42 protein-coding genes (2 of these 42 cut by a window edge) are annotated in these 57,671 nt (G+C 56.0%); 10 read left to right on the forward strand and 32 right to left on the reverse strand.

Going from position 1 to position 57,671, the window contains the following annotated elements; translation table 11 throughout:
* The 4 genes from SH661x_RS13385 to SH661x_RS13400 form a co-directional block, all read left to right on the forward strand.
* On the forward strand, positions 1-159 hold the 3' end of the coding sequence (locus tag SH661x_RS13385) for an MFS transporter (RefSeq protein ID WP_437222212.1). The gene continues 1,122 nt to the left of window position 1, outside the view; only the last 159 of its 1,281 coding nucleotides appear in the window; its start codon lies beyond the left edge, outside the window; its stop codon occupies positions 157-159.
* Between the two features lie 127 nt (positions 160-286).
* Positions 287-976, forward strand: coding sequence for a ThuA domain-containing protein (locus tag SH661x_RS13390; protein ID WP_437222214.1), 690 nt, complete (start codon positions 287-289; stop codon positions 974-976).
* A 136-nt stretch (positions 977-1,112) separates the two neighbouring features.
* Positions 1,113-2,423 carry a Gfo/Idh/MocA family protein gene (locus SH661x_RS13395; RefSeq protein ID WP_437222217.1) on the forward strand — a complete coding sequence of 437 codons (1,311 nt, stop codon included), beginning with the start codon at positions 1,113-1,115 and terminating at the stop codon, positions 2,421-2,423.
* A gap of 502 nt (positions 2,424-2,925) precedes the next feature.
* Positions 2,926-3,441, forward strand: coding sequence for a sigma-70 family RNA polymerase sigma factor (locus SH661x_RS13400; RefSeq protein WP_437222219.1), 516 nt, complete (start codon positions 2,926-2,928; stop codon positions 3,439-3,441).
* A 6-nt stretch (positions 3,442-3,447) separates the two neighbouring features.
* Here SH661x_RS13400 and SH661x_RS13405 read toward each other — a convergent pair whose 3' ends face one another.
* The 13 genes from SH661x_RS13405 to SH661x_RS13465 all read right to left on the reverse strand — a co-directional run bounded on the left by SH661x_RS13405 (position 3,448) and on the right by SH661x_RS13465 (position 20,245).
* Positions 3,448-3,588: a hypothetical protein gene (locus SH661x_RS13405; protein WP_437222222.1), complete on the reverse strand. Its 141-nt coding sequence runs from the start codon at positions 3,586-3,588 to the stop codon at positions 3,448-3,450.
* 20 nt (positions 3,589-3,608) lie between these two features.
* On the reverse strand, positions 3,609-5,786 hold the full coding sequence (locus SH661x_RS13410) for a Tex family protein (RefSeq protein ID WP_437231200.1): 2,178 nt from the start codon (positions 5,784-5,786) through the stop codon (positions 3,609-3,611).
* 233 nt (positions 5,787-6,019) lie between these two features.
* Positions 6,020-7,441, reverse strand: coding sequence for a DUF1501 domain-containing protein (locus tag SH661x_RS13415; protein ID WP_437222224.1), 1,422 nt, complete (start codon positions 7,439-7,441; stop codon positions 6,020-6,022).
* A 41-nt stretch (positions 7,442-7,482) separates the two neighbouring features.
* On the reverse strand, positions 7,483-10,644 hold the full coding sequence (locus SH661x_RS13420; protein WP_437231201.1) for a DUF1553 domain-containing protein: 3,162 nt from the start codon (positions 10,642-10,644) through the stop codon (positions 7,483-7,485).
* A gap of 153 nt (positions 10,645-10,797) precedes the next feature.
* Positions 10,798-11,259: a carboxypeptidase regulatory-like domain-containing protein gene (locus tag SH661x_RS13425; protein ID WP_437222227.1), complete on the reverse strand. Its 462-nt coding sequence runs from the start codon at positions 11,257-11,259 to the stop codon at positions 10,798-10,800.
* 294 nt (positions 11,260-11,553) lie between these two features.
* Complete coding sequence (locus tag SH661x_RS13430; RefSeq protein WP_437222230.1) at positions 11,554-12,591, reverse strand: DUF1559 family PulG-like putative transporter; 1,038 nt, start codon at positions 12,589-12,591, stop codon at positions 11,554-11,556.
* Positions 12,592-12,625: 34 nt separating this feature from the next.
* Entirely contained in the window at positions 12,626-13,972 is a 1,347-nt protein-coding gene (locus tag SH661x_RS13435) for a FecR domain-containing protein (RefSeq protein ID WP_437222232.1), read from the reverse strand.
* Between the two features lie 302 nt (positions 13,973-14,274).
* A complete protein-coding gene (locus tag SH661x_RS13440; protein WP_437222234.1) occupies positions 14,275-14,763 on the reverse strand; it encodes a sigma-70 family RNA polymerase sigma factor in 489 nt (162 codons plus the stop codon).
* Positions 14,764-15,285: 522 nt separating this feature from the next.
* Entirely contained in the window at positions 15,286-16,731 is a 1,446-nt protein-coding gene (locus SH661x_RS13445; protein ID WP_437222237.1) for a bifunctional 2-methylcitrate dehydratase/aconitate hydratase, read from the reverse strand.
* 102 nt (positions 16,732-16,833) lie between these two features.
* The gene (gene prpC, locus SH661x_RS13450; protein WP_437222239.1) at positions 16,834-17,985 is read right to left on the reverse strand and encodes a bifunctional 2-methylcitrate synthase/citrate synthase; all 1,152 of its coding nucleotides are present in this window, start codon (positions 17,983-17,985) and stop codon (positions 16,834-16,836) included.
* Positions 17,982-18,896 (reverse strand): methylisocitrate lyase, encoded by a 915-nt coding sequence (prpB, locus tag SH661x_RS13455; protein WP_437222241.1) that lies wholly within the window; start codon positions 18,894-18,896, stop codon positions 17,982-17,984. Before prpB ends, prpC begins: the two co-directional genes overlap by 4 nt.
* Positions 18,897-18,973: 77 nt before the next feature.
* Positions 18,974-19,831 carry a YybH family protein gene (locus tag SH661x_RS13460; protein WP_437222244.1) on the reverse strand — a complete coding sequence of 286 codons (858 nt, stop codon included), beginning with the start codon at positions 19,829-19,831 and terminating at the stop codon, positions 18,974-18,976.
* Between the two features lie 15 nt (positions 19,832-19,846).
* Positions 19,847-20,245 (reverse strand): PAS domain-containing protein, encoded by a 399-nt coding sequence (locus tag SH661x_RS13465; protein WP_437222247.1) that lies wholly within the window; start codon positions 20,243-20,245, stop codon positions 19,847-19,849.
* 645 nt (positions 20,246-20,890) lie between these two features.
* Between SH661x_RS13465 and SH661x_RS13470 the strand changes: the two genes are divergently transcribed.
* On the forward strand, positions 20,891-23,383 hold the full coding sequence (locus tag SH661x_RS13470; RefSeq protein ID WP_437222249.1) for a patatin-like phospholipase family protein: 2,493 nt from the start codon (positions 20,891-20,893) through the stop codon (positions 23,381-23,383).
* Positions 23,384-23,678: 295 nt separating this feature from the next.
* On the opposite strand, the gene SH661x_RS13475 is transcribed toward SH661x_RS13470, so the two are convergent.
* From SH661x_RS13475 to SH661x_RS13485, 3 genes are all read right to left on the reverse strand, one after another.
* Positions 23,679-24,116 (reverse strand): hypothetical protein, encoded by a 438-nt coding sequence (locus tag SH661x_RS13475; protein WP_437222251.1) that lies wholly within the window; start codon positions 24,114-24,116, stop codon positions 23,679-23,681.
* A 69-nt stretch (positions 24,117-24,185) separates the two neighbouring features.
* Positions 24,186-25,154, reverse strand: coding sequence for a DUF1559 family PulG-like putative transporter (locus tag SH661x_RS13480; protein ID WP_437222253.1), 969 nt, complete (start codon positions 25,152-25,154; stop codon positions 24,186-24,188).
* 128 nt (positions 25,155-25,282) lie between these two features.
* A complete protein-coding gene (locus SH661x_RS13485; protein ID WP_437221969.1) occupies positions 25,283-25,969 on the reverse strand; it encodes a GntR family transcriptional regulator in 687 nt (228 codons plus the stop codon).
* Positions 25,970-26,069: 100 nt separating this feature from the next.
* Between SH661x_RS13485 and SH661x_RS13490 the strand changes: the two genes are divergently transcribed.
* Positions 26,070-26,869, forward strand: a protein-coding gene (locus SH661x_RS13490) for an IS5 family transposase (RefSeq protein ID WP_437221910.1) whose coding sequence is annotated in 2 segments (ribosomal slippage) — positions 26,070-26,409 and positions 26,409-26,869 — 801 coding nt in all. Because the reading frame shifts where the segments join, the coding sequence is not laid out codon by codon here.
* A 400-nt stretch (positions 26,870-27,269) separates the two neighbouring features.
* Here the strand turns inward: SH661x_RS13490 and SH661x_RS13495 are convergent.
* The 6 genes from SH661x_RS13495 to SH661x_RS13520 all read right to left on the reverse strand — a co-directional run bounded on the left by SH661x_RS13495 (position 27,270) and on the right by SH661x_RS13520 (position 36,005).
* Positions 27,270-28,742, reverse strand: a complete 1,473-nt coding sequence (locus SH661x_RS13495) for a DUF1501 domain-containing protein (protein ID WP_437222256.1) — start codon at positions 28,740-28,742, stop codon at positions 27,270-27,272.
* 107 nt (positions 28,743-28,849) lie between these two features.
* Complete coding sequence (locus tag SH661x_RS13500) at positions 28,850-31,873, reverse strand: PSD1 and planctomycete cytochrome C domain-containing protein (protein WP_437222257.1); 3,024 nt, start codon at positions 31,871-31,873, stop codon at positions 28,850-28,852.
* Between the two features lie 140 nt (positions 31,874-32,013).
* A complete protein-coding gene (locus SH661x_RS13505; RefSeq protein WP_437222260.1) occupies positions 32,014-32,466 on the reverse strand; it encodes a hypothetical protein in 453 nt (150 codons plus the stop codon).
* 185 nt (positions 32,467-32,651) lie between these two features.
* A complete protein-coding gene (locus SH661x_RS13510; RefSeq protein WP_437222262.1) occupies positions 32,652-33,581 on the reverse strand; it encodes a DUF1559 family PulG-like putative transporter in 930 nt (309 codons plus the stop codon).
* Entirely contained in the window at positions 33,538-35,412 is a 1,875-nt protein-coding gene (locus SH661x_RS13515; RefSeq protein WP_437222264.1) for a LamG-like jellyroll fold domain-containing protein, read from the reverse strand. The genes SH661x_RS13510 and SH661x_RS13515 overlap by 44 nt, the downstream gene beginning before the upstream one ends.
* Positions 35,412-36,005 carry a sigma-70 family RNA polymerase sigma factor gene (locus tag SH661x_RS13520; RefSeq protein WP_437222267.1) on the reverse strand — a complete coding sequence of 198 codons (594 nt, stop codon included), beginning with the start codon at positions 36,003-36,005 and terminating at the stop codon, positions 35,412-35,414. Before SH661x_RS13520 ends, SH661x_RS13515 begins: the two co-directional genes overlap by 1 nt.
* Before the next feature lie 859 nt (positions 36,006-36,864).
* Between SH661x_RS13520 and SH661x_RS13525 the strand changes: the two genes are divergently transcribed.
* A complete protein-coding gene (locus tag SH661x_RS13525) occupies positions 36,865-38,670 on the forward strand; it encodes a CocE/NonD family hydrolase (RefSeq protein WP_437222270.1) in 1,806 nt (601 codons plus the stop codon).
* Between the two features lie 257 nt (positions 38,671-38,927).
* Entirely contained in the window at positions 38,928-42,653 is a 3,726-nt protein-coding gene (locus SH661x_RS13530) for a PVC-type heme-binding CxxCH protein (RefSeq protein WP_437222272.1), read from the forward strand.
* Positions 42,654-42,763: 110 nt separating this feature from the next.
* Here SH661x_RS13530 and SH661x_RS13535 read toward each other — a convergent pair whose 3' ends face one another.
* The 4 genes from SH661x_RS13535 to SH661x_RS13550 form a co-directional block, all read right to left on the reverse strand.
* Complete coding sequence (locus SH661x_RS13535) at positions 42,764-43,627, reverse strand: M15 family metallopeptidase (RefSeq protein ID WP_437222274.1); 864 nt, start codon at positions 43,625-43,627, stop codon at positions 42,764-42,766.
* A gap of 165 nt (positions 43,628-43,792) precedes the next feature.
* Complete coding sequence (locus SH661x_RS13540; RefSeq protein WP_437222277.1) at positions 43,793-45,070, reverse strand: MFS transporter; 1,278 nt, start codon at positions 45,068-45,070, stop codon at positions 43,793-43,795.
* 218 nt (positions 45,071-45,288) lie between these two features.
* Positions 45,289-45,756 carry a hypothetical protein gene (locus SH661x_RS13545; protein ID WP_437222279.1) on the reverse strand — a complete coding sequence of 156 codons (468 nt, stop codon included), beginning with the start codon at positions 45,754-45,756 and terminating at the stop codon, positions 45,289-45,291.
* A gap of 2 nt (positions 45,757-45,758) precedes the next feature.
* Complete coding sequence (locus tag SH661x_RS13550; RefSeq protein WP_437222281.1) at positions 45,759-46,769, reverse strand: DUF1559 family PulG-like putative transporter; 1,011 nt, start codon at positions 46,767-46,769, stop codon at positions 45,759-45,761.
* A gap of 227 nt (positions 46,770-46,996) precedes the next feature.
* Here SH661x_RS13550 and SH661x_RS13555 point away from each other — a divergent pair, with 227 nt between their 5' ends.
* Positions 46,997-48,154: a XylR family transcriptional regulator gene (locus SH661x_RS13555; RefSeq protein WP_437222284.1), complete on the forward strand. Its 1,158-nt coding sequence runs from the start codon at positions 46,997-46,999 to the stop codon at positions 48,152-48,154.
* Positions 48,155-48,329: 175 nt separating this feature from the next.
* On the opposite strand, the gene SH661x_RS13560 is transcribed toward SH661x_RS13555, so the two are convergent.
* The 4 genes from SH661x_RS13560 to SH661x_RS13575 all read right to left on the reverse strand — a co-directional run bounded on the left by SH661x_RS13560 (position 48,330) and on the right by SH661x_RS13575 (position 51,833).
* Positions 48,330-49,286 (reverse strand): CsgG/HfaB family protein, encoded by a 957-nt coding sequence (locus SH661x_RS13560; protein ID WP_437222286.1) that lies wholly within the window; start codon positions 49,284-49,286, stop codon positions 48,330-48,332.
* Between the two features lie 43 nt (positions 49,287-49,329).
* Complete coding sequence (locus tag SH661x_RS13565; RefSeq protein ID WP_437222288.1) at positions 49,330-50,340, reverse strand: hypothetical protein; 1,011 nt, start codon at positions 50,338-50,340, stop codon at positions 49,330-49,332.
* Between the two features lie 5 nt (positions 50,341-50,345).
* On the reverse strand, positions 50,346-51,131 hold the full coding sequence (locus tag SH661x_RS13570; RefSeq protein ID WP_437222290.1) for a hypothetical protein: 786 nt from the start codon (positions 51,129-51,131) through the stop codon (positions 50,346-50,348).
* 99 nt (positions 51,132-51,230) lie between these two features.
* Complete coding sequence (locus tag SH661x_RS13575; protein ID WP_437222293.1) at positions 51,231-51,833, reverse strand: RNA polymerase sigma factor; 603 nt, start codon at positions 51,831-51,833, stop codon at positions 51,231-51,233.
* Between the two features lie 214 nt (positions 51,834-52,047).
* Between SH661x_RS13575 and SH661x_RS13580 the strand changes: the two genes are divergently transcribed.
* Positions 52,048-55,344, forward strand: coding sequence for a hypothetical protein (locus SH661x_RS13580; RefSeq protein WP_437222296.1), 3,297 nt, complete (start codon positions 52,048-52,050; stop codon positions 55,342-55,344).
* A gap of 601 nt (positions 55,345-55,945) precedes the next feature.
* Here SH661x_RS13580 and SH661x_RS13585 read toward each other — a convergent pair.
* Together SH661x_RS13585 and SH661x_RS13590 are read right to left on the reverse strand one after the other, a co-directional pair.
* Positions 55,946-56,356, reverse strand: a complete 411-nt coding sequence (locus SH661x_RS13585; protein WP_437222298.1) for a hypothetical protein — start codon at positions 56,354-56,356, stop codon at positions 55,946-55,948.
* Between the two features lie 647 nt (positions 56,357-57,003).
* Positions 57,004-57,671: the 3' portion of a DUF1559 family PulG-like putative transporter gene (locus tag SH661x_RS13590; RefSeq protein WP_437222301.1), read on the reverse strand. The gene runs 277 nt beyond the window's last position; 668 of the gene's 945 nt are visible here — the last part of the coding sequence; its start codon lies off the right edge, out of view; its stop codon occupies positions 57,004-57,006.

The following is a 57,671-nucleotide window of genomic DNA, read 5'->3' on the forward strand; positions in this document are numbered from 1 at the left end:
CTCGTGAGCGGTCAGCTGATGCTGGCATTTCACGGCAACTACGCCCGCGTAGGGCAGTGGACCTGTCTGGTTTATGTCTTGGGGATGCTGGTGATCTGCTTCGCCCCGGACACGACCAGCAAAGATTTTGTTGCGATTCGTGATCGCATTGAGAAGTGATCGCGCGACGAAAGAATGTGAGCCTGCCGACCGACTTTGCAGGGCCACATGACCAGCGAATTCGATAAGACTCTTTCCAGGAGAGAAACTCATGAGAATGATGGCTTGTGTGGCAATGGTTTTGACAATGTTGCTTTCCTCTGAGGGGGAAGCCACAGAGCCATTGCGAGTCTGCATTTTATCCGGTTGTCCCACTTATCATTCGGAGAAATCCCTTCCTGATTTTCAGAAGTATCTCGAAGAGAACTTCCATGTGAAATGCACGCGACTGGTGAGAAAAGATACTGATGATCTTCCCGGCCTCGAATCGCTCGAGAATTGCGATGTGTGCTTCGTGTTCATCAAACGCATGCAGCTGAAGGGCGACCAGCTGCGGAGATTTCAAGACTACATGACCAGCGGAAAGCCGATTGTTGCGGTCCGCACTGCCAGCCACGCGGTTCAAACATGGCTGGATTTTGATCGTGAAGTGCTCGGGGGCAACTATCAAGGCCATCACGCCGTCGGTCCGGAAGTGAAAGTCAGCGTCACTTCAGACGGCCAGGATCATCCAGTTCTTGCGGGGGTCGATCTGACGACGGTTCAAGACGCCTTGTATAAGAACAACGGTCATGCAGACGACATTCATGTTCTGCTGCGGGGTGAAATTGACGGTCAGCCTGTCGAACCGCTGGCCTGGACGCGGGACGTGAATGGTGGTCGCGTGTTTTATACCTCACTCGGAGCTGAAGAGACTTTTCAACGTCCTGAATTCCGGAAGATGCTGGCGAATGCACTTTTCTGGACAGCCGGGCGCCTGCCCGAATCGAAACAGTAGTACAGAGACGCGAGAAAGAGGCACAACGACAGCCGCCGTGTCATGACCGCGCGCTGAAGTCGCATGAAGCAGCAGGACAGTCCGGTTCGTTCATAGGCTTTTTCGGTAACCGTTTGATCAAGGGGAGTCGCCGAGTATGTTTACGTTCAGCAATCGTCGCGAATTCTTAAAGCAGACAACCGCACTTGCGGCAGCCGCCGCAGTGCCGGCTGCCACGGCACGGGCCCGTGGTGAAAATGACAATCTCAAGGTTGCCTTGATTGGCTGCGGTGGCCGGGGAATACATGATGCGAAACTCTTTAAGAATACTCCGAATGTCGAACTGGGGTACGTCTGCGATGTCGATGCACACCGGCTGCAGGAAGCCATCCGCGACCTGCAAATTGAGGAATCCCGCGCGGTTTCCGACATGCGGCGGATTCTCGATGATAAGTCAGTCGATGCCGTCATCATCGCGACGCCTGACCACTGGCATTCACCAGCAGCAATTCTGGCATGCGAAGCGGGCAAGAATGTTTACGTCGAAAAGCCTGTTTCGCACAATATCCGCGAAGGGCGACTGCTCATTGAAGCTGCCAGGAAGAACAACACTCTTGTGCAGCATGGCACTCAATGCCGCAGCACAAAGATGATGATTGATGCTGTGACGCTTTTACGGGAAGGGATCATTGGCACTGTCCTGGCCGCCAAGTGCTGGAATGTGCAGCGTCGAGGACAACTCCAACGCGGGGAATGTACGAACCCTCCCCAGGAGCTCGATTATGATTCGTGGGTAGGTCCCGCAACGATGATCCCTTATCGCACCAACCGGGTTCATAACCGCTGGACAATGTGGTATCACTTTGGTGCAGGCGACATGGGAAACGACGGCGTTCATGACCTGGATTACACCCGTTGGGGCTTAGGCGTGGAGACGCATCCGACGCGGATCAGCGCCTTGGGGGGCAAGTATCACGTCAATGACGAGACCGAGTTTCCTGACACGCAGCAAGTGACCTTTGAATATGTGACCGATGGAGATCCACAAAGCCGCCGCCTGCTGGTCTACGAGCAGCGGCTTTGGTCCAGCAACTATCCTCACAACTGCGACAGCGGCGCGGAGTTCTATGGCGACAAAGGACAAATGTTCCTGAGCCGTCGAGGCAAGTTGGAAGTACGAGGCGAGAAGAATTCTGTCGTCAAAATTGATGTACAGCCACAGTCACAAGATGATGCCGCCCATGTTTTGAACTTCTGCGACGCCATTCGTAACGGTACCCCGCTCAACGCAGACGCCTTGACCGGACACCTGTCTACGTCCTTGTGCCACCTGGGGAATATCGCTACGCGCCTGGGCCGCTCTCTGAATTTTAATCCGCAGACGGAACTGATCACTGGCGATGATGAGGCGAATGCCTTGGTCCGCAGAGAATATCGAGAGCACTGGGGCACTCCTCGTAACAGTTAATCGAGCTCCAGGTTGATGTTGTTGAACGGACCGCCCCCGGAACTGGACCGCATGCAGGCTGTACTGCGGTATGACGTTGTTCTACCTGTTCCGGGGGAAACGCAACATCGCAAAGATCAGCGATAATCAACCAGAGAGTGGTGCTGAATGATCGTCGAACAACTTTTTTCGGTTCATCGGGCGGATCGGGGGAAGTTGGACCTGCTGGTCTGACCATACATGAGCTGGTTTCACAACCGGAGGGCGAGGCTCCTGCCGAGCAAGTGACCAGCGATTCGATGCGTCTCGGTGTCCACAAGATGTACATTCAGTTTACACTTATGGCAAACTGAATCCGGGATTGATCAGATTCTTCACTACGGGTGCGATCCGTTAGAAATTCTTATCCGGCAATATTTTTCGGGAATGGTTTGATTCTTGAAAACTCTCTGCACCGTAAATCATTTCCTCAAGACATATCTGGTTCGGGCAAGCTGTGAAGCCAGGGAGATGAACAGAGGAAATGCTGAATCGGCTGGAACATAACGCCATGGATTCGCCTGAGACGGCGAATTCACGAGAGACGATTTTCTTACGTCAATTTGCAGCGACGCACGAGGAGATCTACGCGTCTGCTCTCTCCATCGTCGGGTGTCGGGCCGATGCGGTTGATGTCGTTCAGGAAGTCTGTGTCGTGCTCTGGACACAGTACGAGAAATTCGAACAGTCGACGAACTTCTCCCGCTGGGCCTGCACGGTTGCTTTTAACGTGGCGAAGAACTACGCCCGGAAGCAGCGTCGACGGCGGGGTTACGGTCTCAGTGACCAGATGCTTTCCAAGATGGCCCAGGTTCAGACTGGCAGCAGCGAACTGCTGGAACTTCAGAAAGAGATTCTGCTCGACTGCATGGACAAGCTGTCGGAGTCCGATCGGGACTTTTTCTTTGGGAGTGTTATTGCAGCACGACATCGCTGGTCACCTTTTCCCGCGGGAAGGGACTCTCGATCGAGACCGTCTACAGCAAGCTCAATCGGTTGAGGCGAGTCATCGTGTCCGCATCAGTTCGCAGAAAAATCGGACATACACAGCTGTCGGCGGGCTGGTGAAATCGTTCGAACGACGGGTGGCAAGATTGGCGTCGGTCGCGATGGCCCACCGTTGCACCGTGCGGGTACACTCAGCCATTCGACGCGAACCTCGAAGTCTTACATGGCCTCTTTGCGCGAGACCGCGATTCGTTTTCGATCGAGATCGACGTCGAGAACTTTCACGCGTACCACGTCGCCGACTGCCACGACTTCGCTGGGGTCGCGAATGAACGTATTGGCGAGCTGAGAGATGTGGATGAGCCCATCCTGGTGCACGCCAATATCGACGAACGCGCCAAACTTGGTGACGTTGGTGATCACGCCTTCCAGGATCATGCCGACCTGAAGGTCTTTCAGTTCGTTGATCCCTTCGGTGAACTGCGCCACTTTGAACTCGCTGCGTGGATCACGACCCGGCTTCACGAGTTCGACGAGAATATCCTGGACCGTCGGAAGACCGATCTTCTCGTCGACGAAGTCAGCCGCTTGCAGCCGGCTGGCGAGCGTTCCATTTCCCACTAAGTCCTTAGTGGATACGCCCAGTTTGGCCGCCATTCTGTGAACCACGTAATAGCTTTCTGGATGGACGGACGAATTGTCGAGGGGTTCCCGACCATCCCTGATCCGCAAAAAGCCAGCCGCCTGTTCGAAGGCTTTCCGACCAAGTTTGGGAACCTTGCAGAGTTCCTCGCGAGTTTGAAAACGGCCATTCGCATCACGGTACTCGACAATGTTCTCCGCGAGCTTCGGTCCGATCCCAGCGACATGTGCGAGGAGCGGCGCGCTGGCCAAATTGACGTCGACTCCCACGGCAGTGACGCACGATTCCACTTCGCGATCGAGACTTTTGCGCAGCAGTGGTTGGTTCACATCGTGCTGATACTGCCCGACGCCGATCGATTTCGGGTCAAGTTTGACCAGTTCCGCGAGCGGATCCTGCAAGCGATGGGCAATGCTGATCGCGCCGCGAACCGTGAGATCAAGATCGGGATACTCCCGTGCTGCGAGTTCGCTGGCGGAGTAAATCGATGCCCCCGATTCACTGATCGTGACCTGCGTAACCTGAAGTGACTGTTGCTGGATGACGTCCGAGATGAAGGCCGAAGTTTCGCGCGATGCGGTCCCATTGCCAATCGCAATCAACTTTACCTCGTAGCGGGTGATGAGATCGATCAGCGTCCTGGCGGCCCCTGCCACATCCGCCTTGGGGGGCGTCGGATAGATGGTGGTATGGGCGAGAAATTTGCCAGTCCCGTCGACGACCGCCAGTTTACAGCCCGTACGAAATCCGGGGTCAACACCGATCGTCATCTGGGGGCCCGCCGGTGGGGCCAGCAACATCGCTCGCAGGTTGCTGGCGAAAACTGCAATCGCTTCTTCGTCGGCGGCCCTCTTCAAATCCTCGAACACCACCGATTCGACAGCTGGCAGCAGCAGCCGGTGGTAACAATCCTCGACGGTTGTGAGGAGCTCGCGATAAAACTCAAACTGAGGATGATGCGCCAGTTCCCGCCTGATCTTCGCCAACACAAATTCGTCGTCCAGCTTCAGGCTGAGTTTGAGCAGACCTTCTGCCTCGCCGCGCTGCATGGCCAGCAGTCGGTGGGAAGGGATGCGTTTGACCAGCTCGCGGTGGTCGAAATAGGTCTCGAATTTGCTGGCTTCCGCCTGCTTGCCCCGCTTGACGGTTGAGACGATCAGGCCAGAATCCTTCGCGTGTTGGAGCAGCCATTGACGCAGCGGCGGATGCTGCGACCAGTGTTCAGCGAGGATGTCACAAGCCCCTTGCAAAGCAGCCGGTTCATCGGGCACGCCGTTCTCTGCGTTGACGAATGGCTTCAGTACCACGGTCCTGGGCCGATTCGACCGTTCCTGCCGGAGCAGCAAATCGGCCAGCGGTTGCAATCCACGTTCCCGTGCTGTGGCGGCCCGAGTTCGTCGTTCGGGCTTGAACGGAAGGTACAGCGTCTCCAGCATTTGCCGGTCGGTGCAGGATTGGATCCGCTGGTGCAGTTCCGGCGTAAGTTGTCCCTGCTGGTGAATCGATTTGAGAATCGTCGATTTTCGTTGGGCGAGTTCTCGGGACCTGGCGAGCAAGTCTTCGATTCCCCGCAACGCCACTTCGTCGAGTCCGCGAGTTGCTTCCTTGCGATAGCGGGCGATGAACGGAATCGTGTTGCCGTCGTCGAGCAATTCAATCGCCGCCCTGATTTGCGCCGGACTTCGCTGAAGTGCTGCAGCGATGCCGCTGATCGTCTGTTCCAAATCAAAGTCATCGAACGATTTGTCTTCCATCATACGCCGCAATTTTCCGCACTATCAGAACCGCACCTCGATCCGCTGACACTGTAGTGCAAGTGGGGCCAGGAGGCCATGTTGTCTCGTACCAGGAAATGCCGTCTCCGGGCCTCGTTTCCTGGCTCCAGTGCCTGCGGGAACTCTGTTCCAGGCGGAAGGAACCGTCTGGGACCTGAGTTCGCTCGCCTCACAAGGTCATCGGAAGGGGACATCTCCGATTTGCATTTGCATTACCCGGTCACGAGTCGGGATAGAAAACGTCCTTCGTTCACCGTCGGTCGTTCAGGCCTGCCTTTGAACTTATAGGTCAGTTCCATGTTCGACAGTCCCAGCAGATGCAGGATGGACGCGTGCAGGTCGTGTATGTGAACCCGGTCTTCGGTAGCACGCAGCCCGAGTTCATCAGTCGCGCCAATTGTCTGGCCACCACGAACTCCTCCTCCGGCCATCCACATCGTGAAGCCTGTGGGATTGTGATCGCGGCCGTTTCCCCGCTCCGACATCGGAGTTCTCCCAAACTCTCCTCCCCAGACGACGAGGGTTTCATCGAGCAGCCCTCGCTGTTTGAGGTCCTGCAGGAGCGCTGCGACGGGTAGATCCATCGCTCGGCAGAGACTGGAATGGTTGCCTTCAATGTCGGCATGCGCATCCCATTTGCTGCCGGCCCCATGATACAGCTGGATGAAGCGAACTCCTCGCTCGGCCAACCTTCTGGCCAGCAGGCAAAGCTTTCCGAACGATTCCGTTTCCTTATGGTGCAGCCCGTAGTTCTGTTGGGTCGCTGCAGTTTCCTGCGAAAGGTCGACTGCTTCCGGGGCATGGGCCTGCATTCGAAAGGCCAGCTCATAGCTTCGAAGACGCGCCTCCAGCTCGCTTTGCTCCGGATGCTGATCGGAGTATTGGTGATTCAGTCGATGGAGAAATGTCAGCTTGCGTTCTTGTTCAGCAGCCGAACTTCCTTCAGGGAAATTCAGGTTGGGAATCGGCTGGTTTCCTTCGGAAAGATGAATCCCTTGATAGGTGGCGGGCATGAAGCCCGCGCTCCAGTTTCGGGGGCCGTTGACCACGCTCGCCCGGTTGTCCTGCATGACGACGAACCCGGGCAGGTTCCGATTCTCGGTGCCCAGGCCATAGCTGACCCAGCTCCCCAGCGAGGGCCGCCCCCCCAGGATCGAACACGTATTCATCTGGCAGACCCCGGCGGAATGGTTGATCCCTTCTCCCCAGCAGGAACGGATCACTGCAATATCGTCGACACATTCGGCGGTATGGGGAAGCCAGTCAGAAACCCATGTGCCGCATTCCCCGTGTTGCTTCCAACTTCTTCGAGAGGCGAGCAGCGGAGCATGAAACTCTCCCATCGCAGTGACAATCACTCCGAAGCTTTTTGGCAACGGCTGGCCCGCGAGTTTATTCAGAAGAGGTTTCGGATCGAATGTGTCCAGATGGCTCGGGCCTCCTTCCATGAACAGGAAAATCACCCGCTTCGCTGTGGGGAGAAAATGCGAGGGAAACGCACTTTCGGCGATCGACGTTTCCCCACCCAACGCACGGTCCTGTGCCAGCAGTCCGGTCAGGGCAAGCGCGGCAAACCCGGAGCCGCTCTGTGTCAAGAATTGACGACGGGATGAGAAATGTAAAGAAGGATTCATCGCGAGTTCATTTCTGCTGGCCGGCGAAGGTATGAATCAGATCAATCGACATAGAGAAATTCATTGCAATTCAACAGCACATGGCAGAGGTTCACAAACGCGGCTGATGAAGCTCCTTCGGAGGGGCTTGAGTTGTGAGTCGGCGGATCGATGTTGAATCCGTTCTGAGATGAATCCTGCAGGATGCCCGGTACTGGTTCGAATCTCCAATACCCGATCGTCGTGGTCGTGGCGCGTTCTGCCGAATAGAGAAGCTGATTCTGGGCGAGGACTCCTTCCGAGAGCCGGACTTCATCAATCATCCCGTCGAAGTGATGTCTTGTCGGTTTCTGACACCCGATCATCAGCGGCTTTCCGTTCTCAATTCCTCCCACAATCCTGTGAGGGATTTCGGCGACGAGCAGCGGTTCATCATCATTCGAGAGGTCTTTCAGGTAAAAACGGGCGATGCCAGGATGGTTTTCTTTTGCCAGCTGCAGGCTGACGGCCGCGAAAAACGGTTTGTTGATGTCAACATGCTGGTCAGAGAACAATGCCGCCTCAACCAGTGAGCCGGTACTGCTTCGTCCGAAAAGTTGCAGGACAAGCGTCTGTGGCTTTCTTCGCGATCCTTTTCCGGTGACGCCGAAGATCCAGCCTGGCTCGGAATGATTGCCGTCTGATTTGGACACAATCGTGCGCAAGGCGGATGAATCGGCAATCGAATCAAGCTGAAAGAAGGCCTCGATCGTGAACTCTTCTGAAGTCATTTCCGGACGATGCGCGACCGCCAGCCAATCCGCTGCATGTTCCCCGTGGAAAACAACAGCTTGCCCGTCACGGTAGGGAAGTTTGCCAGTGGAGAGGCCGTTCACTGGAGGTGTGCTCTCTGATGAAGATTCCTGGGTGACGGGCGGCTCCAGAAAAGCCAATGCACACTCAAGCTCCTCCGGACCGGGAGAACGTCCGAGGGTCAGCTGCCAGAGTTGCCCGACCTGTTCCTGCAGCCCTGCCCCTTGAACCGTAGTTTCCCGGATCCGGTCCGCAAGAGCCCGCGCGTGTTGCTGCATCGTCTGGCTGTTCAAGAGCAGCAGCGACTGCACCGGAGAAGTGGTCGTGTCACGACTGGCCGTGCTGACAAAGAATTCCGGCAGATCGAAGGCGTCCAGCAACGGATCGCGGCTGTTTCGCATCACGCGTGTGTAAATCGACCGTCGATGCTGTTCGGGAGTGCTGCCGGGCCCTCCCTTTCGCGTGTCAAGTCGATGAGTCACGGACAGTATGGAATCGCGGATCTGCTCAGCATCCAGACGTCGGGCTCCAAATCGCCAGTAGTACTGATTCAATGGATCGCTCGAATTGTGATCATCAAAGAGAGGGTGCCTGGATGACTGGCGATAAGTCGCGGAGTTCAGAATCAGGCGATGGAGGCTCTTCATCCGCCATCCTTCATCAATCAATCGGGAGGCAAGCCAGTCGAGAAGTTCCGGATGGCTCGGGGGAACTCCCAGGCGGCCAAAATCGCTTGAGTTCTCTGCCAGTCCCTTGCCGAAATGATATTGCCAGATGCGATTGACGATGACGCGAGCTGTGAGCGGATTTTCCGGGCTTGTCAGCCACCGAGCCAGCGCAGCCCTGCGACCGGTGGAATTGGGGAGTCCAATGCCGCTGATCGTGGCCGGATCGGGATCGAGAATGGTCGGAAAGCCAGGTTCGACAGCGATTCCCTTTTTTGGAATCGTTGTGCCGGGAGCTGTGCAACCGACATCGGTGGTGACCATCGGAGTCGGAAGAGACTCCGGCGGACTGAATTTCGCCAACTCTCGTCGAAGTTCCAGGATCCGCTCCTTATCCTGGCCTCCCATCCGGCCGTCTATGCGTGCGTTCTCATAGACGACTTGTCGCCACGCCAAGGCGACAAGTTGCTGTTCTTCCGGCGTCTGTTCCGACTTGGGCTTTCGAATCAATTCCTGAATGTCGTCAGGGAACCGGCCGACTGCGAGATTCTCCCCCGCCTTCCGGTATTTTTCTTCCAGTCGATGGAGTTCTTCCTGAAGATCTTTCGTCCGGCTGGCATACTCACTCATTGCCTGCTGATGTCGATCCAACTCCTCGGGAGTGGCTGCAGGAAGGTCATCTCGCGGGAGTACGGATTCGAAAAACGCCCGCAGGCGGTAATAGTCCTGCTGGAGGAGGGGATCGAACTTATGATCATGGCACTTCGCACATTGCAGCCCCAGCCCGAGAAAGACGTCCGCAGTGACATCGGTGATCTCGTTCTGCATGAGATCCCACTGCGTCCGCACATCCCGGCTGTTGTATTCGTAGATACCATGCCGCAAAAATCCGGTGGCAATCAAGGCCTGCGGGTCCCCAGGGAACAGCTCGTCTCCTGCGATCTGCTCCTGCACAAAGCGATCGTACGGCTTATCAGCATTCAGGGACTCGATCACGTAATCTCGATAGCGCCATGCCTGCGGTCGATAGTGGTCCGCTTTATAGCCATCTCCGTCCGCGTAGCGGACCAGATCCAGCCAGTGCCTGCCCCAGCGCTCGGCGTATTCCGGACGATCCAGGAGTTGATTGACGAGATCTTCATATGCAGACGGGTTTTCATCCTGGACGAACTCACGAACCTCCTCCGGCGTCGGTGGCAGTCCGATGACATCGAAGTAGAGTCGACGAATCAAGGTGCCGCGGTCCGCCTGGGGGACGGGCGTCAGACCATGCTTCTGGCGTTCTTTGGCAATAAAAAAGTCAATCTCGGTCTTCGCCCAGTCTGCATCGTCAATGCGAGGAATACTCGGAGTGGAGATCGGTTGAAACGCCCACCAGCTGCGATCTTCATCAGTGAATTCATGCGACTGCCGCCGGGCAACTTTTCCATCATCGCCCGGCCAATAAGCTCCATTGAGAATCCATTCGCTGAGAATTATGACGTCCGCGTCGGACAATCGCCGTGACGGCGGCATCTCGTAGGATTCGTAGCGAACGGCGTGTATCAGCAGGCTGTCATCCGGTTTTCCGGGAACGACAGCAGGCCCAGAATCTCCCCCCAGCAGTATCGCCCCACGAGAATCCAATCTCAGGTTTCCCTTTTGTTTCTCTGCGGAATGGCAGCTGAAACAATTCTTCACCAGAAGCGGCCGGACTTGAGATTCAAAGAATTTTTCCTGCTTCGAATCCGCTGCTTCACTCTGAGACCATGGCTGGAAGAACAACATCGCCGTCAACAACAGCAACGTCCGAAATACCGAATGGCCGCGTCGCGGGATCAAGTTGAGCAAAAGTTGATTGAAAAGAATTGTCATTGAACCTGGATTGATCTGTTTCTGAAGAACCGGCTTTAAGCTGCGTTGATCATTCAGATGTCGCTCTCATCGGGCGGCAGATTTTGGCTTCTCCCCAGGGTCGGGTTCGGAATTCAGGTTGAAGTCATAAGTCTTCTGGCCAGCCTGGACGTCGACAACGAGTTCCGTGTTCTCCCGATAACGCTTCGGCAGGAGTTCCTGGCGTCCGGGAAGCGTTGGAGCATCCTTAGGCACGTCTTCCGACCGGAAGGCGACAACTTCCGAGGTGATCGTGACCAGATGCCGACCGGGCATGGCCCCCGCCCGATCGAAGCTGTACTGAAGTTCGTACTTTCCTTCATCGTCAGAAAATCCGACGGAAGGACGTCCTTGCTCAGGGTGAAACGTGATTGAAGCGCGATCGAGAGGCTTGCCGTCCAGCGTGATCATTCCACGGACCGGGACGAGCTTGGGGCCGTTTGAGCCACCACAACCAAGGCAAATCACCACGATTGCCGCGCAAATCTTCTGAATTGATGTCTGAATCATCCATCATTCCCAAGTCAAAAAGGCAATCAAGCAATGTCAAGTTCGTCGCCATGAACAGGCAGCCGGGGAACGACGGTCACCTCGTTCCCGGCACACTGATTGACAATGAGTGACTGCAGCCGCAGACAAATCGACTCTCCGGTGAGAGCTGATTTCGACTCGCCATACCTGTTTGCAGACGAGTCCGATGCGTTAGCCCCTGTCTCAGGGGAGTGTGGCGGCGATTCAGGGAGACTTGTCGTTCGAAAGCTGTGTTTATCGCCGCCGGAACGCCACGCTTTCGTGACATTCGCTCTAGAATTCACCGATGACGTAACCGTCGCTGATTCCAAGCAATGCTTCCAGAACGGAATCCGTGGCATCGGTGATGGTGTAGTTATGAATGTTGTCACTGAGAAAGCCGACATGGCCATCGGCGAAGACGAAGTGTGCACCGCCAACATGCTGGCTTCCGAAGGATGCATATTCAAAAGAGCCGGTATACGCTGCGCTGGTAATGGCGGGATTAATGGAATTGTAGATCGATCCCGCAATCGACATCAGTCCCTGTGAACCATCCGAGCCGCCCGTGGTATCGTGCGATGCGGGTCCGAGGCCGTCCCGGTCACGGGCAGCGGACATCAATCCGGCATTCACCTGCTTCTTCCCCGGAGGAGCAGGCCGGAAGGCCCGCTCGCCGATCATCAGCGTATTGCTGCTGCCATCGGTGATAGTGCGATGCTTACAGTTGCTGTCTCTCCAAAACATTCCGACCGCACCGGTATTTCCATTGTTGGACGTCGTTGCAGCCTGCTGTCGCACAGCCCGAGTGTTGTTGCAGACAACGTAGTTTGTCAGAGACAAACCGGTGTTCGTCCCTCCGCTTGTGACAATGGCAAACCCGGCTTCATCGCCGATACTCGGGGTGTATCGCTTAGGCCCCGTATCGGAAGGACAACGGAATGCTGGATAGCTCTGCTGCATGATCGCTGTATTGGCGGTCACGCTTTGCGTCGCTGTGCTGTTTCCCACATTGAGCGTGTTGAACACCTGAGACAACTCCATGTAAGGAAGGATGAATGCCGACCACGCCCAGTGCCCTTGGTTGTCGCTGACTCCCTGGGCTCCGCGGAGATCAACATAGCACGGAGGAAAGGACCCGTAGGTGTCCAGATAGTTGTGCATGGCCAGACCAAGCTGTTTCAGATTGTTTTTGCACTGGCTTCGGCGGGCAGCCTCTCGAGCCTGCTGGACCGCCGGGAGTAACAATGCGATCAGAACTGCGATAATCGCGATCACGACCAGCAGCTCAATGAGCGTGAATCCGCGGGGCGAATGCGAACGACTGTTCATAAGAACTCCGCTTCAGAGATGGAAACTGGAAACGTTAACGAACGACAGGAATGGGCTCAGGGGCCGGGTTGACGGGAAGAGGCCCTGTCTCGGGAAGCCCCGCAATGAAGACCGGATCGACGATGGATGTATCCATTCCATCGTCCTCAAAGAAGAGTCCTTCGGCGTACGCTCCCGGTTCGAATCCGAGATCGCTCAGGTCGATTCCAACTGCCAGTGCATAAAAGGAAAGTGTGACGTTGCCACCTCGCAGCGAGTGTCCACGAGCAAAATCACCGAGCGATTTCACAGCCGGCGTGACGACAGTGACCTGAAAAGGAGCCACTTCGCGCGCATCTGCCGAACTCATGTTCACGTCAAAACTTTTCACATAGTGTGAATGCAGTCCATCGCCGCTCTGGATCGGGCTGACATAGAAATGGTCACCCTCTGGAGGATAGACGACGGACTGAACTTCAAACAGCACGACATCAGGGCCGGGACCGTTCCGCACGGGAGTCCGGAACCGAATTGCCAGACCAGGTCGCGCGTGAAAATCTTCGTAGCGAAACGGGACGTTCGCAGGCAGATCAGGATCTCGATTGAAATTGAGGAGTCCGGTATTCAGTGCCGCATCTGCTTCCAGCAGATCGGCGACATTTTCCGGAATCGGCTGATCAGAAGCAGCACTGTTGCAATTGGAGTGGGATGCCATATGGACAACTTCGATCCCGATCAGTTCTTCGACGGCATAGGTCCGGGTTTGTCCTCCACGCTGTACGGTGACACTGGTCAAGTCACGCACGCCACGCCCGCGTGCATCAGGGCGGGCATCATAGGATACAACACGGTCCGGCAGCCGACGCTGGTATGAGTGGTCGCTGAACTCGATCGTCTGAATGGCATTGGATGCCAACGTGTCGCGAACCCCTTCTCCTTTCAGAAGCGTGGCCACAGCGTGCGGGCGACTTTGTGAATGGAGTTCAGCTGCTCCTTCAATCACTTGCAGCTCGGAGTTTCCCGAGTCATTGACAGACAACGAGAACCGGGTTCCCAGGTCCACGACCCGGCTGAGGGGCGTGATGATTTCAAAGCCCCGCGCGGATTCGGGTGCATAAACGGAACAGTTCCCGATTTTCAGTTCCATCCGTTCCGAGGAAGAGATGTGAAAGACTGCCGGAGCATTGAGAATCACCGTAGCCCCGTTGGCGAACGTCAACTCGATCATTCCTTTCAGCAGAGCGTACTCATGGTCGAGCTGGAAAGCTGATCCAAGTTCGGGAAGAAGCTCCCTGACAAGTTCGGCATTCGCGGACTGAGTGAGGCGGGCGGCAGCACGCTCTGTCGCCTGCTGTGAGCCTGCGATCGCCAGGAATTCAGGCTGTGGCTGGTTGAGAGGCACTGGTCGATTCCGGTGCCGGTACCCAGCCAGAAGGAGCAGACAGGCTGCAGACAGAGTAACCAGCGCATAAGCGAGAGTTCGTCCAGCGCGCCGAAAAGTTGAACTGGAGACAACTTGAGCACGTTTCTCGCGGGTCTGTCCCTGCGTGGTCAGAAACTCCCGGAGCAAAAAATGAAGCTGCGCATTTTCGGCGAACTCCTGTGCATCTTCATCGCTTGCCTTTAATCACTGATTCAAGTTGGCCATCGATTCCGCGGTGCTTGCGCCGTCGAGCCAGTCGTCGACTAATTTTTGAAAGTCACTCATGATAAACCCAGTTCACGATTCAATCGGCGCTCGATGCACCCCTTCAGCTGTTGACGAATTCGCCCTAACAAGATGCGGACAGATCCGCCTGTCGTCCCGACGAGCGGTGCGATGTCCTGAGGGAGCAGCCCCTCCTCGTACCGCATTTGACACAGACGCTTCGAGCGATCCGGAAGTTTGTCGTAGCAACTTCTCAATGCCTCTTGAATCGTTGCATCCCGTTCCGGCAGGTTACAGAACACCGCAGCGAGCCTGTCGATGGCCTCCTGGTCAAACACAACCAGGCTCCGCCCCATGCGCCGCTGGTGCTGCAGGACGACATTGCGAGCCACGCCGATCGCATACGGGAGAAAGACTTTCGAAGAATCAAACCGCTCGGGATGCTCAAACACCTGAACGGCTGTTTCCTGCAGACACTCTTCCGCTTCTGTAAAATTCTGGACAAGAGACCCGATGAATGCGCAAATATTCCGTTGAGATCGCATCCATTCCCGTGCAAGAACACCGGAAACCGCAGGGGCGGACTCGGAAGAAGGAATGGTCATCAGGAAAGCCGACCCAGGGAAAAGTCATCGGGGATTTAATCAGTCAAATTCCCCCATCAATGAATTCACACGTAACAACTGCTTGTTAACAACTTCTTGGAAAAAATTCTCTGGTCCTCACGGAATGAGGGCAAATTGGGAGAAGACAAAAGTCCAGAGCAAGAAACTCGGCAATTCTCTGGCTCTCGACTCTACGCTCTGGATTTTCTCCAACTTGAATCAGGCGAAAAACCAGTTGGGGATTCCCAACAGGAGAACCGCAAGCTCAGTACGCTGCGGAAGGAAGCCCGACAGGTGCAAACCCAGCTCGTCTGCAAGATCAAGTCCCGGTAGTACCAACAATTTCAGCCTTCAGAGCGTTCTGAAAACAGGGCTCCGGTGACCAATCACGACGGTCACTGGATTCGGCTTCAGTCGGATCTTGGGAGAACTCCGGAAACTGGGCATCACGAAGATCAGCCGTCACACAACGAACAGATCCTGGAATCTGTTGACCGGCGTCTGCTCGAGCGCTCTCCGATCGCGGCAGAGTTCGAGAATCCGCTGTGCGGGGCGTGCTGGAATTCTTCCGAGCAGGTTCTTCTCGAACTTCGCGATCAGTACGGGAATCCCTTCTTCCCGGCGGCGTCGGTGTCCGATGGGGTACTCGACACTTACTCGACCGGTCGCAGTTCCATCGCGGAAGAAGACCTGAACGGCATTCCCGATGGAACGTTTGGACGGGTCGAGATAGTCGCGAGTGAAGTGCGGGTTTTCCACCACTTCCATTTTCGCCCGCAGTGCATCGATCCGGGGATCGGCCGCGACGTGGTCTTCATAGTCTTCAGCAGTCAGAGCTCCCTTCAGCAGGGGCACGGCTGTCATGTATTGCAGGCAGTGGTCGCGGTCTGCCGGGTTCGCAAGCGGCCCCGTCTTGTCGATGATCCGTTTTCCGCTCTCCTGAGTCTCAATCACAATGCGTTCGATTTCATCGATGCGGGAAGCGACTTCCGAATGCAATGTGATCGCTGCTTCCACAGCGGTCTGAGCATGGAACTCGGCGGGGAACGAGATCTTGAACAGCACGTTCTCCATGACATACGTGCCGAATCCCTGTGCGGGAACCGACAGCGGTCGACCTTGAAACAGGACGTCCTGAAAGCCCCAGATCTTCGCGGTCAATGCGCTGGGGTATCCCATCTCTCCCTTGAGGGCGAACAAGGCATGACGCACCGCGCGGCTGGTAGCATCTCCGGCAGCCCAGCTTTTGCGAGAACCGGTGTTGGGCGCGTGTCGATACGTCCTCAGGGCACCGCCATCGATAAAGGCGTTCGACAATGCATTGATAATGTCGTCCCGACTCCCCCCCAGCAGGCGGGTCACCACAGCGGTCGAAGCGATGCGCACCAGCAGAACATGGTCCAGTCCAACGCGATTGAACCCGTTCTCCAGGGCCAGAACCCCTTGAATCTCGTGAGCCTGAATCATCGCGACCAGCACGTCATGCATCGTGAGCGGCTTCTCCCCATTGCGACTCAGATAGTCCGCGACAGCGAGAATGCCGCCGAGATTGTCGGAAGGATGTCCCCACTCGGCAGCCAGCCAGGTATCGTTGAAATCCAGCCAGCGGACCATCGCCCCGATATTGAACGCCGCCTGAACCGGCTCGAGTTCATATGAAGTCCCCGGGACCCGAGCCCCGTGACCCGGCATGGTCGCCCCCGGAACCACCGGCCCCAACAGTTTCACGCAGGCAGGATAGTTGAGCGCTAGAAGTCCGCAGCCCAGCGTGTCCATCAGGCACAGACGCGCGGTCTCCAAGGCTTCTTCACTGGTGATTGCATCGGTCGCCAGAACGTAGTCGGCGATCTGCTGCAGCAGGTCATCAGGCTGGGGACGGGACGCATCGGAAAGATCGTGGTGAGACATGAGCACAGACTTCGAGTTGAATGGATCGTTTTCGGCGGGGATCATAGAGACTGACAGATGCAAAAACACCTGCTGCGACGGCACAGGACCGCCCCGACTCGTTCAGCGATTTTCAATCGGGAGAAACGGGACGTTTTCCGGGCCGGTGTAATGGGCACTGGGACGGATAATCTTGTTGTCCTGTCGCTGTTCGATGACGTGTGCCCCCCAGCCACTTGTCCGGGCGATCACAAACAGGGGAGTGAACATCGACGTGGGAACCCCCAGAAGGTGATACGACACCGCACTGAACCAGTCGAGGTTGGCGAACATCTTCTTCTCGCCCAGCATGACCGTTTCAATGCGATCCGCAATGTCAAACATCGCCATGTCATTGGCTTCGAAGGAGAGTTGTCTGGCGACACTCTTGATGATGCCGTTGCGGGGATCGGAGATGGTATAGACGGGATGACCGAAGCCGATGATGACTTCTTTGGCTGCCAGTCTCTTGAGAATATCGGCCTCAGCATCATCGGGAGTGGCGTACCGTTTCTGCACTTCGAACGCGAATTCATTGGCGCCGCCATGCTTGGGACCTCGCAATGCACCGATTCCCCCCGTGATCGCGGAATACATATCGGAACCAGTCCCGGCGATGACCCGTGCTGCGAATGTGGACGCGTTGAACTCGTGTTCGGCATAGAGAATCAGCGAGACGTGCATCGCTTTGATCGCTGCCCGTTCCGGCGCCTTCCCGTGCAGAAGATGCAGGAAGTGACCGCCAATGGAATCATCGTCGGTTTCGACATCGATCCGGCGTCCGCTGTGGGAGTAATGATACCAGTAAAGCAGCATGGAACTCAGAGAGGCCAGCAGCCGATCGATCAGCTCGCGCGCTTCCGCAGCGTCGTGGCTTTCCCGTTCAGGAAGAACACACCCCAGAGTCGACACTCCGGTTCGCAGCACATCCATCGGATGCGCTGCGGTCGGAAGAGCTTCGAGTGCGGTCTTCACCGAAGCAGGAAGGCCGCGAAGCCGCTGCAGCTTCTGTTTGTACGCCGCCAGCTTCGTGGCGTTCGGCAACGCTCCATGCACCAGCAGATAGGCCACCTCTTCGAACTCGCAGTGCCGGGCAAGTTCAGTGATATCGTACCCGCGATAATGCAGGTCATTTCCGCTGCGGCCGACCGTGCAAAGAGCCGTATTTCCAGCAGGAACTCCGGAAAGTGTCACGGACTTTTTCGGCTTGGTTACGGGTGTCGGATCAGAACTCATGGTGTTTTCTTCTCGGCAAAGAGCGCGTCCAATTTGTTTTCGAAGCTGAAGTAATCGAGCACGTCATAGAGCTCGGCACGAGTCTGCATCAAGGGGACGACCGGCTGCTGCGTCCCGTTGGATCGAATGGCGGCATAAACCTGCTCGGCAGCACGGCTCATCGCGCGAAACGCACTGAGGGGATACAGAACCAGTCGCACGCCGACGCCGCGCAGCTGATCCACCGTGAACAACGGCGTCTTTCCAAATTCCGTGATGTTGGCGAGGACTGGGACCTCACCCAGTGCAGAGGTAAACGCCTGGTACTCTTCCAGCGTCGTCAGTGCCTCAGCGAAAATCATATCCGCCCCGGCAGCGACATAGGCGAGCGAGCGTTCAATGGCCGACGCGGCTCCTTCACCAGCATGAGCATCGGTGCGGGCCATCACGACAAACTGTGGATCGATGCGGGCATCCACTGCGGCCTTGATGCGGTCACACATTTCGGCAGCGCTGACAAGTTCCTTGCCCGGACGATGTCCACACCGCTTCGCCTGCACCTGATCTTCCAGATGGCATCCGGCAGCGCCGGCCCGGGTCAGATCACGAATCGTCCGGGCGATCTGAAACGCACCGCCCCAACCGGTGTCTGCATCCACCAGTAACGGCACGTCCGTCGTCTGGACGATCCGTCGCACATCTTCGCAGACGTCATTGAGACTGGTGATCCCCAGGTCCGGAAGACCGAACGACGCATTGGCGACCCCGGCTCCAGAGAGATAAATGGCCCGAAATCCGGCCCGTTCCGCCAGTCGTGCGGTAAACGCATTGATCGTTCCGGCGACCTGCAAAGGACGTTCGACTTCAAGGGCAGCCCGCAATCGCCCGCCAGCCGATGGATGTGCGGAGTGGGGAGTTGGAGATTCTGACATCGTCGAGGCGCTCGAAAGGAAAAAGGTGATCTGAAAACTGTACGCGAACTGCCATCCAATTTCGACATGAGCCAGTTTCACAACCTTTGAAATACTGGACAGGTTGAAAAAGGAATATGCCAATGAGTCAGGAAGCCTTCTCCCATGGCTTCCACAATCCAGTTGCCGTTCAGCGGGGTCCAGAAGGCCTCAGTGAAAGCACCGCTGTCATCAAAAGCCCAGGAGCGGATCGTATTTCGCAACAGATCCCAGGCAATCCGCTCGCTCCCATGCATCTGACCACCCCACCGCGATTTGACCGTGTAATGCTGTAACAGGTAGTTGCCGCCTTCCGACCATTCGCAGCGTGTCTCGACCCGGCCTTCCGGACTTTCATCAACCCATTGACCGACCAGCCAGCCCAAAGCTTTCAAAGCGTCATGGGCAGTCGTTGGCGTGTCCACCGCGGGAAAGTCCCGCACGCTGGCGATCTGCCATTTTCCGTCTCGCTTCAGGTGGACCACCGTGTACGGGCTACGGGCTCCCGGTTCATTGGGGACCAGAGTTGTTGTGCTATATCCATCTTCCAGTGCAACATCCGCTCCAATCTGCCGCAAGGACGTCAGTTCGACCTCAACTCGTGCCTGAGGGTAGTCTTGAAACAATTCTGCAAAGCGAGTTTGAATTGCATCTCGCCCTTTCAGAATACTTCCCTCTTCATCCACCGCCTCGGCATCTTCTGTGAACTGGATGGCAATGGCTTTCGCATCCCCGCGATTAAATGCCTCGGCAAACTCGATTGCGGATGCCTGTAATCGCTCGACTTCAGCTGGCTCCGGCGTTGTGCTGACTGATTTGGGGTCTTCAGACTGAACCTGGCCGGGAAGCAGGCAAAACGAGAGTCGCCAGCCAACGGCGAGCGCAGTCAGGGTCACTGCCACCATTCGAGCACGCATGTGGGTTTCTCCTCGTTAGGCACATTTCAAAACGGGTGACTCGTGTTTCGCAAGCAAGGAGTCTCTCTGCACCTTCTGTCGCATGGAGACTTCTGCAGTCTTCATCTGGAAAGACATTCGACACGGATGAGTCGCGTCTCGCTGTCGAATCTGTTCCTCCACGTGCTCCTGATCATCGGGATGAACGAACTGAAACGCGGGAGCCCCAATGATCGCTGCCAACGGGCGATTGAGGAGATCCGCCATTGCAGCACTGGCGTATTTCAGCAAAGCATTCTGGTAGACGTAAATTTCAGCCAGAGAACGATCGCAAAGGATGCGAAAATTACAGTCGAATTCAGGGCCGTTCCCGTCGGGGATGACCAGCGTTTCGGCGGGTGATTCATGGTCCAAGAGTATTTGTGAGCTGCTCATCAAACCTCCAGTCCTGCAAACGCCGCAATTCCTTCAGCTATGAACTTCTGTTGGCGAAACACTGCAACATCACCATCTCCGCGGCACCATCCCTGATTCGCAACTTTCCCCTTACTAAAGATTAGAATACCGATTTCTATTCACGACTTCACGTCAGTAACAGCGCAACGATTCATGAAGTGGATTCCTAACTGATCAGTCAATGACTTCGGGAGGGCGACGCTCCTGCGGCGCCGCATCATAGATCACGCGTGAAATCCATTGCGGTTCGGCAGGAACCTCGCCCTCCCGGTTGTGAACCGACCTCATCACCGAAATGAGGAACATCAGTGAGGCGAGTTCACCTTCCAGAGATCCCTCCCGAAGAGTCCAGCTCGCGCGGCACCGTGGATGTCGCTGCTAGATCAGGTTGCTCGAGCGTCTGCTGACGATTCATTCGCTTTTTCGCAAATTAGCATTGCGCAGCAGATCAGGCACGACATGGGAGCAGGGGGCGAATTCCATCAATTTTGTACGTGTGGACGCGATAAGCATCGTGGTACAGTGAATCTCTTCACTTCAGGACTCCCGTCCACCACAAGTTCCAATGCGGTTGCGATTGTCGAAGGAACAACGATCAGTGACCTGGCCGCAAGAGGAATGGACATGAACCGTATCGGGTTGGCCCTCTCCGGCGGTGGCTTTCGAGCCACTCTCTTTCACTTAGGCATGGTGCGTTACCTCCGGGACGCAAATATCCTTTCGAACGTGACGCACATCACGTCTGTGTCGGGAGGAAGCATCCTTGCGGCACACCTTGTCCTCAACTGGAAGCGCTATACGGGCACGCCTGAGGAATTCAATGAGGCTGCTCTTGAAGTGTTGCGGTTCGTCCAGCTGGACATTCGCAACCGTGTGATCCGCCGCTTTCCACTGTCATTGCCGGAACGAGTGCTCCGCAGCTTCGTACTTCGCCAGCCGAGTCGCCGGCTGAAACTGACCGGTCTCCTCGAGTCCCAATACGAAAAGCATTTGTTCGGCGACACTTGTCTGTACCAATTGCCAGAGCGACCGCGGCTGTACATGTTGGCGACGAACTTGAGCGAGGGCTGTCTATGTGCGTTCACTCGTGACGGTCTGCTGATGCAGCGGCGACGGCCGGGACAGCGTCTGAGCTTTGAACACATCCACGCCGGGCTGGCAACCGTTCCGATGGCTGTGACCGCGTCATCGGCATTTCCCGGTTTCTTTCCGCCCATCGAACTCAGGTCAGAGGACCTGGGGGCCAATCCCGGTCGATTCGGGCGGCTGGCATTCACCGATGGCGGGGTTTATGACAATTTAGGCGTGCGCATGTTTCGCTGTCTGGAGCAGTCATGGATGGACCGAGAAGGCCGGTTGGATCGTGACGACCTGTCGGATGCCGAGCATTTCGCACAAACGTTCACAATGATGGAGCAAGCTGCCGAAGACACGCCGTTGTCCCGACTCGCACAAATGGTCGCGCTCTCATCTCAGACGCATCTGCTCCGCGAGGGATCCTGCGAGGAGACGCTGAATCGATCGCTGGATGGCCTCTGGAATGTGATGAACCACGAGAATCTGGCCCGCGAACCCGCGTTTGCCCGCCTCGCCCACGTCGATGTCGACATTGAGAATCTGGCAAAGACTGCACAACGCGACGAAGGGGACATGGACCCCGGCGAACGATTGTGGCTCAATCGCCAGCTTGTGCAGATGGCATTTCAACAAGCCACCGGGAGACCTTGCTTTCGCTCAGCGAACGCCTGTTTTGACGCCGTGCTGGTGAGTGACGCTGGAAAAGAGTTCAAGATTGATGCCAACGCCCGTTCTAGCGGTCTGATTTCCACCTCAATCCGCGCGAGCGACATTCTGATGGACCGCGTCTGGCAACTGGAAATCGATACGTTTATGGGGACCCCGGGCTTTGTGTTCGCGCCGATTTCAAAGGTGATCGAGCCGGAAGAGGACCCCACCGCTGCACACCCGCAACTTCAGCGTCGAGCTGCGGAAATTCGAACTGATCTCGATCGATTCTCGCCTCTGGAAATCAGCGCGCTGATCCGACACGGCTACTGCGTCGGCCGCAGCGCTTGCCGGTCGCGTCCCGACCTGCTCGGCACGACCGTGCCATTAGAACCGCCCTGGGACCCAATGGCTGCGAAGATCGAAGAAGCCCGTCGGCCGATTCCCTCTGGCACCGACAACGTTCCCAAGATCGCGCCGGTCACGGAACAGTCGCGGAAGCTGCAGGTCTCATCTGTCCGGCGGATTTGGAGCACGCTGTTCGATTTTCGGGACTGGATCTCCTACATCTACGTTCCATTGATGATTCCGCTCCTCGTTGTGCTCCCTTATTACGGAGCCAAATGGTATCACCGCTCTCAAGTGGCCCAGCAGCTGACCGAATCTCTGGTCCAGAGCAACAGGGATTACACAGTGATGCGGAACCTGCTGCAGGACGGACCCGGTCCGAGCTTCCTGGGGATGCCGTTCGAAGAGGTGCGAGAGCTTTCGCCGCCTGATTACAGCGGATTCGAAGTCATTGCGGACATGCGAGTATTCGATCTTCGCCCTTGGAGGGCGGCGACCGGGACGCCGGTAGATGAACACTCGTGGGCCTACGGCTTTCGACGGATTCGCATTCAGAAACTGCAAGCGACCGCCAATCGGTTTACCGTTCTGCTCCGTACACATACAGCACGATGGAGCGTGCGATCTCAGAGCGAACAGTATCCGGCAGTACTGCTCTTACTGCATGACACCGCGACGAAGGACGACCGGGCGACGTATGTGTTTGAACTCACCTTCGATCTGTCAAAAGTGCCTGTCCACGAAGTGGTGGATCTGTCATTTGATATGTTGACTCGTGAGCCGAGGCGCGAGAACACGCGATCATTTAACCTCTATGTGGATGCTGAAACCGGATTGCTGACGTTCTGGATGCTGATGCCGGATGACAAGCGGTATCGCAACTTCAACCTGCTGCGCTATCCGGACGGGAAGGACAATCCGGCACCAGAAACCGTAGTACCGGCATATCAGCTCAATTCCGCGAATGGACAGATTCTGGCGTTTGCTTTGCTTAGCACGAAGCCCGGATTCACCTATGAATGCCAGTGGACATTTCCCCCATAAAGCAGCGGCCGACATCCATTGAGAGTGCGGGAAGATCCTGCTGGTGATCAGTCTGCGTAGACGATCCCCGACGCGAACATCATTCGGGGCGCACTCCTCGAGAATCCACTCGATCTCATCACGATCGGACAGGCGTATTCGAACGGTTTCGGGCAACGGCAGCCGATATCAGACTCCGATTCCTGCAACGTGAGCTCATTGATGTCACCACCGGATGGTCATCCCGCATTCTTTGAAGTAACAACTGCCGGTTGAGGTCGTTCAGGGACGATCGTAAAGAGAACTCGCGCCGTCATTACTTCTTGACGCCTGAATTCTTCCCCGTCAGTTCGAAATGCTGGTCATTCGCGTTCGAAGACTCCACGACGGCTTTCGATTCGGACTGGCGATTGAACTTCGGAGGAATAATGCTGTCATATTCGTCGACAATTTCCCCATGGGAATCTTTCGTTTTGCGGCCTGTCGGTCCCACGCTGTCGATTTCCACGCGATACTCTCCCGCGACCGGCCCCTGGGCACGTGGAATGTGGAAGGTCCCGTTCACAATTTCTGTCCCAACCACGGTCCCGGGCCCCGTGGGATAAAATGCGATGGTCCCCCTCTCCAGCATTTCGCCGTCGAGAGTGACCTTTCCGCGAACTTCGACTCTTTGAAGACCATCACCGGCTGAACACCCCGCAAGCAGCAACACCGCAAGCGACACCACCTCCACATGTACGAAGATCCAATTCATGGCACTGAACCTTACTGAAGCCAGATCATTTCACAGAGGAGAACGAAGTCAGCGGCCGCTGACAGCAAGCTACCACTCACCCAGTGTCTCTCCCTGATTCATGGAACTGAGTGCTCGCCAGGTTGGGAGATTAATGTTGTTTGAAACAAAGCGGACGGAGCCATCTGCCAGAACCACCTGGACTCCCCCCACATGCTTGCTGCGGGCAGCGAGTGTTGAGCTGCGCAAGTTCGCATCGGTGTTCCCGGCGTACGTGCAAGGCATGTTGCCATTCGCGTCGCTGACGCAGTAGCTGCTGCTGTCGGAAAGCACGTCGGACGCCGTCGTGTTGGGTGTCAACTTCGTTGAGATTGAGTAGGTGAACGGCTCGTCATTCCAGATCCAGCCCCGAAAATCCGTGGATGACGTTGTTCCTTTGAGAAGTTCCATCATCAGCAAAGTATTGCTCGTCCCGTCAGTCATGTCCGCGAATCGAGCTCCGAAGCAATTCCAGAATGGTGGACGATTCGTCCCGGATCCCAGGACATGACGCGCACTGTTGAGGTCATCGACTGTATCTCCGTCCAGATCTCCCCAGGTTCCCTGCCCCCAGTTCAGACCGTAATTTCCGCGGATGCTGTGGGGAGTTCCTGCCCATTGCATAATGGCCTCTTTGTCACTAGGGCACTGCCATGTCGGAATGGGAGTCAATCGCAGGGTTAAGTGTCCAGCATCGGTCCAGTTGAGATTGTGATTGTACTGGTTGTAGATCGCGGCCTGCTCGAGGAAAGGGAGCACAAACAGCATGAAGGGAGTCCGTTTTCCTTCTCCGCTGGCTGCCCCGACACGGTAAAGCATGCCTGGGGGCATGCGATTGTGGGTGTCGGAATAATTGTGAATCGCCAGCCCCAGCTGCTTCAGATTGTTTTTACATTGACTCCTGCGGGCTGCTTCCCGTGCCTGCTGAACCGCCGGAAGCAACAATGCAATCAAGACTGCAATAATCGCAATGACCACCAGCAACTCGATTAATGTAAATCCCCGGCGATTAGAAACCATCTCACGCTCCCGATGTTTAGAACAGCTTCCTCCGCCCTGGAAGAGTTCCCAGGCACGAGGATGTAAGACAGGAAAGACCAACAACGAAACAGATGATAAATCAAGAATCAGTATGTTTTGTGCAACGCTCAGACGCCTGCAAATAAGCCACTGACAGCTCTCTCACACGCAACACTCAAATGCCGGGCCATAGCCCGCCCGGCAGTCTCCGGATCTCGCTTCAGAATGGCCTGTAGAAACTGCTGGTGTTCCAGCAGAATCCCCTCGGGGGTCTCGGAGACATCCTTCACAAGGACTCGAACCACATGCATCATGCGGTCGTAGCGCGTCAGTTCCGCCTGCAGACGCAGAACACCGGCCGCCTTCGAAATGGCCTGATGGGCCGCTCTGTCATTTTTGACGCAGACATCGACCCATTCTTTCGTTCGCGGCGCCGAGATCAGGAAATCTGTCTCGTCAGCGACCCGCTGCAGCTCGTCCAGATTTTCGGCAACGCAGGCCCGCCGGACCGACTCCACCTCAAGAAGACTTCGGACCAGATAGATCTCACGAACCTCTGCGGCCCCGAACGGTGCCACCACCGCTCCCCGGTTCGGATACAGCTCGACGACTCCCAGCCCCGCCAGTTCGACAATCGCTTCCCGAACGGGCGTACAGCTGACCCCGAAGTGGGCAGCCAGATGCTGCACCTTCAATCGTGTCCCCGTCGGGAGGTCGCCCCGGAAGATCGAGAACAGAATCTGACTGAGGATGTCTGATTTCTTCAGTAATCCAATCTCGGAATCGCTGGATTGCGGGGCAAAGAGTGTCGCCATGTTGTCTGCCGATCACTAAGAGGTTCCGGACAAAACTAATGTTGGCATGGTTTGAAAATTTTGGGAAGGTCTGGTTTTTCCCGTTCACGGAGGAACTGATATGGCCACCCGATTGCTGAGTGATGACTTGTGGGACGAGATCGAGCCGTTCTTTCCGACTTACGAGTTCTCTGTCAAAGGCGGCCGACCGCCAGCGGAGAACAGGACCGTCTTCACCTGCATTCTGTTCGTGCTCAAGACCGGCATCGCCTGGGAGGACCTGCCCTTGGAACTGGGGTGTTCCTACAAGACCTGCTATCGACGTCTCAAGCTGTGGATCGACCTGGGAGTCTTTCAGGACATTCATCGCCACCTCCTCACCGTGCTGAACGCAGCCGGGCGTCTGGAACTGGCGGACGTGCTCGTCGATGCCGGATTGATCAAGGCCCCGTTGGGAGGACAAAAACCGGACCGAATCCGACGGATCGTGGTCGCTGCGGCAGCAAGTCTCACCTGATGACCACTCACAATGGGATTCCGCTGGCGAACATCCTGACGGCCGCCAATGTTCATGATCTGAAACAACTTCTGCCACTGGTGTTTCTGAGGTACCCGAAGATTGGTGGCAAGCGGGGACGCCCCCTGGATTGCCCACGGAGTGTGACCGCCGACAAAGGCTACGACTGCCAGGCAACTCGGGACCTGCTGGGACTGGCTGGCATTGAGACCTTCATTCCCAAACGAGGTCAGCGGCAGGACTCGTCTCTGGGTGCGACCCGCTGGCCGATTGAACGGACCATCAGCTGGCTCAAACAATTCCGCAGGTTGCGGATTCGCTGGGACAGGCTGGAGGAAGTGCACCAAGCGTTCCATGACATCGCCAACTCACTCATCACCTGGAGATATCTCATCGCTGAATAGGTTTTGTCCGGACGCCCTAAGTCCGAATGCCGCTTTCCAGAGATGGGGAAGCGTGGGCGATCCGCCAAATCCCAAGTAGAAGTCACCACGTTGTCGATTATCGATAATATACAAGAACAAGTCAACGATATTGGATCGGTTTTAACTGTATAGACAGATGCGAGTGGTAGAGTCGGTCTCTTTTCAGTGGCGACTGGCGACACAACAACAGACAAATAAAAGCTTTAACGACGTCGCGCAGGTTCCTGTTAATCGACTCCTTCCCGAACTGCGTTGTTCAGGAGGCGTCGAGGGTGTGGGCTGGCGGATCGACCAAGAGGGCAGTCGATTGAATGCCGAAAGAGTTTTGACCAGACATCGTTCTCACATCGAGCTGGACAACAGCTGACGTCAACCTCGGTCAAATCAATGGCTGGATGACGTGACCGTGTACATCCGTGAGACGTCGGTCGATCCCGTCTGAACGATACGTCAGCCGTTCATGGTCGATTCCCAGTTGATGCAGGATCGTCGCATGGATGTCGTACACTTCCGTTGGCTGACTCCGATCCAGCGGTTTATAGCCCCATTCGTCGCTCGGTCCGTAGCTTTGCCCTCCGCGAATCCCGCCGCCGCACAACCAGTTTGTGAACACATACGGGTTGTGATCGCGTCCTGTTCCCCCCTGAGATGAGGGCATCCGGCCGAACTCCGTTGTCCAGAGGATGATGGTGTCCTCCAGCAAGCCGCGCTGCTTCAGATCCTGAATCAGCGCAGCGGTGCCGGTCGCCATTCCCATCGCGAGAGGACCGTGATCACGCTGAAGATCTTCGTGACTGTCCCAGTTTCGCCGTGGAAAACCGTTGTCATTTCCCGACCAGATCTGGACGAAACGCACTCCGCGTTCAATGAGTCTTCTGGCGATCAGGCATTTTCGACCGAAATATTCAATCTCTTCCGGGGCATTGATTTCCTCCGGGTATGTGCTCACCGGACGATCGAGTCCGTACAACTTGAGGATATGCTCCGGTTCTCCGCTGATGTCCAGGGCCTCCGGCGCACTGAGCTGCATCTTCGCTGCCAGTTCATAAGAACGAATCCGGGCATCGAGACGGGAATCGCCGGGGTGAACTGATTCATGCTGACGATTGAGCTGCCTGAGCAGATCATAGGTGGCTCGATCGGTCCCGGCCGAGACAAAGTTCGCCTGCGGCATCAGGTCGTCGATCGGATTTTCTCGCTGGGGGAAGACAATTGTTCCTTGGGTGCTGGCGGGCAGAAATCCGGATCCCCAGTTTTTGGGGCCGTTGCTCGCGAATCCACGATGGTCGGGCAGGACCACGAACGTCGGCAGATTTTCGTTCAGACTCCCCAGTCCATAGGTGACCCAGGCCCCCATCCCCGGAAAGCCGGGGAGTTGAAATCCAGTTGCCTGCAGGTACGTGGCGGTGCTGTGAACGCCGGTCTTGCCGATCACGTTGTGAATGAACGCGATGTCGTCAGCACACGCCCCCAGCGGTGCCACGGCGTCACTCAACATCTTTCCGCATTCGCCATAGGGACGAAATTCAAACGGCGACTTCATCCACGGACCGAGCCCGTTTTGAAAGGCTTCCACCGGCTCGCCGAAATCCGAATCTTCGCCGTGGTGTTTTTCGAGAGCTGGTTTGTGGTCCCATAAGTCAATGTGACTGGCAGCTCCGGCCATGAACAGCTGAATCACTCGTTTGGCACGCGGAGGATGATGCAGCGCCTGCAGGACCCCGTTCGAGGTGGCCGTGGAGGCGGATGCATCACTATCGCCAGCGAGCATGGCGGCAAGGGCCAGTCCGCCAAAGCCGCAGCCGCTTTCGTAAAGAAATTTTCGCCGGGACAGGTTTTCGTGCAGAGACATATTTCATTCCTTCGATACCGCCCGTCGAAAATCAATACAACGGACAGTGAGAAGCCGTGTGGATCACATTGACCGACTTCGTGCTTCTTGAGCGGGCTTCTCTTTCATCAGTCGATGTAAACAAATTCATTCAGGTTGAACAGCAGCCTGCAGGTACTCTTGAGGCCATGTTCGCTGGCAAAACGATGCAGTTGATGTAACTCGTCCGGGGCAGGCGGGCGTCCTGTCACCAGCGAGAATCCGCTGCGAATCTGTTCCTCCGGATCGGAGCTGCCAGATTCCAGCCGTGCTGCCAGCCGCTCCGCCATCAACAGGTTGAAGCGATTGTTGAGGAGGGCCAGGGCCTGCAACGCGGTGACCGTTTCATTTCTCCGAGGCGTGCTCTGGGAACTGTCTGCGCAGTCAAGTGTGGTCATGAACGGATCAGGCTGAGAACGGACAATGAACCGGTAAATACTCCGGCGATGAGACGCGGGATCGGCTGGGTCGAAGCTCTGATATTCGTAATGGGGCGAATGGACTTCCTTTTCGAGGTTGAACAGAAAGAAGCCGGGGCCACCCATCTTCAGGTTCATACTTCCGCTGACGGACAGGATCGCGTCACGGATCTCCTCAGCCTCGAGGCGTCTGCGATTCATTCTCCAGAGAAACTGGTTGGAACCATCAATCGCGGAATTGGCAGGATGATCCGCAGAGGACTGACGGTAAACGGAGCTGTTGACAATCAAGCGATGCAACTGCTTGAGCGACTGGTCTCCATCACGAAACTCGACAGCGAGCCAGTCCAGCAGTTCGGGATGAGTCGGCTCCTTTCCCATCCGGCCGAAATCGTTCGGTGAGGCAGCAATCCCTTCGCCAAAGTGAAACTGCCAGACCCGATTGACAATCGAGCGCCACGTCAGGGGATGGTCTCGCCGAGTCACCCATTCCGCGAGAGCGGCCCGACGATCGCCCTCGGTGTGATCAGCAGGGAGCTCGAATTGAGCAGGGACGCCCGGGATGAAAGGAAGGGCGCCGGGAACGGCCAGCTCTTTCGGTTGCTGAACGTTCCCCCGGTGCAGAATCCGGACTTCGCGCGGACGACCGCGAGTCGGATTGAACGCTCCCTGAGGAGTGAAATCAGTGGCTGCAGCATACACCATCGGGCCAGCGGGCAAGCCTTTGAGGTCGTTGTCGATCTGCTCGATGGTGAGTTTACATTGCTCCCGTTCGTTTTGTCGTTCCGGGGTCTCGTACTTTTCGAGAATGGAACTCCGCTCCTTGAACGTCAACTCGTATTCAAGAGTGACATCGTCGTCCAGCAGTTGCGGCCAGAGATCGTCGGTCAGGTTCTCCAGCGACCAGCGGACAGGGAACTCCAGAGTATCCAGTGCGCTCACCTGTGACTGCGGTGCCAGGTTATGCTGCTTTTCATCGAAGATCTCCACTTCGGCGAGTGCGAAGATGTAATCGTTAGTTCGTTCGGCAAGCTGGGTGGCCGTGATGCGAACCCAGCGAATGCCGGTTGCTTCCACCACAAATTCGACCGGTTGAACTTCCGGATTGGTAAACGGAGCGCTGGTCTGATCAATGACGAGGGCCGCTTTGCCGTCCTTTTCTAATTGGCGTCGTTCAGTCGCCAATTCGATGCGAAATCGAACGGGAAATCCAAACCCGGCACCGATCCCGGCGAATTCGTCGTAACAAGGATGCAACACGATGCGACTGACGGCCACGGAATTTGGAAGTTCAAATTCGATCCATTTGGCGGCGTCCGGACGCGATTCGATGTGACTGTGGTATCCGTACTGTACGGGTCGCTGGGGGCGGCCGGAAATCGACTTCAGTCGAGCAAGATGCGCATCGAGTTCCGCCAGGTGTCGATCATCCCCACTCGCCTCCATTTCGTGTTTGATCTGTTCGTCAATCTGGTTCAGTCGCTGGAGTTGCTCCCGGCGCGAGGCTTCGAGGGCGAGTCGACGTTCTGCTGACTCCGGGGCATTTGCGTATTCGCGGTCGGCCCGGTCCACCGCAGCAAAGACCGCCTGCAACCCGTAGTAGTGCGCCTGCGTGATCGGATCAAACTTATGATTGTGACAACGGGCGCACTGCACTGTGGTGCTGCAGAATGCGTTCAATGCCCCAGTCACCATTTCATCGCGATCCAGATTCCGGGCGATCTGCCCGTCGATCTTCGACTCAGGAACTTCCGTGTGCCCGATATTGTCCCAGGGACCGGCTGCGATGAATCCCAGCCCGAGGATTCCATCTTGGGTTCCCGGAAACATCACGTCGCCCGCAATCTGCTCCTGGACGAACCGGTCATAACGCTTGTCTTCATTCAGGGAACGGATCACGTAGTCACGATAAGGCCATGCGTTCCGGCGAAGCTTGTCTTTGTCGTATCCACAGGTATCCGCATAACGTGCGACGTCCAGCCAGTGACGAGCCCAGCGTTCTCCGTAATGAGGCGAATCGAGCAGCTTGTCGACACGATTCTCATAAGCAAGGGGAGCTGGATCATGGATGAATTCTTCAATCTCTTCCGGGGTCGGAGGGAGACCGATCAGGTCGAAGTACAATCTGCGGATCAGAATCCGACGGTCCGCTTCCGGAGCGGGGACCAACCCATGACGCCGCCATTTTTCCTGAATGAATGCGTCAATGGGCGTCCGGATCCGGAACACATCGCCATTGGTTGCTACCATCGGAGCCGGAACGGGGACTTCGGGCTTCGCTAATGGCTGTAGCGACCACCAGACTTCCGGCTGCAGCTCTGTCTTTGATGGCCAGACGGCCCCTTGCTGGATCCATTCGCGGACGGCGGCGATTTCCTCGGAGGTCAGCGAAGGTGCCCCTTTGGGCATTTCGGATTTGCCATTGTGGGGCGTGATCAGTTCGACGAGGTAGCTGGAGTCTGGATGGCCGGCAGCGATGATCGGGCCGCTCTCTCCCCCCTTGCTCATCAACTCAGACGTTTCGAGTGAGAGGCCCCCTTTGTGATCGCTGGAGTTGTGGCAACTGAGACACTTCTTCTCGAGCAACGCGCGGATTGAACTGTTGAAGAGATCATCATCGGCGTTGCAGCATTGCGGCAATTGCATTCCCCAGAAGAGGAAGCCAATCAGAATGCGGTGGAAGGTCGACATCATAGAGATCTTTGTGAAGGCGGGAGCAATCGGACCATGACGGCGTGCCGGAGACTTGTGACATCGAGGCGAATGTCGACGAAAACGCAGTCCCGAATCGCAATTGCGTGACTCAGGGTGGGAGCCGGAGGGAACTGAAGGGGTTACCCCTTCTTGCCACTGAGTTCGAAATCGACGTGGGGATTGTTGGAATCGATGACTTTTCGCAGTTCCGAATTTTTGTTGTACGTTTCCGGAAGAGCCTCCTGCACAATCTCCCGGACAGGACTATCGGGAGTGTCGTACAGCTTGGTCTTGCCGACCACTTCCGGTGCGGAGATTTCCACTCTGAAATCCCCTTTGGTCATCTTGAGTGAGTAGGTGCCGTTCTTGATGACTGCTCCTGCAGTGGAGGTCTTGCCATCGACCGGGATGAACGTGATCGTTCCCATCGGCAGCGGAGTCCGGTCCAGCGTGACATTCCCTGCGACGGAAACGGAATTCGGTGTTCCTTGCCAGGATCCGCATCCCGCTGCCATCGACAGCAAGGCGACTGTTGCGACCACACGAGATCGGGAGATTCTCTTGTTGAACAGAGTTCTGGAAATCGATGTCATTCTCATTCCACGTTGAAGAGGAGTTGATGAACAGAGCTTCGGCGATCTTGCCGAGCTGCCAGTCTGAATTTCGAAGTGTCTTCACTCCGACGCTGATCCTGAAGGAATGCACAGGGCGCACCTTCCCTGTCATTGCGACCGGGAGTTGCAATTTCAGTGCTTGGGAAGAACGAACGACGTTCGGATTAGAACTCTCCGACGATTTCATTCCCCTGCATGGTCCCCAGCGCCTGCCAGGTCACCAGAGCGATATTGTTGCTGATGAAGCGGACAGCTCCATCTGCCAGCAGCGTGTGGACCCCTCCCACATGCATGCTCCGCGCGCTCATGTAATAGGGCGCGGTTGTGGTACAAGGAGCGTTCAGGATATTTCCGGAAGGAGAAGGACATGCGATGGTATGATCCGCTGCCGTTGAGTTCGGTGTCTGGCGTGTGGAATACCCGAAGGAAAAAAATGTAAGATCATCGTTCATGGCATCTCCGCGTCCATCATACTCGGCCGCGGATGCCGGAGTGATCACCTCAGACATCAGCATGGTATTGCTCGTGCCGTCTGTGAAATCCGAAAACCTGGCACAGTAAGGTTGTGCCGGTGTCGCATTATTGAATCCAAAGGGGGCTTTCGAATCGACCTGCAACGCAGAATCCGATGCGGCTGCAGCGAAGTTCAATGGATAGTTCATGCGGACACGGTAGTAGGCGTCGCCAGTCCAATGTCGAGCCCCCGGGTTGCTGGGGCAGTAATAGAGAGGCACGGCAGTCGCAATCGGGCTGTCGAGTGAATTCTGGACGCAGTTGGGCAGATCATGAAAGTTCACACTGAAGTTCCATTTGGAATACAGCGGGGACTGATCGATGTAGGGCCACATCCCAGGAATAAAAGTGCGGCGTTTTCCCCAGACCGCAGCAAAAGGAAGCGTGTTGGCTGTGTCGTGGTAATTGTGCATTGCCAGACCCCACTGCTTCAGATTGTTCTTGCATTGCGATCGCCGGGCGGCTTCCCGCGCCTGTTGCACCGCCGGCAGCAACAGGGCGATGAGAACAGCAATGATTGCAATAACCACCAGCAATTCAATCAATGTAAATGCTCGGCGGACCGAGGGAATCCGAATCATGTTCTGACACATTAGAAGAGTCCTTTGCTGAAAAGCGTCCGAAAGGAAAGGGACTGAAAAGAACGGTTGTTTCCGGCTGAAATGCAGTCGAGGGAATTGTGTTCAAATCCGTCAGAGGTGAATGGCCTGCCAGGCTGTATTCGGGAACGGTGATCTGCAAACCGAGACGGCAGTCGAATTGCGACCTCTGGCCTGTCAGCAGGCGGCCCACCAGATGCCAATGCGGCTTCTGCAGCTCGGATTCTGGCTCCGCAAAATAGCTCTCGCCTCGCTGAACGCGGGCATAATGCTCCTGGATTTCGGCTTCAGTCAGACCAAAGTCGTAGTACGCCAGCTCATCGATGATTCCATGGAACGGCTCGTGCGCAATTTGGTTTCCAATCCTCGCCTCGCCCGGGCCCCCGCAGCGGATGAGAGTCCCCTTGGGAAACTGATATTCCGCCAGCAGCCTTCCATCGACATAGAGCCCCTTCCGACCGGTAAAGCTGTCGAAGGTTGCGACAACGTGGTGAGGCTGCCCATTCGACAGATCCGCCAGCGCAGGACGCCCATCCTCGCCATCAAGAAGGACCTCCAGCTCTGTGTAACCATCTCCCTCCAGATAGAGTCCAAACGCCAGGCTTGGCCCCGGCGGGGACATCGGCTTCGAGTACCTCTCCTGCTGGTCGTCATTCTGGAAGCTCAGGATGACCCGGAAGTTTCCATCTTCTTTGCGGAAGATCTCGTCATAGTCCATTTTCTCTCCGTTCCAGTGGGAGATGAACATCGCTTCGATCGTGATTCCCTCAGCACACGCGAATCGCCCTTCGCCTGCCTGCTGACTTTTCCCTCCTTCGACGATCGCGTAGGACTCTTTGCTGTTGGCAAAGGACAGAGCGCCATTTCCGATGATCCCGGGGACGACTTTCGTGTCAGATCCCAGAATCAGGGTTCCCTGTGAGACGACGTCGGGCAGCCCCGGACTCTGATTCTCGAAGTTCCAGAAGTAGATGGGGCGGCGACGGCGGGCTTCCACTTCAATTTCACCGTTCAGCGCTTCGACATCGATTCGGCAATTCTCCAGAGCTGTGACCCGTGATTTCGAAGCCCGATCGACGATCCGCAGGTCGGAAGCCTGCACGGAATACGACGATCCGGAACTTGCGTTTTCTGTCTGAACCACCCCGCCGAAGAGAACTCCGCTCTGCGAGGAAACCACGCCATAGCGTGTCGGACCGAGCAGTTCGACTGCGGTGCCCGTCAGGGATTGAAAGTTGGCAGATCCCTCAGAAACGCTGATCGTCGTCGACGCCAGTAACTTCACTTCTTCGATCTCAGGAGATGTCGAAGACTTCTGGCTTGTTCCCACAACGGCGACCGGTGGTTCGAAGTCTGAATAATGTTGATTCTCCGCAGCGATCGCTTCCGGTCCATCAACCTGGGGCGCGACGACGGGCTGATCGACAACCTGCGAGTCTGGTCCGGAACGCATAGCCCAGCCCACCAGCACCATCACTGCCAGAACCGTCCCGACGACCGGCCACCAGGCTTCGCGTCTCTCAGGAGCAGTGCGTCTTTGAGAATCAACATTCGAGACCTGTTCGCGAGCTCGAGAGTGCTCTGCAACAGGAGCCGCGTCGGGAAGATCTCGAGATGGATACCGGGCCGTTTCCAGGAGATGCAGCTGTCCCTGCAGGATTCCGTACCGAAGATAAATCTCTCTGGCTGCTGCCGATTCCAGCAGCAGCTTTTCCAGTTGCTCCGATTCAGCCGGCGTAACAGTGCCGTCGAAGTATTTCTCCGCCAGTTCGCGGACTTGCTCATCAGACGGATGTAACGGAAGACCTGCCATCAGATTTCCTGCGCGAGCTTTTGCTCGACGCACTTGAAGAGCGATGCGCGGAGCACTTTTAAGGTCTTGTAAACAGCATGGACAGTACGGCCCCATTTGAGAGCGACATCCTGGGCGCACAGGCCCTCGCCGTAGAAGTCGTGAACGAGTTCACGTTGCCGGACAGGAAGCAGGTGCAGACAGTCGTTCAGAGCACTTTGGCGTCGATCCAGCTGTCCGACGAGATCCAGCCCCTCTTCGGTCAGCTGAACCAGCAATTCATCACTGAAGACATGACGGTCCCGACTCCGCGACCGCCAGTATCGCAGCACCTGATGTCGCGCGACCCCGAGACCCCAGTTCAGAAAGCTCTCTTCCGGACGGTAAGTGTGAAACTTCTTCCAGAGTGCCAAAGTCGTTTCCTGAAAGACATCCTGCGCAGAATTCTTGTCAGGAATCTGCGACCAGATATATCCCATGATCCGCAGCTGTTCTGCGGTAAAGGCTTTCAGGAAGTCTTCGTAGAGTTCAGGCCTGCTCTGTTCCCCATTGCCCCCCGGCAGCCCTTCCTCTTCAGTTTCCGAATTCCCGGTCATGAAAGATGCTCGAGTCATGTTCCCGTTCTTTCAGCCGTTACATCGGGCGAAATGCCTGAATGCTGAAGTCACATCAACGAGGAATCATGGATTCCCGATATCTAATCCGCCAGCGAGGCGTCGAATTGGTACCAGAATTTTTCGAAGAGATTTGAATTTTACTGAACCCCTTTCGCGACAAGGAGAAGTGATGGCACCCGGATTACATTGGGTCCCAGATTTCTCGTAGCGTTCCTTCAAATTGGGGGAGAGCTTGGAGAGCGTGAAGTGCTCTTCGGGTTTCATGTGTCCGCGAACCGGGCGCTTTCAGCCTTTCTGAGGGCATCCTCAATGAGGGAGAGTGCGTCGCACTGGAATAGCGACTTCACTCAGATGCCAAGTTTGGCTCCCGGTATGTTCAGGCGATGGAAGCCAGTGTGGAGCATTTCCCCCCCTCCCCTCTTTTCTCACAGGAGTACCACAGCATGTTTTTTCCTGGTATCGATCAACGTGCCCGTCAGCTGACAGTTTCATTGCGTGACCAGAGTGGCGAAGTGTGACTCGCCCGGCAGGCGCCGACGCAGCCCGAGAAGTTTCTGGAACTCATTCTTCCACGCGGGACACTCGATGGCGCGTTGTGCTCTGAGGACTCGCAAAAGACCCGGATGTCGTACGAAGAAGAGTCTCCTCGAACCGCATTCTTCACTCACGACAGGGACAAGGCCTGTCGGCGATTGAGTCAAATTTCAAGAAAATTTACCATAATTTCTAGAGACGAACGGTCGCTGATTTTGAATAAATATGTGACATTCGGTGGCGGGACGGGGAGCAGGATTCCTTGAAGTCGCACTCACTGCTTCTCCGTGACATTCCACCGCACATCAGCAGAAAGTCCGTCATGCAGCGAGTCCGATTTTGTGTGATCGCATCATTCCTGTTGTTCACCACAACCGGGTACGCACAGCCTGACGCCGGGGATTACTCTCCAGTTAAGCACGAGGTGATCGAGGAACTGGACGCCAGTGCCCCGATGCGGGATGGCATTTCGCTGAAGATCGACATCTTCCGTCCCCGGGACGAGGGGAAGTATCCTGCCATTCTTCTCACGACACCGTATGGAAAAGGAAGGTATGGCGAGCGAGCGAAGAACTTTGCCTCGCGGGGATATGTCGTCATCAATGCCGATGTACGCGGCCGCTTTGAATCAGGCGGGGAATGGGATCCCTTCACCCCGCTGCACAAACAGGACGGTTACGATCTCGTCGAGTGGATTGCCGCACAGCCGTGGTGCTCTGGCAAAGTCGGCATGTACGGATCTTCGTACATGGGGTGGACGCAGTGGTGGACCGCCACTCAGGCCCCTCCCTCGTTGAAGGCGATTGTTCCCGAAGTGGCTCCGCCAGATCATTTCCACAATTGCCCGTATCAGAACGGCATTCTCGTCTGCTGGATGGTGGACTATGGCGGCATGATGGGGGGACGGTACCCACAATCTCACCCGGAGGGCGATGGCCCGTACGGAGGCTGGGGTCGCCATCGTGAAGAAGAATACCGCATGGTTCCCTACATCGACTATGACAAAACCCGTCATTATCTCCCGACCACATGGTGGCGGAAATGGATGCTTCAGAACACAGCGTCCGGAGAGTACTGGAAACAAATCGCATATCAGACTCGGGAGGATTACTCGCGGATCACTGTCCCGTCACTCTCTGTCACAGGGTGGTTTGACGCGAATTTTCCTGGCGCCCCGATGAATTTCATGGCCATGAAGAAATATGGGGCCACGCCGGAAGCACGTCAGCCGCGGATGGTGGTCGGTCCCTGGGATCATGGAATCAACACGAACGTCGTCGGAATCGATTACGGTCCGCAGGCCATCATCGACTGGGACGGATACGTCTGCCGCTGGTTTGACCACCACTTGAAGGGGATTGACAACGGCGTGATGGAAGATCCTCCCGTGCAGCTGTTCGTGACCGGCCGCAATCAATGGCGAGCAGCGACAGACTGGCCCTTGCCCGAGACCGAGTTCACAAAGTTCTACCTGCATAGTGGAGGTCATGCGAATTCACTTCACGGAGACGGATCACTCAGCCGGGAAATTCCAGCTTCGGAAACCCCGGACCAGTACACCTATAACCCTGATGATCCCACTCCCTCTGCTCCTTCATTGAATGGCCATATCGACGGCCCGAGAGATATCAACGAATCCGCGAAACGGAATGATGTGCTGGTTTATACGACAGATCCCCTCACGGAAGATGTCGAACTGACAGGCCCCATCACTGCGAAACTTTTCGCCGCCACCAGTGCCCGTGATACGGACTGGATGGTCCGTCTCTGCGAAGTGTTCCCCGATGGCCGAACTCATTTCATCGGCGAAGGGGTGATGCGGGCGCGGCATCGTGATCCGCAGAAGAATGGAGCGTTCAACCCGGATAAACTCAGTGTCATCGAACCCGATCAGCCTTACGAATACACGATCGAATTCTGGAGACCCACCGCCAATCTGTTCGCTCGCGGGCAACGAATTCGCATTGAGATCTCAAGCAGCTATTACCCGTATTACTTGCGGAACTTGAACTCGGGTGAAGAGAACGCGAACCTGGCAACGACCCCTGTCATTGCCCGCCAGACGATTTATCACGACGCGGAACATCCCTCCCATGTGATCTTCCCGGTCATTCCTGCGGGCAAATAATTGCTGCGGGCAATCCCCGTTCTCTCTGTCGACCACGCCCAACTTCGAGTGCGGTTTCGCAAAAGTTCGCCCCCGTTCCACACCCGCTGACCGGCATTTCCTCACAGTGGAAATGCTGATCTGCCAGCGCATGAGAGATCAGACCGGTCTCGGGAACGGAGCGTCGCTGCGAATCGCACCGGGCGGGGTCGCGCAATTTCTGAACCGTTCACGGCTCGCTGAGAGTCCGTCCGCCATTGCTTTGAAGGAGGTCTGCTTTGAAACGTACTCGCTCCGCGCCTTACCAAGTGATGAGAATTGCCATCATCACGTTACTGCTGTCAGGCCTGGTGCCGGAAGCTCGGGACAACGGCTGCCTCGCAGACGAACCACGGATGTTTCCGACCAGCGAAGAATTCTATCTGGAAGCGGTGCGGGACTCTTCGGGTCGGGAGTGGCAACCACTGTTCAACGGACAGAACCTGGAAGGATGGAAGGTCGTTCTGCAATACGAGGTTCCCGAGCAGTGCTTTCAGGTGGTGGACGGGAACATCCACGTCTATCGCGACGCTCCTGCCGAAAAGGAAATGCCCTTCGGAGTGCTGATCTCTGATGGTTCCTACAGCCACTTCCGATTCCGTTTTGAGTATCGCTGGGGCGAAAAGAAATTCGCTCCACGTACGGAAGTCGTCCGGGATGCCGGCTTCCTTTTTCATGTGAATGGGGAAGAGAAAATCTGGCCCATGAGTGTCGAATGTCAGGTTCAGGAAGGGGACACGGGGGATAACTTTCTCGTCTCGACCAGCGGCGATGCCTTCACTCAGGGGGGGCAATTCCTCGAGGCCGCGAACGGGGGAGAATTGAGAAGCCACTACTCTCCCGACGGCGTGACACGAGTCGTAAAAAGCAGAACTCTCGAGAAAGAGGGATGGAATGTTGTTGAAGTCGTCGTTCGAGGCGATGCTGCGGTCTATCTTGTGAACGGGGAAATCAACAACTACGTCGTGAATCTCAAGGCCCCGATCGGACCCGATCAGGAGCTGGTCCCGCTGGAATCCGGGCGACTGGCGCTGCAGTGTGAGGGAGCCGAACTGTTCTATCGCAAGCTGGAGATCCTTCCGCTCACCCCGAAGTCAGCTGCATTCGTCCCGGCAGATGAATCGATCGCTCCTGAACCGGCACTCAGTCCGCAGGAGTCACTGGCTGCCTGGAAGGTGCGAGAGGGATTTCGAGTGGAGCTGGCAGCTGCCGAACCGCTCACCATGGACCCTGTGGCCATTGACTGGGGGATGGACGGGAAGATGTGGGTCGCGGAGATGGCCGATTACCCTGTGGGGATGGATGGAAACGGCGCTCCGGGGGGACGCATTCGGTTTCTCGAAGACACCGACGCTGATGGACAATATGACCGCTCGACGCTCTTTCTTGAAAAAGTGAGTTTCCCGACAGGTGTCGCAGCCTGGAAGCAAGGGGTGATCGTCACCGCAGCGCCAGAAATCTTCTACGCAGAAGATTCCAACGGCGACGGCATCTGTGATGTCAGGAAGGTCCTCTTCAGCGGCTTTCAGGAAGGGAATCAGCAGCTGCGAGTGAATGGGTTGCGGTGGGGGTTCGATGGGTGGCTGTATTGCGCCAGCGGCAGCCCGAGTTCGAGTTACGGCAATGACGTAAAGATTCGGTCGCATCTGACGGGAGAAGAAATCCTGCTGGGATGCAGGGACTTCCGGTTCGATCCTGCGACTGGAAGAATGGAACCGCTCTCCGGCCCTTCGCAGTTTGGTCGAAACAGGGATCAATGGGACAACTGGTTTGGAGTCCAGAACAGCTATCCCTTGTGGCATTATCTCTTCGACGAGAAGTATCTGAGTCGAAATCCGAACTGGGTGGCGCCGGATCCGAAACAGCTTCTGACCGAGGGGAATCCTCCCGTTTTCCCGGCCGCCGACGTGAAACCGCAGTTGAATCCGAATACTCGTGTCGGCCGTTTTACGTCCGCCTGCTCCGGGATGATCTACCTCGATTCACTCCTGAATCTGGGGGAAGATGCAGCACATGCGTTGACATGCGAGCCGGTCCACAATCTGGTTCAGCACAATCTCCTCAGACGATCGGGAGCGAGTTTCACTCTCGAGTGTGATGCGAATGACGAGCGGCACGACTTCCTGGCGTCGACGGACAGCTGGTCCCGACCGGTCATGATCAGAACCGGTCCCGACGGGGCACTCTGGGTCGTCGACATGTATCGCTACATCATCGAACACCCGCAGTTTGTCCCGCTGGCGGCTCAAAAAGAGATCGCACCGTTGCTGCGGTTGGGGGACGGACGAGGCCGCATCTACCGCGTCGTGCCTTCGCACGGTCGGGCGAGAGCCATTCCCGACCTGCTTCATGCCGAACCTGTTGAACTCGTCAAATTTCTCGAACATCCAAACGGCTGGGTACGCGAGAATGCACAGCGGCGACTCACGGAGATCAAAGTCGCCGCCACACTGCTGCCGCTCAGAGATCTGGTGAAGAATTCAGAGAATCGTGTTGGCCGACTGCACGCGATCAATACCTTGAAGAACCTGAACGACGCGAACGTTCCAAATGCATGGGACGATCTGCTGATCGGATTTCTGGATGACGAATCCCCGGAGATGAGGCGACACGGGGTGAGGCTCGCTGAAGAAGTCCCGCAACTTAACGAGGAATTGCGGACAGCCGTTTGCAAGCTGGCTGAAGACTCCAGCGAACTCGTTCGGCTTCAGGTCGCATTGACTCTGGGAGAGTGGGATCATCCCACGGCAGTCCAGGCGTTTGCACGAATGTGGGTTTCTCCGCTCCTCACTGAACACGTTCAAGCAGCGTTATTCAGCTCCCTTAATCAAGGCAACATTGCAGCTGCGGTCGATACCGTTTCAAACCAGGAGATCAGCAACGAAGCTGGCCGCACGAAGTACGATCTGCTGGTTCAACAGTCGGTCCTGTTCGGGCACCTTGCTCCGGTGGAGTTTGCATTACAGCAACGTCAGACCGATCTGGATCGTGCGTTGATGGGGATGCATGCGGTTTATCGCCATCCTCATCAAACAGAAGTACTGGCATCGCTGAAAGAAGAGGACATCGCAGACACTCATCGGAAGGCGAGACATCTGCTGAGTGATGATTACGCGGAAACCAGTGAGCGACTGCTGGCCGCGAGGTTACTGTTTCACAGACCTGAAGATCACAATGACGATCGTTGCGTGGTCCAGAGTCTGCTGTCACCAACGACCCTTTCGGAGCTGCAATCGGCAGTGATCGACCAGATTGGAGGGCAGCGGGATGTGGAGGCGGCAAAGCTTCTTCTGGACGCGTGGTCCGGATTTCTCCCGTCCACACGAAGCACGGTTCTGGAAGTTCTGGCTGGCCATCCGGAATGGTATCCGCTGCTCACAACCGCCCTCGATGAAGGGGTGATCCATTCCTATGAAATTCCGCTTGCTCTTCAGGATCGGTTGATCAATGACGGCCGCACACCCGCTGCGCTGGAGCTGAAGCAGCGTTTCCAGCCGCGATCACGGACGGATGGCGGTCCGCAACTCCAGATGGACGCCGTTCGCAATCTGACAGGGGAGGCGGGACGTGGGCGGCAGGTGTTTCAGAAACATTGCTCGGACTGCCATCAGTTTCGAGGGGAGGGGTTTTCTGTAGGCCCCAACCTGGCCTCCGTCACCGGGCGCAATTTTGAAAACCTGTTTGAATCGATCATCGATCCGAATCGGGCTGTCGAACCACGGTATTCCAACTACATGATCGAATCGGTCGATGGTCGGATCTTTTCCGGACTCATTGAAAACGCCACCGACCGAAGTCTGATCCTGCTGAAAGCCAAAGAAGAGCGGTCGTCACTGCTCCGCTCTGAAATCGAAAGTTTAAACGCCACCGGCAGGAGTCTGATGCCCGAAGGATTTGACCGGATCATTCCTCAGCAAGACCTGGCAGACCTGATCTCCTACCTTCAACAGCCTGGTGATCGTTGAAGATTGAGGGGACGGGTTACTTGAAAGGCCCTACCGCCCCGGGGGTGTCGCTCGAATGCGCCGCTCCCGGGATGTTCGTTCGATCCTCTTCAGCTCGCGTGCCGATGGCGTCAGCACCAGCTTGCAGAGCCGTTGCCGATTCGCTCAATGGCCTCGTTGATCTCTTTTTCGATGACCGGCAATGGATTGAGCGGAATCATCGGAGAGGCCACGGGCGTCACCTCATTGGTCTGAGGATTCCAGTTGACAGGCCCATAGCGTGCTGGATCCGGATTGCCGGAAAGGAGGTGCTCCATCGCATCCCCTTTGCTGTAATGCCAGAACTCGAACGGGTAATGATAGAACCCGTGCGATTCCATCAAGGCTGTGATTGCGATTCGATTCCGCAGGTCCGCTGCCCCGACAAACGGCGACGCCATGGGCGTTTGCTCACTCATTTCCAGATACGGATTGCCGCGCCAGACCTCGGTTCCATCATCCCGGTTGAAGACCGAGATATCGATGGCGGACCCTGACAGGTGCGTCCCGATCTTGGGGATGTTCGCCACAAGGACAATCGCCCTGCGAAAGACCTGTTCGACAGGCGGAACGACCCCCTCATTTTCCCAGATACACTGCTTGAGAATCATGTCGAAAACGGCCGGTTTGCGAACCAGCAGCTGCTGCATTTTCAGGGAGCGGAACGCATCTTCGATCTTCAGAATCCAGCCACGCTGGTTCATTTCTCGGCCAATGGTGATCACGTCTTCGACCAGCCGCTCCCGTAACCAGTGAACGCGTTCGAGGTCCCCGGCGATCTTTGTCGTTGAGAAGAGCATTTCCACGCTGGCGGCATCTGCAGCCGCTTCGATCGAAGCGAAGCGCTCTCCACATTCCACGACTTCAAACTGCAGCAGCTTCTCGACAAACTCGTATCCCAGCTGCATCTGTTCAGTCCAGTAGGCCCGTTCCTCCTCGCGATCTGTGCTGATCATGTCCATGAATCTTGTTTTCCTGAGGCAAGGTCTTTCAGTCGGAATTGGTTGTCGAACCGACATTCCGGTGTACGGTTCGTCCGCATCAACCGGCAGGAAGCACTGCCGGACAATCGTTGATTTCAGGTCGGTCAAGCTCAGAGATTCCCGAGGCAGCCCGGAGCGTTACGTCTCTTCGTTTGTCACGGGGCGGTCGGGATCGATCACCCACCATGCGAAAGCCGCAACGAGCGAGGAGATCGCATTGAGGCCCAGGGGAATTTCGTACGAGTGATAGTGATCCAGGCAGAGTCCAACGACAGTTGTGCTGATCGCTCCCCCGAGACAGCCGCAGGTGGTCATAATCCCACTCACGACGCCGGCATAGCGGCTGCCGATGTCCAGACAGACCGCCCAGGCCGGAGGAACGCCTAACGAAATCAATCCCGCCGCAGCAGCGAACAGGAGCGCCGAAGCAATTCCGTTCGTTGTGATCATGGCACATCCAACCGAGACCGCGGCCGTCGGCAGTCCAATCAGTCCCGGGAGCCTTCTCCCATATCGCCGACCGAACCAGCGCGAGGCGACATCGCTGAGCCATCCTCCGAGCACATTTCCAACAGCCATGCTGATCATGGCCAATGCGCTCCACCAGCCGGCAGCCCGCAATTCCATTCCTCGTGACGTCTGAAGGTATTCAGGAAGCCATGTGAGATAGAAGTAAGTCCCGTAGATCGTGCTGAAGTACATCAGGCAGATCATCCAGAGATTTCGACTGGCTTGAAATTGAGCCCACGGGATGGGTGGATGCGGCTCGGGAGGATTCGTGCCGATCAGTTCCAACTCCGCATCGTTGACCGCAGGATGATCATGCGGGTCGTTGCGGAACCAGAGATACCAGGCCACTGCCCAGAATACCCCGGCTGTTGCAAAGACCACGAACATCCAGCGCCAGGTGATCAACTCCTGCAGCCAGATTGATAATGGCTGAGCCGCTGCTCCTCCGAGCGTGGCTGTCATCAACATCAGGCCGAAGACCCGGCCATGCTGCGATTTCGGAAACCATCTCGTAATCACACGCGCGGAAGAAGGAAACATCCCCGCCTCGCCCACACCGAAGAGTGCACGGACGGTCAGCAGGGAGACGAAACCGATCGCTGCGCCGGTCAATGCGGTCATCAGTGACCAGGCGAAGACAATCCGGGCGAGGATGAGCCGCGGGCCGAACCGATCCGCGAGCCAGCCGCCAGGGACCTCAAACACCGCATAGCACAGAATGAACGCACTGAACACCGTTCCCATCTGCGTCTTCGTGATTCCCAGATCGCGTTGAATCGCAAGAGATGCAGTCGAAATACAGACGCGATCGAGATAGGCAATGGCGGCCAGGATCAGCAGGAAGACCAGTACCACATTCCGGGCTGCAGTCGGTGCCGTCGGCTGAATTCTCGTTTCGGGCTTCATTCTGGCCGGATCCCGTACAGACTCATTCCGCCCTGAAATTGTGGTCGTCGTAGTAGAGTCGAGCATGGACAACTTTCAGGACGGACTTCATCTGCGAAGGGCCAGCGGCAGGCACTTCGTTTCCTGGATCTTTTGAACGTCAGCGACTTCGAAGAAAGTTACTCAAGTCTCGGCTCGGGGCCGCTGACTGACTTCACCTCGCAGATCTCCAACGTCCATCAGCGTTTTAAAACAAGGTCGACGGTGTTTTCTCCCTCCAGGACTTGTGCCCTCAGGTTGGTCACTGCGGCGTCCTGGTAATGTTGGGGAACCTTCGTCGGAGCTGCAGAGGGGGCAGCGGCTCCGGGAGGGGGCCTCACAGGTTGCACGGTGACCACATAATCGCCAACGATCAGCGGGTTCCGAATCTGAAAGGTTCCGTCCTTCACTACCGCAGACCCACTTACCCCTTCCGTGGGGTTTTCGAAAATCACCGCAACGTTGTCCATCGGCTGATCGCCAAACCGAATGCTCCCGGAGACGGTCCCGGTCTTCTCGACCGGTGTGGACCGACCGCATCCCAAGACCAGTGTGACTGCGAACAGCGCGGTCACGAGGTTGAATTTTTGAACGTTCTTCATGTTGACCTGAATGCGTTGAGAGTGGTGGACGGGAATCTTGATCTCGTCAAACTGACGATGTGTCAACTTCAGAATTCCCCGAGTACCTCACCATCGTTCATGACGCAGACGCGGAGCAATGTGTCAAAATTCACGTTGTCTGAAAGAAATCTCACTGAACCGTCCCCCATCAGGCCATGGATTCCACCCGTATGAAAAGAATTCAGAACGGTGTTACCGTAGTAGGGATGGTCGTTGACATTCAACGTGCTGTTCCGGGTGTTTGGCCGATGGCGAACCGTTGTGATCCCGGTCATGAAATAGGTTCCCAGTTCGCCAGCGGAAGCCGCATTGATCGGGGCGCTTTGGCTGACCCCTCCCCAGCCGCCGCCGTAATTCGCACTAATGGCCCCTTCCGACCCCACGACTCCCGACTGCTCGGAGATGATCATCGTATTCGAGGCACCGTCCGACACATCACGCAAGCGTGCCATCCGATTGGGCCGCATCACTCCGTTGTTACAGATCACCCCATAGCTCGTGGCACATTCCTCCAGTCCCCAGGGGACGCCGGTGGTAAACGCCCCCGCGATTCCCACGTAATGCATGACCATCGTGCGACCGGGATTGTCGTATTGCGGAGAAGGAGCCGTGGTATTGATGAACGGATCGACCGGACTCGAGGGGCACAGATATCCCGGGATTTTCAACCCCACGAGGATTTCGTTTCCTCCATTCGCCGGCGCGGTCCCATATCCTGAAAACGATCCATCGGAAAAGTTCAACCGGCTGTACAGCGGGGCCTGGTCGATGAACGGCAGAATCGACGCCCGCCAGTTGACTCCGTAGGCCCACTTCAAAGTCGTCGACGCACCGGACCCTGCCCGAGCCCCCAGAGGAAAGCCGTTGTAGGTCTCATGGTAGTTGTGCAGGGCCAGGCCAATCTGCTTGAGATGATTCTTGCATTGTGAACGCCGGGCTGCCTCGCGGGCTTGCTGGACAGCGGGGAGAAGCAGAGCAATCAGCGTCGCGATGATGGCAATCACCACGAGAAGCTCGATCAGCGTAAAACCGCGAGAGCGGACAGAATGCAAACCCATTGGAAGTCCTCCGATTGTGAGAAGGAAACAAGGAAAGGCTCAATCAAAATTGTTGAGGCAGGCGATGTGAGATGCCTTGAATATGAAAGCCGAGCGACTGCTGTCAGCGAGTGACGGAGCACATTATTTGAATTCCGACAGTTGTTGTCTCTAGAAATAATCCTTAATTTTCTTGATTTTCTACTCACGCTGAATTGTTCAGTTTCTTGGCGGAGGTCGAGGGATCAATGCGAAAATACCGGAAAGTCGCACTGCTGGTGGATACCTCACGGGAAACAGGTCGGGGCATTCTCCGGGGAATCATTCGATACAATCAGGAGCACGGCCCCTGGTCCACCTACTTCCAGCCACAGGGGCTGGAGGACCCGCCTCCGAAATGGCTTCTCGGCTGGAAAGGCGACGGCATCATCGCCCGCATTAACAGCCAGCGAACGGCGCGCGTCCTCAGCAAGACAGGCTTGCCGGTGATCGATGTCCGCGCTGCCACCGTGATGCCCCAGTTTCCCCGTATCGAAGTCGACAATGAGATCATGGTCGATATGGTGGTGTCCTATCTCCTCGACCGGGGACTCCGTCAGTTCGGGTTTTGCGGATACCCGAAGGGATTGCATCGTCTCTATGACGAACGCTGCGACTCCTTCATTCGTCGGGTGGAGAAGACAGGGCTGCCGTGCGTGGTCTTCCGGCCTGAGTCCTCGACCGCGTCCACGTTGTCCTGGGACGCGGAACAGCGGCAGATCGAAAGGTGGGTGCGATCGCTGAAAGGCCAGATCGGGATCATGGCCTGCAATGATGACCTGGGCCGGATTCTCCTGGACGCCTGCCGTCGCGCGAATCGAAGCGTTCCGGATGAGATCGCGGTGATCGGTGTGGAAAACGATCCCTTTCTCTGCACCCTGTCACAGCCCCCGCTGACCAGCGTCGATGTCAATTCCGAACGGATGGGCTTCAACGCGTGTGTACTTCTTGAGAATCTCATGCAGGGAAAGACCGCCGCCCCATGCACCCGGCATCCTCCCCTGAGCATTGTTCATCGACAATCCACAGACATTCTGGCCATCGACGATCCAGACCTGGTGGCAGCCATCCGGCATATCCAGAGTCACGCCTGCATGGGCATGTCGGTCACCGACATCACCGATCGCATTCCCGTTTCACGCTCGACACTGAACCGCAAGTTTCAGGATGCCCTGGGCCGCAGCCCCAAAGATGAAATCACCCGCGTGCAGATGGAACGCGCCCGCGAACTCCTCGTGAACACAGACATGTCGATTCACAGCATCGCCTCTTCCTGCGGCTTCACCGATTCGAATTACTTTTCGAAATGGTTTCATGATCAGGAAGGAGCGTCACCCCGGCAATTTCGGTTGAATATCGGGAAGTAGACCGTTCCCCGGACATGGGAGCCGGTCGAAGAGAAGAAGCGGATGGGACACGCCCCGCTGGGCCAATCTCATCGAAGCTGATTCGGGGACTCGTCGTGTGACAGCAGGTTGGCGTCTGCGAGTTCCCAGCGATTTCAACCACTGCAATCTGGCACGCAAGACACCAGGAGCACAATCACTTCTGGTACTCCACGATCTTCGGCAGCACGCGCAGGGCCATTGCAGCAGCCCCTTGCTGCAAGCTCGTTTTGGCAGCAATCATCTCTGCCAGATCAATCGCAACCGTCGTTTCCTGATCGGCAGTGATGACTTCACCGGACTGCCGATCGACCGCTTTCAGCTCGATGCGAGATTTGACGACGACGAAATTTCCGTGTCGAGTGGCTGTCTGGCTGAATGCCTCCCCAGTCAGGAGGACATCTGCATTTTCTTTGCGGCCCTTTTCATGATCGATCACAACGAAGCCCAGCTCCGTGCAGAGACGAGTCAGTTCCGTCTCGACGGCGGGATCAACCGACGGCGCCCCGATGTGCCGCTCGGGAACTTCAATCCACACACTCGGAAGCTCCTCTGCCTTCAGTTGTTTCTTCAGCCTTGCCAGCACGTCGCTTTCCTGAGATGACTTGGGCATGAGCTTGTCGGCAGACTCGTGAAGTTTCTCGGCAATGTCCTTGGCGAGCTGTTCCACCAGTCCCTCCAGGTCGCCATCAGCATCCCCTTTTGCGGAGGCCCCGAGGACGCGGCTGGTTTCGGTGCCGATGATCTTGGCCACGAGATACAGGGTATCACCGACCTGAAAAACGGATCCGGAGAGCAAGATCCTGGCCCCGGTGAGCTGGCCGATCCGATTCGATGAAGCGGGATCAACGATGCCCGCTGTACTGAGTTCCTGTTCCTGCAGAATCTTCTGCAATTCATCCCGTTCGACGAGATAGATGTCCTCTCGAGTGATGAGTTTGGCAAAAAGCAGATCGCTCACCTTGCGCCCCTGACCTTCGACCTCATCCCCCCGTTCCGTGAAGGTGAAGAGTGCGACAGGATAAATCACGGGGGGGGCATCATCTGCTGCGAAGGCGTCAATCGAGTGAAGAAGACAGGCCGAACTCAGCAGGATCAGGAAGACATGTTTCATTGTTGAACTCCATGCGGGAGAGGTGTGTCTGAGAGTTGCAGGTTCAATCGACCGGCCGATCATGCTCCAGAGATTCAAGGATCCGGGCAAAGAGGTACCGGGAAGTTGGTCCATCATCCCACGTTGAAAACAAGGGATAGCTGCAGAGGATGAATCGACCACCGTTGTGAAAACGGGCCTCGACCCATTCCCAGCCTGACTTCTCCTGGCTGACGAACAGGGCGGGCAGGCCGTTACTTATACTGATATGCACTTGGTGCAGCTCGGAGTCCGCAGACGTCCACGTCCGAGCGTCGAGCCGTTTATCGAACCGGGTGATCACTTCCTCTTTGCAAAAAGTCAGGCTTTCCAGTTCCTCCATCTGACCGACCATCGCTCCGGGAATCGGAATGGAGCCACGTCGAGGGGAGATCAGCAGAACTTGAGTCCCGGACGCAGCAGCACGCAGGAGACGTTCTCCCTGTGTACGGTTCTTATCTAACAAAATGCCATCCGCAATCACGATCCTCAGTGGTTCAGATTTCACCAGGTCGGTGGACTTAATCGAATCGTACGGGACATGTGCCCGTTCCAATGTCTCGCGCGTGCTTTGGCCGGGGTCGAGAACTCTTAAATCCAGCTCTTTCAGCCACTCATGACGCTGAAAGAACGGGTCGTTGGCAAAGATCCAGACCGGCATTCGATCCTGAGCGAGGAGCTTCCCCTGCTGGCTCAGGGTGACCGTCAACATTGATTGGAAAGTGACTCCGTCCTTGACCGGTGGAGTGTGCAGCGAGATGCGTGCCCGAGATCCGGCATCGGTCATCTCAATTGGAACTTCGCCACGGGAAAGAATTCGATCATTCGCGGAGTATTCCCAGCTGAGGAGGGCATCGTCGGGCAGCGTGCCATCGAGACTGATCGTCCAGGCCTGCCCGACGTCGCCGAACACCGCCGCCTGCGAACTGGGAAATCTGAGTTTGAACGCCGGTTCGTCATCTGCAACGAGTGAGCCATACGACATCCCCCAGCCCGCAAGGGTTAAGACAATCCAGATGGTCCGAAGGCATGTCATTCGGTTCACCCTTCCAGCCATACAGCAGATTCCATCACTCGGTATTCCACTCCATCGCTGACAACTGAAAGCACTTCCCTCGCCTCCCCTTCAGGGAGCAGTTGCGACGCGGCCATCCGCGGCCCCATTCCATCCGTCAGGGGGAATTCACTTTCAACCAGGATCATGCCATCGGGAAGGCGAAATGCCCAGAGTCGAAGTTGACTTGGCCCCAGCGTCAACCGGCAGACCTGTTCTGGCTTCGATACGACATTGACATGGCTGACCGGCGTCCAGTCCCGCTCTCCGGGTACTCGACGCTGCAGGACGATGCGAATGGACAGCGGTCGCCAGCTCTCCGGGTCCGGAAGTTCGCCCTCTTCCACAAGCTCAAACGTCAACGTCTGGTCGGATTCAGCAACGCAGCGGATCCGCTGGTCGAAGAGTTGCTGCAGTTCCTGAAATAACGCTGCATGCTTCTTCAAACTTTCTGGGGATTGCCATGCAGATGCTTCTGCGATGGTCTCCGAACTTCTCATGGGGGTCGGCCTCAACTGAAACCGGAGCGTCAGTGCCACCAGCAACATCGCAGCAGCAGTGATGATCACCGCCCCATACCTGCCGCGTTTTGTCGAGAGAAGTTCATGAACAGACCTGTTGGCGGAGTCCGCGTCAGAGGATTCGGCATTTCTCTGCAAGGCATTGATGATCCGCTGTTGCAACGCCAGCAGATCCGGCTGCTGAGGTTCATGAGCTTCAGACCAATTCACGAGAATCTGTTCCAATGAATCTTTTTCAGCGTCGGAGTTCATGGCAGCACGTCTCCTAGACCAGTTTGGTCTATCATGTGCAGGCGATTCAGGATTTTCACCGCATGAAAGTCCATATGATCGCCTGCGGAACGTAATAGATTATTGGCGAAACCGCTCTAGCGAGTGTTTGAGTTGCTTGCGGGCCTCATGCACGCGGGAGTAGATCGTGGCGACCTGGCAGCCTTCAATTTCGGAGACCTGCTCTGCTGTCATCCCGTGCAGACAGGTCAGCACCAGGGCAGCTCGATGTTTGGGTGAAAGTTCATTCATGGCTGACTCAATCGCACGGATCGATTCCTGTTGAAGCAGATGATCGACCGGCTCATGGGAACGCCTCTGTTGCGACGACGCAGCATCCCTCGCTGCACGTCCATTCTTTAGGTTTGTCTTCAAATGTGTTGTCGCCACGTTCGAAGCGATTTGAAACAGCCAGGTCGAGAACTTCGCCCGTCCTGCGAACCCTTCCATTCCTCGCACCGCCCGTAAAAAGACTTCCTGAGTCAAATCATCCGCTGCGGCATCGTGCAGAACCATTTGAAACACAAATCTGCGGACCGGTTTGAGATACCGCTGAACGAGTGCCGCCACCGGCTCTTGTGCCCCGGACCTGCGCCATTCACTCAACAAGGCCTCATCCGATGCCTGGCCCACTGCTTCCTTCGGAGATAACAACGATCGTTTAGTGGAGACAGATTCAGTCATCAGCCGGTCATCAATTCTGAGGGCCCATGATTTTGGCTACGACGATCGTATTAGAGAGTGAGACGCGAGAGCGGTGAAAACCTGCGCTAAATTTCTTGAAAAATTTGCGTTTTCATTCGGAATTCGGAAATATCAATCTTTGGACCACGTCTTTAGATTAGCTTCGAGAAAATAGACAGGAACAGCGAACGGAACAACTCACCGGGAATATATCGTGGCCGATCGAATTCGCCTCTCGAATTTATTGCTCAGCTGCAGCCTGATCCTGATTGCCCGAGTCAGCTTTGCTCAGGAGGTCACAACAAGTCCTCCGGTAAAAGTGGCAATTGTCGAAGCAACAGTCGGGAAACCGCTTCCGGGATCAGTTCTGGATCTGCTGTTCCTCGAGCTTTCAAAGAATCCTGCCATTGAATTGCTGGAGCGCCAGGAGATCGCTCGCATCTTACGCGAGCAACGATTGTCGACGACATTTGAGTCGCCTGAAGAGTCACTGCAGACCGGGAAGCTGCTCGCAGCGGATGTGCTTCTCATCCTGCAAAGTGACCCGATTGCCGAATCATCAGCACAAAGCCCTTCCAAAGTCCGATCCGCCGTTCGTTTGAAAATCGTGGAGACCCGAGAAGGGATTCAGTTCTCAGACGCGGCATTTCCTCTTCTGGAGGAGGGATCGCAAGACTCGCTGTCGGTGATGACAAGTCACATCCACTCTCAGTTGCGACGAATCCGGGAATCGGTCGAGGGGCTGAAACTCGTCGCGGTCGGAGACTTCCGCAGCCGGGATATCTCCCGGCACGCCGATTGGCTGGGTCCGGTAATTACCAGCAACCTTGAAAACAGGCTGGCTGGGTCACCGGGCATCTTGCTGATGGAGCGTAAACAAGTACGGCCGCTGATTGAAGAACGCGCTCTCACCATCAATCAGCTGCCGGCTGCACTGCGCGGCGCCATGGTCCGCATTGAAGGGGAATTCTGGCTGGAGGCAAGTTCACCCGAAGTGTTGGCACATGTGCGGGTCAATCGCCGACTCCCTGGAAGCGAAGTGAAGTCGTTACAGGTGACCGCCCCTTTTTCACATCCCGAGTTGCTTTCTGAAAAAGTCTTGCTGGCTGCCAGGGAACTCCTCGGTGCCCAACTGGTCGAGGGAGAATTCAAAAATCAGGCTGAAGCAGCATTGCTCGCTGATGAAGCGGAACGACTGCTGGATCTCCAGGAACGCGAAGCAGCCACGCGGACCCTGCTCGCAGCTTACGCCCTGGATCCGGAATCGTTTCGAGTGCAGGTGCTGCTGTTGAATGCCGGTTGTCCGGAACTCGACTTTCGTGTCTGGGGACAGGAGCCGCTTCATGGAGACCGACTTCAACAGTTCAATGACGATGTGGTTCCCATGCTGTGGCTACTGACGACTCTTTCACACCAGATTCTTGATCACCCGGATTTCCCACAGAATCCGAAGGCAAATTGGCATCCAATTTTTCACTTAGAAACGATTCTCCGTCAGATCTCGCATTGCCTGCATCGTCTCCGCTACTTGACGATGTACCTCGATATGTCACGTCCGGAAAACCTGGAGAAATTTGAAGCCTTGCGAAGCGAGATGAGTCTGGTGGCGATCCGGCTTCGAGATCTCACGAAACCTTTGCGGAATCAGTTGCGATCGACCTACGCGAGCCTCCACATCGCGGCACGCAGCTATTGGTGGCAAAAAACGCCCGAAGAGGCCCTCATGGAAGATCGTCGTGTCCTGGAAGAGGCGATGACCGAACGCGAGTACTTTCTGTCCGAAGTCATGCGGGCCTCTTACTTCGAACTGCATTATATCCCTTCCTGGAAAAGCCGACCGGACCTGTATGAAGTGTATTTACGATCCCTTGATGACCTGGCCACCTCGGAGCACGCCAACCTCAGAGCCGAGAGTCTGCGACGTCGCGTGAATTTTTATCAACATCAGCTCAAAGACCCCGTCAAAGCCCGGCAGTATTACTTCAAGTACATTGATGCACTGATCAAGGATGTGATTCCGCAGCATCCCGAGTTGGACCAAGATCTCCAGACCTTGGTCACAAATCTCGGAGGGGTGAATGTTCTGGGACTTCCACCAGCAGATATTGCAGACAGTTATTCTCGAGTGATCCGTGCCGCGATTCCGCGAGCTTTGCGTCGAAATCCTCAGTTGTGGGAATATACTGTCAGTGAAGCGGCTTCTGCCTACGAACGAACCGGAGACGTGATCGCCGCGGAACAGTTGCTGTCGGACTTCATCGTCGCTGTCGATTTGATGGAGGAGAAGCACCATGACAAGGAGCTTGCCGCCGGCTTTCGAGGGAGTCGTGAGGCATTACGAGAACGTCATCCCGGTGTTCTGAATGCCACGCCCGAATTGATTTGGGAATCACCGACCACCACGGTGCTCTTTCGCCTCGAAGACCTTGCAGGCAAAATTCCCAAGCAGATCTACCCAAAGCAGATCGAATTGCAGCAAGTGGTGAAGACCGACCGCGGACTGGCTGTCGTGGCGGCGACCTGGACGGACTATCGAGTTGGCGTGATCCGATTGACGCCGGACAGGAAATCCGTCGCTGATGTGACGTTCTCAGAAAAAATGCCTGCGAAGGGATCCTGTACCGTCACGGCGATTGGTGATGATGTCTTCGTGGGACATTCGCAAGCGGGAGTCCTGCACTTTGCTCCTGGAGGGACAACCATCCATTACTCCAGAAGGTACAACAGTGAGCAAAGTCCCACGCAACGGCCATTTCCCGCGGACGAGATTACGCAAATCGTGGCGACCAATGGAAAAGTGTACTGTATGCTCGATCCATCGCAGGGAGAGTATGGTCTGATCGAACTCGATCCAGGAACTGGAACATCAAACGTGCTGTTTTCTCGGCGTGGAGGGCCTGTGGACCACCCTTTCAACGGCCTGAGGGGAAAAAGTAATACAAACGGACTCAACGGTCCCAGACTCAAAGCGATTGCTGCAGCGGACGATGGAACGCTGTTCGCTGCCATCGCTGGTGGAGCGTATGGAGACCTGCGAGGACTCTTTCGGATCTGGCCCGGGACTCAGAAGTACGAACTGGTCGAAGACTATCCACGAGAGTGGTATCAGATGTCCGGCGGCAGAATCCTGGTGCAAAGCGATCAGAGTGCGTATCAACTTGACCCCGAGACGGGAAAATTCGAGTTGCTTATGGAATCGGGAAGATCGAGCGGAAAGCTGGGACCTCCATGGAAGTATTTGTTTTCCCCGGGAAGATTTGAAACCAGAAACGACCACTTGGTCTGCTTCGGCGTCCGGCCCGGACGTCGGGAGTTGGATCTGTTTCACTTTCATCCCCAGCAAGAGAATCCGACACTCCTGAAAATTGCAGGCGCGAACAATCAAGCAAAGTCCTTGCCACCCTCCTTCGCCCGTACAGATCAACTTCTCTGGCCCGCGGACTCTGGCCTATTGCTGCTGACTCGCGAGGCCCTGATTGAGATTGAACTGCCATCGCGGCCTGGTCAATAAACCCTCCATGGCTTCAATACAAAATCCTAGCAGCGAATCTCACGACAGTGTGGCGTTCCGGCGGCGATCAACACAGCTTTCCAACGACAAATCTCCCCGGATCGCCGCCACACTCCCACGAGCCAAGGGCTAGGTAGTACAGACATTCAAAAAGAGGTGGTGATGAAGGCTGCGAACCAGATGAAATCTGCAAAGTCGCAGGTTTTTTCTGGTAACGTGTGGCCACTCTCCGGCATCGCTTGATCCGGCAGAAGATTCGAACCAGCCGCACCGCCGTTCGCAAAGCGTATCGCCAGAACTGGCAGAAACTCCTCAATTAACAGGAAGCGGAGCGGCGGGAATTTGCGAAGAACGAACGGAACCTGAAAGGTTCGTTGAGCAATGCCATGAGGCGGTTTCATCACTGGGAGGGCGAGGCTCCTGCCGAGCCTCAAACCAGTGAACGTGTGGTCTTTTATGCGGCTCAGCAGAAGCTTCGCTCTCCCGAATCGCGCTCACAAAGGGTTATGAAACCAGCTCATGAGACTCCCGTATTCCGCGACTCAAGTTAGAGCCACCCCGCCTGATCCATCATTACACTAAGTCGGCTTTAAAACACGCCCTAATCTTTGAGATCATACGTCAGGCGTTCCATCCCCTTGACAACTTCCACCTCTAACTGCGATGTGTCAACCCGAGTAAATCTCTCTGGAATCAAGCTTTTCAGTGGCTTGAACGGGACGATCTTGATCTCTTTCACCTTCTCAGGATCGACAGGCTGCGGCGGGTAGTGCAGTTCTGTACAAACAATCGCCACCTTGTACTTTCCAATCTGCACGCCTGGTGACGAAGCGGTGGTCGCCATCGTAAACTTGCCGTCCACAATATCTCCCGTGGCGGAATTTCCGTTGACGATATCTTCTGGCGTAAACATGACGGTCCCGTGGTCCAGCGGCTTTCCGTTGTACGTCACAGTTCCGCTGACTGGGACAATATTCGGCAGTGAGTCGGCCCTATAGCCAAAGCATCCCATGAAACTACTGCAAGAAAGGAATATCAGGCAAACTGTTGACATTCTAAATAGGTCCACAACAGAACCGGAGTGAAATTCGCATGTACACTGAACCGCCGCCAGCACGTCCTTGTGGCCTGATTTTCAGGTTCAGGCCACGAAATCGGCTGTTTTCCAGGGAATAATGGTCACTCCGGTTCTGTGGAGGTTCTATTTAGGCATGGCACGCATTCCTTCTTAAAGCAGGCATGAAGCAGAATCCGGTATAACGACAACTACCCATAACTTCGACGCGACAAGCACACAGGCCTGATAGACACGCGAGCCCCGGATTGAACTGCAGTGCAGCTTGATTCACGAGGCTGCCACAAGGCGACTGAACGTAAAACAATCTCTCCGATTTTTGCGACGAACACTTTTCTTTGAAGTGACATCAGACCAAGTGGCAACATTTGGGACACCCTTATCCCGGACGCAGAGTCAACGCCCCACTTTAGACTGACATCGACTCCATTCACAAGAAGGACAACCTGAAGCTACCCACACAGAACGACGGACCAAAGGTGTCCAAATAAGATCTGCGCAGCGGAAAGGCAGCCTTGACTCACTCACCTTCGGGCGAGGATCGCTTTGAGTTCGTGAGTCAGGGCTGCAAATATGAAGACGAATTAGAACTCGCCGAGCACCTGACCGTCCTCTTTGTTGCCCAGGTAGTTAAAAGTAACGAAACTCATGTTCTGGCTGAGGAACCGAACGCTTCCATCAGCAATGACCACATGAGCGCCACCGACGTGTTGGCTTGACATTCCCTGATCTTTTGTCAACGACCCTAAAACCACTGACGGGGTGATGGCGGAGACCGTGCTCATGCTGGGGCTGTTGATTTTCATTCTCGTTGTGAACGCATTAGCAATGTACCCCCAAACGCCAAAGTACCCATTAAACTGCGGGCGAACCTCCCCGTAAGCCATGGTGTTGCTCGCTCCGTCGGTCACGTCACGCAACCTTGCCGAATAGCCCCACTTATTGAGACCATTCGCGAAGATTCCCAGAGCAGCATCCCTCCAATTGGTGTCTGGGCAAAATGTAGCAAGCCCCCCTGCAGCTGCACAATCAGATGATGCATTGGGATAGCCACCTGCGCTCGTTGGTCCACCGCAAGGGACATAGCTTGCACCGTGTGACAGAAAAGAGTCGTTCTGCCAGTTGTCCGAGCGTCTTGCTCCTTCGGGATTGCTAGGGCAGATCTGGAAGCTGATGGTGCGGTTTCCAAAGTTCGTATAGTTCGGATTGTAGCTCATCGGAACATTGTAATCACCACCGTTGTAGAGTGCCG

The organism is Planctomicrobium stercoris (assembly GCF_051465655.1).
Lineage (GTDB): Bacteria > Planctomycetota > Planctomycetia > Planctomycetales > Planctomycetaceae > Planctomicrobium.

Bases quoted from the DNA above. Each gene is read 5' to 3' on its own strand.
- SH661x_RS13390 (WP_437222214.1), top strand. From the start codon at position 287: ATGTTGCTTTCCTCTGAGGGGGAAGCCACAGAGCCATTGCGAGTCTGC.
- SH661x_RS13395 (WP_437222217.1), top strand. From the start codon at position 1,113: ATGTTTACGTTCAGCAATCGTCGCGAATTCTTAAAGCAGACAACCGCA.
- SH661x_RS13400 (WP_437222219.1), top strand. From the start codon at position 2,926: ATGCTGAATCGGCTGGAACATAACGCCATGGATTCGCCTGAGACGGCG.
- SH661x_RS13405 (WP_437222222.1), bottom strand. From the start codon at position 3,588: ATGGCTGAGTGTACCCGCACGGTGCAACGGTGGGCCATCGCGACCGAC.
- SH661x_RS13410 (WP_437231200.1), bottom strand. From the start codon at position 5,786: ATGGAAGACAAATCGTTCGATGACTTTGATTTGGAACAGACGATCAGC.
- SH661x_RS13415 (WP_437222224.1), bottom strand. From the start codon at position 7,441: ATGAATCCTTCTTTACATTTCTCATCCCGTCGTCAATTCTTGACACAG.
- SH661x_RS13420 (WP_437231201.1), bottom strand. From the start codon at position 10,644: ATGTTGTTCTTCCAGCCATGGTCTCAGAGTGAAGCAGCGGATTCGAAG.
- SH661x_RS13425 (WP_437222227.1), bottom strand. From the start codon at position 11,259: ATGATTCAGACATCAATTCAGAAGATTTGCGCGGCAATCGTGGTGATT.
- SH661x_RS13430 (WP_437222230.1), bottom strand. From the start codon at position 12,591: ATGAACAGTCGTTCGCATTCGCCCCGCGGATTCACGCTCATTGAGCTG.
- SH661x_RS13440 (WP_437222234.1), bottom strand. From the start codon at position 14,763: ATGCGATCTCAACGGAATATTTGCGCATTCATCGGGTCTCTTGTCCAG.
- SH661x_RS13445 (WP_437222237.1), bottom strand. From the start codon at position 16,731: ATGTCTCACCACGATCTTTCCGATGCGTCCCGTCCCCAGCCTGATGAC.
- prpC (WP_437222239.1), bottom strand. From the start codon at position 17,985: ATGAGTTCTGATCCGACACCCGTAACCAAGCCGAAAAAGTCCGTGACA.
- prpB (WP_437222241.1), bottom strand. From the start codon at position 18,896: ATGTCAGAATCTCCAACTCCCCACTCCGCACATCCATCGGCTGGCGGG.
- SH661x_RS13460 (WP_437222244.1), bottom strand. From the start codon at position 19,831: ATGCGTGCTCGAATGGTGGCAGTGACCCTGACTGCGCTCGCCGTTGGC.
- SH661x_RS13465 (WP_437222247.1), bottom strand. From the start codon at position 20,245: ATGAGCAGCTCACAAATACTCTTGGACCATGAATCACCCGCCGAAACG.
- SH661x_RS13470 (WP_437222249.1), top strand. From the start codon at position 20,891: ATGAACCGTATCGGGTTGGCCCTCTCCGGCGGTGGCTTTCGAGCCACT.
- SH661x_RS13475 (WP_437222251.1), bottom strand. From the start codon at position 24,116: ATGAATTGGATCTTCGTACATGTGGAGGTGGTGTCGCTTGCGGTGTTG.
- SH661x_RS13480 (WP_437222253.1), bottom strand. From the start codon at position 25,154: ATGGTTTCTAATCGCCGGGGATTTACATTAATCGAGTTGCTGGTGGTC.
- SH661x_RS13485 (WP_437221969.1), bottom strand. From the start codon at position 25,969: ATGGCGACACTCTTTGCCCCGCAATCCAGCGATTCCGAGATTGGATTA.
- SH661x_RS13495 (WP_437222256.1), bottom strand. From the start codon at position 28,742: ATGTCTCTGCACGAAAACCTGTCCCGGCGAAAATTTCTTTACGAAAGC.
- SH661x_RS13500 (WP_437222257.1), bottom strand. From the start codon at position 31,873: ATGATGTCGACCTTCCACCGCATTCTGATTGGCTTCCTCTTCTGGGGA.
- SH661x_RS13505 (WP_437222260.1), bottom strand. From the start codon at position 32,466: ATGACATCGATTTCCAGAACTCTGTTCAACAAGAGAATCTCCCGATCT.
- SH661x_RS13510 (WP_437222262.1), bottom strand. From the start codon at position 33,581: ATGATTCGGATTCCCTCGGTCCGCCGAGCATTTACATTGATTGAATTG.
- SH661x_RS13515 (WP_437222264.1), bottom strand. From the start codon at position 35,412: ATGGCAGGTCTTCCGTTACATCCGTCTGATGAGCAAGTCCGCGAACTG.
- SH661x_RS13520 (WP_437222267.1), bottom strand. From the start codon at position 36,005: ATGACTCGAGCATCTTTCATGACCGGGAATTCGGAAACTGAAGAGGAA.
- SH661x_RS13525 (WP_437222270.1), top strand. From the start codon at position 36,865: ATGCAGCGAGTCCGATTTTGTGTGATCGCATCATTCCTGTTGTTCACC.
- SH661x_RS13535 (WP_437222274.1), bottom strand. From the start codon at position 43,627: ATGATCAGCACAGATCGCGAGGAGGAACGGGCCTACTGGACTGAACAG.
- SH661x_RS13540 (WP_437222277.1), bottom strand. From the start codon at position 45,070: ATGAAGCCCGAAACGAGAATTCAGCCGACGGCACCGACTGCAGCCCGG.
- SH661x_RS13550 (WP_437222281.1), bottom strand. From the start codon at position 46,769: ATGGGTTTGCATTCTGTCCGCTCTCGCGGTTTTACGCTGATCGAGCTT.
- SH661x_RS13555 (WP_437222284.1), top strand. From the start codon at position 46,997: ATGCGAAAATACCGGAAAGTCGCACTGCTGGTGGATACCTCACGGGAA.
- SH661x_RS13560 (WP_437222286.1), bottom strand. From the start codon at position 49,286: ATGAAACATGTCTTCCTGATCCTGCTGAGTTCGGCCTGTCTTCTTCAC.
- SH661x_RS13565 (WP_437222288.1), bottom strand. From the start codon at position 50,340: ATGACATGCCTTCGGACCATCTGGATTGTCTTAACCCTTGCGGGCTGG.
- SH661x_RS13570 (WP_437222290.1), bottom strand. From the start codon at position 51,131: ATGAACTCCGACGCTGAAAAAGATTCATTGGAACAGATTCTCGTGAAT.
- SH661x_RS13575 (WP_437222293.1), bottom strand. From the start codon at position 51,833: ATGACTGAATCTGTCTCCACTAAACGATCGTTGTTATCTCCGAAGGAA.
- SH661x_RS13585 (WP_437222298.1), bottom strand. From the start codon at position 56,356: ATGGGATGCTTTGGCTATAGGGCCGACTCACTGCCGAATATTGTCCCA.